The organism is Spirillospora sp. NPDC047279 (assembly GCF_040643285.1).
GTDB lineage: Bacteria > Actinomycetota > Actinomycetes > Streptosporangiales > Streptosporangiaceae > Spirillospora.
Window position 1 is genome coordinate 113,962 of the sequence record NZ_JBEYUA010000018.1, and the last position, 56,342, is coordinate 170,303.

Sequence of the window (56,342 nt, forward strand, 5' to 3'; positions counted from 1 at the left end):
CGCGGCCGCCGAACTGGTAGGCCCAGGTGAGCTTGCCGTACCGGGCCGGGACCCGGCTGTCCTTGGCGCCCTCCATGCCGTTCGACCTGTGCGAGGGGATCATCACGTACGAGTCGCGGGGCAGGTTGACCACGGTGACGCGGTCGTGGTCGCGCGACACGTGCACCAGCAACATCGTGTCGCTGCGCTCGCCCTGCTCGTGGCCCAGCCGGGCGGCCTTCTGCTGGGCGCGGGTGAGGCCCTCGCGCCGGTCGACGCCCGCGACCAGGATGGTCATCGCGCCCTTGGGCGCGTCCTTGTCCTTGCCGAGGCCGCCGACCCTGACCTTGTCGATGGCGCCGGTCACGTAGTTCTGGAAACCCCAGGCGCCGCCCGCGGTGAGCAGCGTGAACGCCGACATGGTGCCGGTGATCATCAGGAAGCGGCGCTGGCGGCGGGCGCTCATCGCGGCGCGCGGGCTCAGCCCGGGGCCGGGCCGGCGCGGGCCGCGCGGCGTGTCGACGGTCACCCGGGGGGCGGGCACGCCGTCGACGGTGACGCCCTCGATGTCGTCGTCCGCCGCGTCGTCACCGCCGGGCACGCCGTCGCCGACGCCGTCCGGGCGCGGCCGGAAGTACCGCTCGAACGGATCGGCGTCCTTGTCCGAGCCCTTGCCGGCGTCGTGACCGTCAGCCATGCCGACCGCCGCCCCCTCCCGAGACCGATTGCGCGTCCGTCGCGACGCCTTTCTGACGAGCGTCGCCACCACCTTAAAGTGGGGAACACCCGTCCGTTCGCTACCTCGGACTCGTGTCCTTGGAGTAACGTGGCGCCGTCTTGACCTCCGCCCAGGCGGCCGCACCCTCTGACAGGGTGTCGTGAGCTGCGTCATGGACCGAGCCAGCCAGAGAGGAAGGGGCCTTCGGCCAGCCCGTACCGGCCCGAGAGCTTCGTATGAACCCGTCTCCCCACGCGCAGAGCCCGATGAACGGCGTCCAGCACATGACCCAAGACCGCACGTGGCCCGCGGTGTCGGTCGTGATGCCCGTGCTCAACGAAGAACGGCATCTGACCGACGCCGTCCGGCGCATCCTCACCCAGGAGTATCCCGGCGAGCTCGAGCTCGTGCTGGCCGTCGGGCCATGCCGGGACCGCACCGAGGAGATCGCCGGCAAGCTGGCCGCCGAGGACCCGCGCATCGTCGTGGTCCCCAACCCGACGGGGCGCACCCCGCAGGGTCTCAACATCGCGATCAAGGCCTCGCAGTACTCGATCATCGTCCGGGTGGACGGCCACTCGCTGCTGCCGCCCGACTACGTCGTGGCGGCCGTCGAGACGATGGAGGACACCGGCGCCGACAACGTGGGCGGCATCATGGCCGCCGAGGGCGTCACGCCGTTCGAGCAGGCCGTGGCCCGCGCGATGACCTCCAAGCTGGGCGTCGGCAACGCCCGTTTCCACACCGGCGGCGAGGCCGGCGAGGTCGAGACGGTCTACCTCGGCACGTTCAGGCGCAGCGCGCTGGAGCGGGTCGGCGGCTACGACGAGACGTTCGTGCGCGCCCAGGACTGGGAGATGAACCACCGCATCCGGCAGAGCGGGGGCAAGATCTTTTTTACCCCGCGGATGCGTGTCACCTACCGGCCCCGGCCGAGCCTGCGGGCCCTGGCCAAGCAGTACTTCCACACCGGGCGCTGGCGCCGGGTCGTCGGCCGCGAGCATCAGGGCACGCTCAACCTGCGCTATCTGGCCCCGCCGCTGGCGGTCGTGGCCATGACCGCGGGCATCGTGGCCGGGGCGTTCGGCGTCTGGCCCGGCTGGATCCTGCCCGGCGGGTACGCGCTGGCCATGGTCGCCGGTGCCGCCGTGGAGGGCCGCGGGCTGCCGTTCGCCGCGTGGATCCGGCTGCCGCTGGTGTTCGCCACCATGCACATCTCGTGGGGGGTGGGCTTCCTGACCAGCCCGCCCGGACTCGGCCAGCCGACGCCCGCCAAGCCCTGACGCCGTCGTTCGCCACGACCCCAAGCCACGGTCCAATTCAGACCAAACGGATGAACCGGGCTGGATAAAGCCACGTCTCAGCATTAGGTTGGCGGATCATGCCGCCATCCGGAGGCTAAGGAGGTGGCCATGTCCAACGGCGCACGTCACGGCCTGGGAGTCGTGGCAGGGGTGGTCGCGATACCCGTCGTCGGCGCGGGGTTGCTGTTCGGCTTCCAGAAGCTGGACGAGCAGCGCGCGCGGTACATCCGCTTCGACGCGGACTTCAGCACGACCGGGCTGGTCGCGGTCCTCATCGTCGGCGCCACCGCGGCGGTGATCGCCGTTCTCGCCGGGTCGCGGCTCTCGCCGTTCGCGTCGCTCATCCCGGGGCTCGTGTTCACGGCCTACGGGCTGATCTGGCTCCTCAAGCCGCTCTGGCTGTCGGACAAGGTGCCCGACCTGCCGCGCCGTCTCGAGCTGGCCAACCTGACCATGTCGGTCTACGGCGTGCCGTTCCTGGTGGGCATGATCCTGCTCGGCTCCTCGGTGCTGCCGTCGCGCTGGAGCTCGCGCAGGGCGAAGCCCGCGCTCGCGCCGGCCGGGCCCGGCGTTCTGCCGCACGGCGCCGGGCTGCCCGCCGCGCCGACCCCGATGTACGGGCGTCCCGAGCCGTGGTCCGGCCCGCCCGCCGCCCCCACGCCGTACGGGCAGCCGCCGCCCCCCAACGCGCCGGGCATGCCGCAGTCTCCGCCGCCGGCACCCGCCCAGGCTCCTCAGGCCCCGCCTCAGGCAGCCCCCCAGGCGCCGCCGCAGGCCCCGGCCCCGCCTCCGGCGCACCCGTCCGCGGGCTCCCGGCCCTCCGACGATGACGACGACGCCCCGGGGGAGTGGACCCGGATGTACGGCGGCGACGACCTCAACAAGGGCGGCGGCTCGCGCTAGGCGCCGTCGCCACCGGCCGCGGCTCAGCTAGACGCCGTCGCCACCGGCCGCGGCGCCGCCTGGAGCAGTGTCGCCCGGAGCAGTGTCGCCCGGAGCAGTGTCGCCCGGAGCGGTGTCGCCCGCAGGGGCGCCGAGGGCGGCGACGCAGCCGGGGACGTCGTTGACGACCAGCGCGTCCACGCCCGCCGCCGCGTACGCCGGCACGTCCGCCGCCGGCGGGCACCAGGCGACGAACTCCAGCCCGGCCTTGTGCGCGACGTCCACGCTCTGCTCCAGCGGACGCAGCCGCGTGTCGGGGTGACCGAACCCGCACGACTCGGTGTGCAGGCCGATCGCCTGCAACCCCAGGCCCGCGGCCGCCGGGACCGCGTGCCACAGCGGGAACCGCAGCCAGGTGAGCAGCCCCAGCGGCACCCCCGGCAGCTCCTCCTTGAGGTGCAGCAGCAGCGACGGGTCGAACGAGGTCACCAGCAGGGGGCGCCGTCCGGCCTCGCGGCGCAGGACCGGCGTGAGGAGGGCGCCGGTGCGCCGGGACGGCGCGTCCACCGCGTCCTCGAGGATCGTCTTGACGTCGACGTCCACCGGGACGCCGGGCGGCAGCGCGTCGAACACCTCGGCCAGGCGGGGCAGGCCGCTGTCCGCCGCCGTGATGTCGGCGAGGAAGGCGCCGTCGGCGGTGGTCGGGTCGTGCCGCAGGACGAGGTCGTCGTCGGCGGTGCGGTTGACGTCGATCTCGATCCAGGTCGCGCCCGCGTCCAGGGCGGCGAGCATGGACGGCACGGTGTTCTCGGCGTCGCCGGAACCGGCGCCGCGGTGGCCGATGACGGCGGGCGCGTTCTCGAAGATCATCTATTCTCCGGGGAGTCGGCGGGATCCGGTTCGGCGGCGAGGTGCTCGGCGATGACGATGTCGAGGGGGTGGGTGACCTTGAGGTTGCGCTCGCTGCCGGTCACCACCCGGATGGGCACCTCGGGCAGGTACCGGTGCACGATGCCGCAGTCGTCGGTGGCGGTGAGCAGCGGGTCGGCGAGGGCCAGCTCGTACGCCCTGCGCAGGGTGCCGAGCCGGAAGCCCTGCGGCGTCTGGAAACGCGCCAGCGACTCGCGCGGCGGCATCGACAACACCACCCCGTCCTCCACCGCGACGATCGTGTCGGACGAGGGCACGCCCACCGCGACCGCCTCGTACGCGGCGAGCGCGTCCAGCACCCGGTCGATCACGCCGGCGTCGACGAACGGGCGGGCGGCGTCGTGGAAGAGCACGCGGGTCTCGGCGGAACGGCCCGCGAGCGCCGTCAGCGCCGCGACCGTCGAGGCGGTGCGGGTGTCGCCGCCTTCCACGAGTCCGGTCACTTTGCGGTACGGTGCGGCGATCGCGGCGGCGGTGCGCACATGCCCGGCGGCCATGACGACCAATACCTCATCGACCCCCAGGTGGCCATTGAACGCCTCGATCGCGTACGCCAGCATCGGGCGCCCGCCCACCTCGATAAGCTGTTTCGGGCGTGCCGCGCCCATCCGCTGTCCGATGCCGCCGGCGAGCACCACCGCGACCGTCCGCATCGCCGCTCCTCTTTCCGCTTCGTGTAGTGGTCCAACCGCTACGCTGGGCAATCGCCCGTGGAGCCCACCTGGAGCGGACCGCGGCGGGCACCCTCACCCAGACCACGATCCACGCGGCCGGAGGCGCCGATGACCGTAGCGGTAATCATCGCGACCGGGCGGGCCGGGGGAAGACCCGGGCCGGCCCCCACGGCGACCCTGCCCTGGCCGGGCGAGACGCCGGAGCCGATGACGCTGCTGGCACGGCTCCGGGCCCAGCTGGTCACGCTCAAGGTATCGGACCATCACGTCATCACCCGCCCCGATCTCGCGCCCTGCCTCCGCAAGGACGGCCACGAGGTCATCGAGTCCGCGGACGCCGCGGGCGACCTGCGGGAGATCGCGTGGCTGGCCGAACGCGCCGACGACACCGTCGTGGTGCTGCCGGGCGACCTGGTCACCGGGGACGAGCCGCTGGCCCGCCTCCTGCTCGACGCCAAGGGCCCCGCCACCGCGCTGACCATCCCCGCCCCCAAGCCCGCAGCCGCGCCGCCCGTCGCGCCCGCCGACGCCCCGGCCGCCGAGCCGGAGGGCGCAGCCGCCGCGCCGACCGCCGCGCCGACCGCCGCGCCGGCCGCCGCGCCGACCGCCGCGCCGACCGTTGTGCCGGGCACGGCGATCCGGGTGGAGCGCGGCCGCATCGCCTCCGCGGGCTCGCCGTACCACCGGGTGACCGCGCCCAACGCCGGGTTCCCCGGCGCGCTGCGGGTCGCCCGTTACCGCGTCGCCGCGCTCTCCGACGTCGCGCAGCGGCTCGCGCTGCTGCTGGACGACCCCGAGGGGCCCGAACGGCTCGTTCCGGCGGAGCCCGAGGGCGAGCAGAGCGGGCAGGGCGGGCAGGGCGAGCAGAGCGGTGGGAGTGAGCGGGGCGGGCGCGCGCCCGAGGCGATCGAGCTGCTGCTCGTCGGCCTGGTGCGCGAGGGCGTCGCGGTCACCGGCAACGGCGACCCCCGGCTGGTCAGCCTGCGGGCGGACGGCGAGGAGGGCGCCCGCGCCGCGGCCGAGCGGATCGGCGCGACCGACGAGGACAAGATCCGGCTGAAGGCCGCGGTCAAGAGCAACGACGGCTTCTTCACCACGTTCGCCGTCAGCACCTACTCCCGCTACATCGCCCGCTGGGCCGCCCGGCGCGGGATGACGCCCAACATGGTCACGTCGATCTCCATGGGCATCGCCGTGGTCGCCGCGGTCTGGTTCGCCGCGGGCAGCCGCACCGGGATGATCGTCGGCGGCGTGCTGTTCTACTTCTCGTTCGTCTTCGACTGCGTGGACGGGCAGCTGGCGCGCTACACCCGGCAGTTCAGCACGCTCGGGGCCTGGCTCGACGCGGTGTTCGACCGGGCGAAGGAGTACACCGTCTTCGCGGGCCTGGCGGTCGGTTCCACCGCCGCGGCGTACGACAGCAGCGTCTACGGCGGCAACGTGTGGGGTCTCGCGGTGGCCGCGCTGGCCCTGCAGACCGTCCGGCACATGATCGACTTCTCGTACGGCGCGGGCAACCGCGCGCGGGCGGCCAAACCGCTGCCGACGACGCCGCTCGACCAGCCCGGCGACGGTGCCGCCGCGCCCGCGCCCGCCGCCGCGCCCCAGGCGCAGCAGGCCCCGGCCCCCGCGCCGGGCGGTGGCAGCCTGGTCGGACGGCTCTCGCGCCGCACCTCCCAGGTCCGTGTCCTGCACTGGGCCAAGAAGGTCATCGTGCTGCCCATCGGCGAGCGGTTCGCGCTGATCGCGATCACCGCCGCGCTGTTCAACGCCAAGGTCACCTTCATCGCCCTCCTCGCCTGGGGCGTGGTGGCCGCCCTGTACACGCTGACCGGACGAGTGATGAGGTCGATCGCGCGATGACCGCCATGGCCGAGGACTCGGCGATCAACGAGCCGGGCACCCCGGAGGCCGAGACCCAGGGCGCCGCCGCGTTCGCCAGCCGGCAGTTGCGGGCCTTCCGCGACGACGGCCCCCTCTGCGTGGCCCTCGGGCGGCTGTCGCGCGGCCAGCTGCCGCCGCTGCCGGGCGCCGTGATCGCGGCTGTGATCACCGGCGTGCTGCTGGTGGCCGGCGTCGGCGACCAGAACACCCCGGCGCTGTTCGCCCCCGCGGTGGCCCTGCTGCTGACCGGACCGGCCTCCAGTCACCCGCACAATGGGCGCCTTGACTGGCTTGTCCCGCCCATCATCCGCGCGATCGAGTATGGTTACCTGGCCGTACTGGGGTTCGCACAGGGCGTGTCGGCGCCGCTGATCTACGCGCTGATCGCCGTGCTCGCGTACCACCACTACGACACCGTGTACCGCACCCGCCAGCGGCTCTGGCCACAGGACTGGGTCTTCCGGGCCGGCCTCGGCTGGGAGGGCCGCATGCTCGTTGTGGCGTTCGTGGGCCTCTCCGGGCTTCTCCCGTTCGCGTACGCTGCGTTGGCCGCCTATCTTGGCGTGCTGTTCGTCAGCGAAAGCGTCACGACGTGGTTGCGGACCGGACGCGGTAATGGCGTGATCGTCGACCTGGAGGAAGATTAAGCATGATCGGGATGGTGCTGGCGGCGGGCGCGGGCAGGAGGCTGCGGCCGTACACCGACACGCTGCCGAAGGCGTTGGTGCCGGTCGACGGCGAGACGACCATCCTCGACATCGCGCTGGGCAACCTGGCCGAGGTCGGGCTGACCGACGTCGTCATCGTCGTCGGCTACCGCGCCGGCGCGGTCGAGGAGCGCCAGGCGGCCCTCGAGGAGCGCTACGGCGTGTCGATCACCCTCGTCCACAACGACAAGGCCGAGGAGTGGAACAACGCCTACTCCATGTGGCTGGCGCGCGAGCACTTCTCCAAGGGCGTCCTCATGGTCAACGGCGACACCGTGCATCCGGTGAGCGTGGAGAAGACGCTACTTTCCCACCGGGGACCGGACATCCTCCTCGCCGTGGACAACGTGAAAACTCTGGCCGACGAGGAGATGAAGGTGACCCTCGACGAGGCCGGCCACCTCAAGACGATCACCAAGCTGATGGACCCGGCCACCGCGGCCGGCGAGTACATCGGCGCCACCCTGATCGAGCCGGCCGCCGCCGAGCCGCTCGCCGACGCGCTCAAGGCCACCTGGGAGCGCGACCCGGACCTCTACTACGAGGACGGCTACCAGGAGCTGGTCAACCGCGGCGGCACCATCGCGGTCGCCCCCATCGGCGCGGTCGACTGGGTCGAGGTCGACAACCACGACGACCTCGAGAAGGCCCGGCGCATCGCCAAGACCTACTGACCGGTCCGGCACCGACCGAGCCGGCACCGACCGACCCACCACGCGACCTCCGGTCCGTGACCGGCGCCCCCGCGGCGCCGGTCACGGCGGAGCCGCCCCGGTGACGCCGCCCCCGCGGCCCTCCTCCGGAACGGCGACCCGTGAGCCGGAAAAGGAAGGCACATGCCCCTGCTGACGCGGATGCTCAACGCGCCGCTGTCCATCGACGTCCGGCCCGGTGCCATCAAGGCCCTGGGCGAGCTCCTGGCAGACAAGCGCATCGTCACCGAGGGGCGGGTGGCGATCGCGGTCGGACCGGGGCAGGGCGACCAGATCACCGAGCACGTGAAGCCGTCGCTGGCGGCGTGCGAGGTGTTCCACGTGGACGGCGGCACCGTCGACGCGGCGGTCAGCCTGGCGTCCAAGCTGCGCGCCGGGTCGTACGAGGCGGTCGTCGGCATCGGCGGCGGCCGCACGATCGACGCGACCAAGTACGCGGCGACCCTGTCGGGCATCCCGATGGTCTCGGTGGCCACCAACCTGTCGCACGACGGCATCTGCTCGCCGGTCGCCTCCCTCACCCACGACAAGGGCAAGGGCTCGTTCGGCGTGGTCATGCCGCTGGCCATGGTCGTCGACCTGGACTACGTGCGGGCCGCGCCCGAACGCCTGGTCCGCGCCGGCATCGGCGACGTGGTGAGCAACTTCTCCGCGGTCGACGACTGGCTGCTGGCGGCCGAGGAGCAGGGCGAGAAGGTCGACCGGATGGCGCTCACCGTCGCCCGCACCGCCGCCGAGGCGCTGCTCCACCAGCCCGGCACGGTCGACTCCGACCGGTTCCTGACCGTGCTGGCCGAGAGCCTGGTGCTCTCGGGCATGGCGATGTCGTTCGCCGGCGACTCCCGTCCGGCCAGCGGCGGCGACCACGAGATCCTGCACGCGATCGACCAGCTCTACCCGGGCACCGCCAACCACGGCGAGCTCGCCGGGATAGGCGCCGCGTTCTGCTACCACCTGCGCGCCACCCACCTCGGCGCCGGCGGCGAGCGGCTGGCGGAGATCGTCGCGTGCCTCGAACGGCACAAGCTGCCCAGGACGCCCGGCGACGTCGGCCTGACCACCGAGCAGTTCACCGAAGCCGTGCATTACGCCCCGCAGACCCGGCCGGGCCGCTATACGATCTTGGAGCATCTCGCGCTCGACCAGGCCGCCATCCGCAAGGCGGTGGAAGAGTATGTCCAAGCCCTTGGAGGCTGAGCGGACCATGGCCGCCGACGCGCCCCCCGCCGAGCAGGACGCCCGCCCGTCCCGCCGTTCCGCCAAGGTCGCAGACATCCGCCGCTACGGGCAGCCGCCCGGGCTCAAGGACCGGCGCAACGAGGAGCACTGGGCGGGCCGCCTCTACATGCGCGCCCTCTCGCCCTACTTCGCCTGGATCTCCCTGCGGCTGGGGCTCAGCCCCAACCAGCTGACCTACCTGATGATGCTGAGCGGCGTCGTCGCGGGCCTGGTCGTCTCGCTGCCGGTCGACGGCACGTTGTGGACCGCGATAGGCGGCGCGGTGCTGATCCAGATCTACCTCCTGCTCGACTGCGTGGACGGCGAGGTCGCCCGCTACCTCCGGCAGACCTCGGTCGCGGGGGTCTACCTCGACCGCATCGGCCACTACCTGTCCGAGGTGTCGCTGCTCATCGGCCTGGGCTTCGCCGCCCAGGGCGGCTGGACCAGCGGCGGCTGGGTCGAGCTCGGCCTGGTCGCCGCCCTCGGCGCCGCGCTGATCAAGGCCGAGACCGACAACGTCGTCGTCGCCCGCGCCAAGTCCGGGCTGCCCGCCGACCCCGCCGGCGGCGACCGCGCGCTGCGCCCCCGTTCCACGCACATCGCGCTGGCCCGGCAGGCCGCGTCCATGCTGCGCCTCCACCGCATCATCGGCGCGGTCGAGCTGTCGCTGCTCATCGTGGCCGCCGCCGTGCTCGACACCGTCATGGGCAACGACACGCCCGCCGCCATGCGGGTGCTGACCGTCGCGGTGGCGCTGGTCGCCGTCCTCCAGACGCTGCTCCACCTCGTGAGCATCCTGGCGTCGCGGAGGCTCAAGTGACCGTCAACAACGCCCAGATCACACCGCGGCCAATGCGATCTTGCGCAAAGGTGTCATCAAGGTGACAGACTTGTGCAGGATCGTGGAATGGCAGGGAGCGTCACGTTGAAGCTGTCGGTCGTCGTGCTGACGATGGGTAACCGTCCCGAGGAACTCGCCCGGGCGGTCCGCAGCGCGCTCGAGCAGGAGCACGTCGACGTCGAGGTCGTGCTGGTCGGCAACGGCGTCGACCCGGTGCCCGACGCCGGCCTCGCCCCGTTCGACGACGAACGTGTCAAGCCCGTCCCGCTGCCCAGCAACGTCGGCATCCCCGCGGGCCGCAACCGCGGCGTCGAGGCGTCCTGCGGCGACGTCATCCTCTTCCTCGACGACGACGGCTGGTACCGCTCGACCCGTCTCGGCGTCCACCTGCGCGACCGTTTCTCCGCCGATCCCGACCTCGGCATCATCTCGTTCCGCGTCCGCGACCCCGAGGGCGGCCGCGGTGAGCGCCGCCACGTGCCCCGCCTGCGCGCCGGCGACCCCGAACGTTCCTCCGAGGTCACCACGTTCCTCGGCGGCGCCTGCGCCGTCCGCCGCGCCGCCTGGGACGCCGCCGGCGGCCTCCCCGAGGACTTCTTCTACGCGCACGAGGAGACCGACCTCGCCTGGCAGGCCCTCAACGCCGGCTACCGCATCGTCTACGACGCGTCCGCGGTCATGTTCCACCCCGCGGTGCTGCCCACCCGGCACGACATGTTCTACCGCTACAACGCCCGCAACCGCGTCTGGCTGGCCCGCCGCAACCTCCCGTGGCCCCTGGCGCTCACCTACCTCGCCGTCTGGGTCGGCATGACCCTCCTCCGCGAGCGCAGGCCGAGCGCCCTCAAGCCCTGGTTCAAGGGTTTCGTCGAGGGCTGGCGCAAGCCCGCCGGCCCCCGCCGCCCCATCTCCTGGCGCACCGCCTGGCGCATGACCCGCACCGGCCGCCCCCCCATCATCTGAAAACCACGCTGTGCGGCAGACCAGGGTCCAGCACCAGCTCCTCCCCGGTGAGAAGCTCGCCGCCGCGCTCCCGGGACCAGTGCGAGCCGCTCCCTGATGCCTCCAACGCGAGGAGCGAACTGAACACCCCGAGCCGCTCCGCCGGTCGTCGTGGACGGTAGACGTCGGCGGCTTTGAACGCCTCGATGAGCGTGTCCTCGCTCGCCCGACCGGCGGCGTGGGCACGTGCGGCACGCAGCAGGGGAACGGCCGTGGATCTCAGGTCTCGCCCCGGTAGCAGCGGCCCGCCCTGGTCGACATAAAGCCAGACGTCCTCGGACACACCTGCGGCAAGCTGCTCCGCCGAGATGGGCGTCCATCCCGCATGATCGTCGTCCTCGTCGAAGTCCAGCGTCCGCGGCCCCGTGGTGGAGACCCCGAGCATGGAGAACTCGTCGAGATCCCACTGCGCCCAAGACCCGTCACTGCGTACAGGCACCACCAGCTGTGGCGCATCCAGCAATCGCCCCACCAGCCCCAGTCGCCGCCGCTTGAGCACCACCATCTCCCGAGCCCACCCCCGAGCACTGCCGGTGACATCTCTGGTGCGTTGGTCCGCCGGGGTCTCTTTCTCGAACGCCTCCAAGGGGGCCTGGTTGCCTGGTTCGAAGTCATAGCGGATGCCTTGGTCCCCGGGGTAGGGCAGCCGATGGTCGTATCCTTCGCGGTAGATGTCGTTGGGGATACCGTCGGGGAAAGCAGCACAGTAATAGATACTGCCTACATCCAGCACATTCGTGCTTGTCTCCGGGTCGTAGTCGGGATTGGGGACATCCCTGAGTCGCGCGCATGAATCACAGATGCTCGCCGGAGGGATGACCTGGATCATCACTTCCCCTTGAAGTGCTTGTCGATGAAGCCACCGACGGCCGAAGCGATGGGCCGTGGATGGGAGTTGAGTCTCCACTCGGCGAACGCTTCGGCGATCATCTCGCTCGGATTGCTCCTACCGTACGTGCTGAGCCCTCGCTGCAAGGCGGGAGCGCCTTGGGGAAATCCCGGGTGCAGGGAGACGTCATCGACCGAGCCGAGGGCTGGCGCAAGCCCGCCGGCCCCCGCCGCCCCATCTCCTGGCGCACCGCCTGGCGCATGACCCGCACCGGCCGCCCCCCCATCATCTGAAACCACACTGTGCGGCTCGCCGGGATCCAGAACGACGTCCTCCCCGGTGAGCAACTCGCGGCGAATACCGCGGTCTCCGACTCAGAGGCCCTGGTCTGATCGGCCTTGTTTCCATCCGGCGATCACGGCTTCCGCATGGCTCTGCGAGATTTCAACGTAGTCGTCTTCGTTGTGCCCCAGATAGTGGAGTCGCAAGAACTCGGTCGGCTCCCATTCCATGTTCTTGGTGAACGCCTCATCTACTGAAATCGGCTCGGCGTGTATGCGTCGCATAATTCCTGCGGGTCGCTCGACTGGATGGGCGTCGTCGATGAGGGCGTAGTAGGTGATCTTGGGTGTCTCGTTGCTCACGTCCGGCCTTTCTAGTCGGGACCTATGTCCGGCGCCCCGTCAGGGACAGGGACGTCGTCGAAGATGTCATCCTGCTCCCGCTCCAGCCGGGAGACTTCCTCGCGGCTGGTGCCGGGCAAGCGGATCCTCTTGTACAGGCCGTGGGTGACGGTCTTCGCCCAGAAGCTCTGCTGGGTATGGAACTGAACCTCGAAGATCTGACCCGTCCGGGGGTCACGCCAGGTCGAGTTGATGCCCTGATATCCCGCGCCGCCCCAGGTGTTCTTCCAGGATCCCGGTACAAGTTCGTATCCCTGTGCCCTGAGTTGATGCGTGGCCTGCCGGACGCCCCCGGCGTAGTTCGCATCCGACAGTTTCATCGTATAGCGCACCGAGTCGTTGATACTGGCGAGCGCATCGTCGATGGTCCACGCTGTACGTATCTTGAGCTTTGTCGCAATCTTGCGTTTCAGTGAGACCTCGGTTTTCAGAGCCTCCCGGAGGCCCACCATCTGGGCTCCGACATCGTCGGCGATGTTCGTCATCCGAGATGTGATCGCTGGTTCGCTGGTCCGGGCTCGTTGGATGAAACGGTCCGCGGCCGCATTGTCGCTCGCGCTGAGCTTCAGCCCGCCTTCGCCTTTCCAGGTCTTTCCACTGTCCGGCTGGTCGGCGTCGGAGCGTTGGACTTTGCCGAAACGGGTGGATGCCGTTCCCGCCTTGGCTCCGGCACCGGCTCCTGTGCCGGTGCCGAAGGTGACCGCTGAGATGACGAGGGTGGGGACGGTCTTGCCGAACGCGCGGAGGGGGTCCTTCTTCCACTCGTCCCAGTCGATCATCGCCTTGGCGAACGCGATCGGATGCTGGACGCCCTGGACGACGCCCTTGACCTGGCCTACCGGGCCGCGCTGGAGCCAGCTGTCCCAGTCTTCGAGCGCGTAGACCGGCGCGGTCACCGGGTTGGACGCGAGGGCGGCGAGCCCGATGTCCTTGGTGCCCGTCCACACCCCGGGCAGGTAGCGACGGGTGTAGTCGTTCCACGTCTTGTTCAGGGCGATTCCGACGGTGTTCCGCGACTCGCGGGGCCGCCCGAGAGCGCGGGCGACGCCTTGGACGGTTCCGAGCGCGGCCTGCAAGGCCTGCTGCTGGTCGGCCTTGATCAGCTCGTCGCGGCGCCGGTGAACGTCGTGTTGCTGCGCGGCCACCCAACGCCCGGCGCGGCTGACCGAGTGCGCCGGGGAGGTGCTCAGCCCCAGGCCGTCCAATATGCGGGCCAGAGCGTCACCGGCGTCCTGCCATTCGCGTCCGGCTCGGCCCAGCTCGGCACCGAGCCGGTGCAGCGCGTCGGGAGACCCGCCCCGAACGTCGGAAGGGGCGCGGCGGCCACCGCGAGGCGGGCCGGGGATGTACGGCTCGCCGAGTCGTGGCGGCCCTGCCTCGGCCTGGGCCGCGAGCCGTTCCACCGCGTCGAACGCGGCATAGAACGCCGAACGCGCGTCACGGTGCCGCTCGGCCAGCCCCTGAAACAGCCGGTCACCGGCGGGGCCGATCAGAGCGTCCTCCAGGAGCACTCCGAAGGCATGCCGCAACGCCGGGCCGTGCCGCTCAGCCAGTTGCTTGACCCGCTGTAGTCGCGCCGCCGCCTGCTCCGCCCGGCTCATCGGACAGGCACGCGGTCAGCGGGTCGCCGCCTCGATGTTCTGCTGGGAGCGCTTGATGTCCTGGCCGCCCTGTTCGAGGGCGACGGCCATCTTGTCGAACGCGGTCTTGGCCTCCATCCAGGCGGCTCGGAACCGGTCGGCGCCCGGCCCCCACCAGATCTCGTTGCTGGAGACCGTACGGCCGTTGAGGTCTTTGATCAGGGCGTCCAGGTTCCTGGAGTGCTTGCTGAACGTCCTCGACAGGTCTTCGAGCGCGCCGATGCTGGCGCCGCGCTTGTCGGTCATGGCGGGCGGGTCCCTTCATCGCGGAAGGTGCCGGCAGCCGCGGGGTGAAGGCTGGGGCCTGTGGGTGACGGCGTTCAGCCTACGGATCGACCGCCATCCGAACCAGGCCCATTTCGTCCATCAACTCGGCCTGTCAGTCGCCGTACCGGAGTGCTGGTGTCGTTGGCCGAGCTCAGTCGGCGTCACTTTGCTCGATAGTGAGTCGATGGTCACTCTCCGCGGTTAATGTGGCGCTGGTCCTTGGTGGATCCAGAACTTTCCGCCCCGGCGGTGGAGGCGTCAGGATGAACGAGTCCCCCGACCCGCGCACGTCCATGTGGCACTGGATCTCGTGCCAACTGCGCTTTCTGCGCAAGCAGAACGGCTGGTCTGGTCACGCGCTCGCTGAGCTGCTCCACTGCGCCCGTTCCAGCGTTTCCAGGCTGGAGAACGGGGAGGCCAAGCTCGCGCCGGACCAGGCCGAGAAGATCGACGAGGCGTGGAGGACCGGAGGCCTCTTCGGGGTGATGGTCCACTACGCGATGTTCGCCAGCGACCCCGACTGGTTCAAGGCCCACCTGGAGTTGGAGGCGCGGTCCTCCGCGCTGTGGATCTACGAGTCGAACGTGGTGCCTGGACTGCTCCAGACCCCGGAGTACGCGCGTGCGCTGTTCGAGGCGTTCGGGGTGCGGGACCTGGACGGGCAGGTGAACAAACGCATGCAACGGCAGGAGCGTCTGCACACGACGAACGCGCCCATGCTGTGGATTGTGATCGGTCAGGCCGCTCTCGAGTGGTGGATCGGCGGCCCCGAAGTCATGCGGGAGCAACTCGCCAAGCTTCTTCAGGTCGGCACGCTGCCCAACGTGAGTGTCCGGGTGGTTCCCAAGACCTCAGGCGCCCATCCGGGTCTCGCGGGTGCGTTCGAGATCATGCGGATCGGTCGCAACGATCTCGTATATACCGAGGCGCTCGGCGGTGGAAGACTGGTGCAAACAAGCGCGGAGGTCGCAGACTTCCGGCACTGGTACGAGCGGATCGGCGCGGTGGCCCTGCCCGAAAACGCCACCCGACGCCTGATCGAGAGGACCATGGAGGCCACCACCTATGACCCAGTGGCGCAAATCCACCCGAAGCCAGGGAATGGAGAACAGCTCCTGCGTTGAGGTCGCCGATCTTTCTGGACGGGTTGGTGTCCGGGATTCCAAGGCGCCTGAGGCGGGGCATCTCGTTCTGCCCGTTGAGGTGTTCGCGGAGCTTGTCACGCGGGTGAAGCGGGGCGAGGGCGGGCACTGACGCGGGCGCGGTCAGGTCACCGGGACGATCTGGGCCTCGGTGAGGGAGCCGTTCTCGATCGTCAGGAGGCCCAGTGTGCCGTGGGGTTGGCGGCGGCGGTCGGTGGGGGAGCCGGGGTTGAAGACGCGAATGCCGTCGCCGGTCTCGTCCAGCGGGATGTGGGAGTGGCCGAAGACGACGAGGTCGGCGTCCGGGAAGCGGCGGCGCATGCGGGCTGTACGGCCCTTGGCCTGGCCGCTGTCGTGGATCATCGCGACCTTGAGGCCGTCCAGGTCGAGTTCGAGGGTCTCGGGGGCTCCCCAGGCCGCGACGTCGGGGCCGTCGTTGTTGCCCATGACGGCGTGGACGGGCGCGTAGGCCGCGAGTTCGTCCAGGACGTCGGCGGTGCAGACGTCTCCGGCGTGCAGGATCAGGTCGGTGTCCCGCAGATGCTCGGCGACCGCGGGCGGGCAGGACTTCCAGCGGCGGGGCGCGTGGGTGTCCGAGATGGCGATGACCTTCACCAGGCCATTCTTACTGGATCGTGCGCCAGAGTTGTTCGAGGACGATCTCGCGGCTGCGCCAGCCGCCCGCCGTCCGGGTCATGCGGTGGTGGTACCAGCCGCCGCCGCGGGCCAGGCCGGGGGCGTCCGCCTTGATCATGCCGCGGCTGGGCGCGAGCGTGTCGGTGAACGAGGCGGTGACCTCGGCGTGGTCGCCGTCGAACGCGATCAGAGGGGTGGTGATGAGGTGCTGGCGGCCGGGGAACGCGGGCAGCACCTCCGCCAGCCAGGCCTTCGCCTCGTCCAGCGTGCCGGTGACGCCGCCGGCCGAGCTGTAGTCGAGGGTGGCGTCCGGGGTGAAGACGCCGTCGAGGAGGTCCCAGCGGCCGGAGTCCACGGCCAGGGCGTAGCGGGCGAGCACCTCGCCGATCTCGATGCGGTCGGAGATCTCTAGCGGGGAGAGCGGCATGCCCGCATCGTAGCAAGCGCTTGGTAAGTCAGCGGGGCATCGCGCGGGCGTGCCGCGCCGCGAGCTCGGACCAGTCGCGGCGGGCCGGTGGTTCCATGCCGACGTGGACGTCGCGCCGGGGGCCGGAGGTTGCGGGAGGCAGGGGTACGCCGCCGCGTTCTACCAAAACGAGGGCTGTGGCGACGAAGCCCTCCATCAGGGCGTGCAGGATCGGGTGGCCGCTTCGTTCGAGACGCTGGACGAGGGCTCCGGTGAACGTGGTGAAGGCGGGGAGGTCGATCTCGCACTCGTCGTTCTCCATGGGGCCGATCCCGGTCGGTGTCCCCGCCTCGGGGGCGAGGGTCTCCGCCGTGCGCATGAACAGGGACGCCACGCCGTTGGAGGGGTTCCACAGCGTCTCGCCGGCGGCGTTGAAGAACTGGCTCACGGGGCTCCTGACGTGCATGAACGGGGGGATCTCGGGCAGGGGGGCGGTATGGACGACGAGAGGCTTTACCGGCGGTGGTTGTTCGACCTGTGGCAGGGCGACTTCGCCGTCGCCGACGAGATCATCGCACCGGACGCCGTCGGGCACTGGCCCTCGGTGGAGGTGCGCGGGCCGGCGGAGTTCGCCGACCAGGTCAGGCAGTCGCATGCGATGTTCGGTGACATCACCACGGAGCTGACCGCCGGGCCCGTGCTGGGGAACGGCATGATCGCCGCCGGGTGGACGTTGTACGGGTCGTACAAGGGCGGCATCCCGGGGGCGACGGCCGAGCCGGGGACGCGCGTCGGGCTCAGGGGGCAGGACATCTTCCGGATCAAGGACGGGCGGCTCGCCGAGTACTGGGTGGTCTCGGACGGGCTCGGCATGATGCAGGCGCTCGGCGCGCTCTGACAGCAGGCTTGTTCTGCACCGCCGGGGAGCTGAGGTTCTCGACCTGGCCCTGGCATCCCATGCGGGATGCCAGGGCATCGGTCTTCTGTCCACGGAGCCTGAGGCCGGATCGGAGGACCGCCGTCGACGCGGGCGGCCCCGGCGTCAGTGCGCGATGAGCCGGGCGGTCTCGTTACGCCGGGTCTTGTGCCAGCTGTACTTGACCTTGCCCCGGCCCTTGGGCGATTGCATGCTCACACCGGCCTGCCCCCTGGCGTGCTTCCAGCCGCTCTTCCAGCCGCTCTTCCAGCCGGTCGTGCTCTGGACATAGATCCATGAATGGCCTGTGCACCCCCCTTGCACCTTGCGGGTGTGGGCACCGGTATGGCTGCTGTAAGCCAGCCAGGTGCAGCCGCTCCGGCGGATCCACAGGGTCTTCGTGTGAGCGGCCTTCGCCGTGAAGGTGCCCACATTCACAGGGGCCGCGGGGGCCGCATGGACGGCGGGGGCCGCGAGTGCGGTGGGCGCGGTGCTCGCTTGAGTCGGCGTGCCGAGCATCGGCGCCAACACGGCCGACGCCGCCGCTGCGACTAGCAACTTTTTCCTCATGGCAGGAGCCCTTTCATCCGTTTCTGGTGACCGCATTGGCGGCCGGGGGTCCGCCTCGCGGTTCGTCGGGAGGCGGCGGTACACGAAGTGATCGTGTCCGCGGCCATGAGGGCGTGCCAGAGGCCGGCGCGAGGTCGGGAAAATCCGGGACGTGTAACTCGCTGAGCTGCAGGGACGTGGGTGGTCGCGGGCGGAGACGACGCCGGTCGCGGCGGGTGGGCGCTCCTGGCCCTGCCGTGGCGAGCACCGTGACCGGGCGGAGCGAACGGAGCGGGTGAGGGACGACGGCGCGCACGGGTCGGTGAACCGCCGGTGCCGCGGACGCGTCGGAGAGGGAGCGTGGTGATTATGGGGGTTCATCGGCTGAGGAGTGCCGCGTTGAGGTGGGGAGAGGACCATGGCGAGGTGGCGTCCGTTGCCGGAGTCGATGCCTGTCGCGGCCCGGGTGGTGGTGACCGAGTTGCGGATGCTGAAGGACCGCAGTGGTCTGACTCTGGCGGCGCTGGCCGCCAGGACCGCCTGTTCCACCTCGGCCTGGAGCCGCTACCTCAACGGCCAGGTGCTCATCCCGCGCGACATCGCCCGCGCGCTGGCCACGTTGGCCGCCGGTGACCAGCAACGCCTCATGGCGCTGTGGGAGAACGCCGCCGCGGCCTGGGCACCGGCTTCTGCGACGGAACCTTCGTCCGTGCCGCCATCGGCGCCGCCGCCTCCGGTGCCGCAGTACCGATCACAGCGGCCCGCCGCGGACGCCGCCGACGGACCTGATCACCCCGACCCCGGCACGGCACCGGCCACCGGATCCGCTGGCGTGGCCGACCGGGGCCTGCCCGCTCATGTGGCAGGCGCCGCCCCAGCCGGTCATCACGGCCATGGCCGCGTCGGCCGAGTCCTGACGGCCACCGCCATCGCGATGGCGCTGCTCGCGGTCTGCACCTCGGCGGAATCCTCGATCCCCGGGATCGGCTCGGCCGCGGACGTGCGCGGTGACTCCGCTCCACGAGCATCCCGAGAGCCGGCCACGGTTCCCGCGGTGGCCTCACCCGGGTGCCGTCTGAGCACCTGCGCCGACCAGCAGCCGGCGGTGATGGCCTGCGACCGCGACGCCCGCACCCTCACCACCGCACCCCTCGGGGCGGCCAGCCTGTCACTGCGTTTCAGCCCCGCCTGCCAAGCGTCGTGGGCGCACCTGCGCGGGGCACGCCGCTACGACCGGCTCGCCCTCAGCACCAGGTCGGCCGCCCTTCTCAAGCACAAGGCCCGCTCCGACGGCGACATCACCACCGCCATGCTCCCCGCCGAACTCACCACCATGGCCTGCGCCGAACTCATTAACGGGCTCCGGCACTGCCTCACGGCGACGCCGGCGACTGGAGCCGGGTGATGCCGGGTGATGAGGTCAGGCCCGCAGGTCCCGCTGCGGGCGGGCCGGTACCACCACCCTCGTGCCTCCCTCGGCGCGCTCTGACAGCAGGTTCGTTCAAGCGGCGGGCGGGGGCGCGTCGGCATCCTTGACCGATGAGCGCGCTGTCCGAGCCGTTGAGGCTGCCGTGCGGGGCCGAGCTGGGCAACCGGCTGGCCAAGGCGGCGATGAGCGAGCAGCTGGCGACCCCGGCCAACGGGCCGACCGCCGAGCTGGTGCGGCTGTACGGGCGATGGGCCGATTCGGGGGCCGGCCTGCTGCTGACCGGCAACGTCGCGGTCGACCGGACCGCCCTGAGCGAGCCGCTGAACGTGTCGGTGGAGGACGAGCGCGACCTCGACCTGCTGCGGGCCTGGGCGGAGTCGGCAGCGGCGGGCGGCGCGCAGGTCTGGATGCAGGTCAACCATGCCGGACGGCAGTCGCCGCGGTACATCGCGCGGCGGCCGGTCGCGCCCTCGGCGGTGGGCGTGCGGGGGTTGGGCGGCACGTTCGGCACGCCCCGGGAGCTGACCGGCGCGGAGATCGAGGGTCTGGTCGAACGGTTCGCGGTGACCGCGGGGATCGCGGTGCGGGCGGGGTTCGGCGGCGTCCAGGTCCACGCCGCGCACGGGTATCTGATCAGCCAGTTCCTGTCGCCGTCGACCAACCTGCGGAGCGACGGATGGGGCGGGGACCCGGTGCGGCGCCGGCGGTTCCTGGTGGAGGTCGTGCGGGCGGTCCGGGCGGCGGTGGGGCCGGGGACGCCGGTGTCGGTGAAGCTCAATTCGGCCGACTTCCAGCGGGGCGGCCTGGACTGGGAGGAGTCGCTGGAGGTGGCGGGCGTGCTGGAGGAGGAGCGCGTCGACCTGCTGGAGATCTCCGGCGGTACGTACGAGTCGCCGGAGTTGCTGACCGGGAGGCAGAGTACGCGGCGGAGCACGCGGGAGCGGGAGGCGTACTTCCTGGAGTTCGCCGAGAAGGTGCGGGCGCGGTCGGCGATCCCGCTCATGCTGACCGGCGGCTTCCGGACGCGCGCCGGGATGGAGGAGGCGATCGGTGGCGGCGCGGTCGACGTGGTCGGGCTCGCGCGCCCGATGGCGCTGGACCCGGGACTGCCCGCGCGGGTGCTCGCCGGGGAGGACGTCGTGAGCGGGGTGGAGCCGCGGCGGGTGGGCGTGCGACGGCTGGACGGCATGAGCGAGCTGGCCTGGCACACCGAGCAGCTGTGGCGGGTGGGGCGAGGCGGGGAGCCCGATCCCGGCCGCCACCCGCTGCGCAGCGTGCTGGCGTACGCGGCCGTGAGCGGGCGGGACGCGCTGCGCCGCGGGCGGATCAGGGCGCGGAGGTGACCGCGAGGATCAGGTGGGTGAGCTCGCGGGTGATCGCGTCGAGCGGGATGTCCTGGCCGCGCGCGGACCAGTGGTGGACGAGGTTGTTGACGGCGCCGATGACGGCGACCGCGGTCAGCCGGTAGTCGCGGTCGACGGCCTCGCCGCGGGCGGCGGCCTCGTCGGCCAGGGCCACGATCATGTCGGCCCAGCGTTCGCGCCACTCCAGCCGCAGCGCCTCCAGCTCGGAGCTGACGCCGATCACCTCGACGAAGCTGATGCGGGCCCAGCGCGGGTCGGCGGCGGTGACGCCCACGTACGCGCTGACCGCGCGTTCGACCCGGGTGGGGAGGTCTTCGCCCGCCGCGGCGGCGTAGGCCGCGGCCGTCGCCTCGCTGGCCCGCTCGTTGAGCCGGAGATGGAGCGTGGCGAGCAGTTCCTCGCGCCCGCTGAACTCCTCGTAGAAGTTGCGCGTGGACACGCCCGCGGTCGAGCACAGCCGCTCGATGGACGTCGCGGCGTACCCCTGCGAACCGAAGAGCTCGAGCCCGGCGCCCAGCAGCCGTTCCCGTCGTTCGGCGCGCCGCTCCTCCGCCGTGCGGCCACCGTAGCTGCGCCGTGGGGCGGGATTGCGGCCGCTCATACATCTCCGGTCGTCATGACGCCAAGCGGTCAGGTCTCTTGTCAGCCTAACCGCCGCTCGCCCGGGTCGCCCGCCCTACGAGCCGCCCGCCTGACGCCCGCCGGCTAGGCCTCGCCGCCGGTGAGGGTCGCCGCCCACCCGGCGTCGGCGGTGATCACCGTGAGGCGCTGCGTCGCGCGCGAGACCGCCACGTAGAGGACGCGCAGCCCGCGCGGCGACTGCGCGGCGACGGTCTCCGGCGCCACGATCACCGCCGCGTCGAACTCCAGGCCCTTGGCCTCCAGGACGTCGAGTACCTGGACGCGCTCGGGCAGCCCGGCGGCGAGCCGGTCCCGGTCGGCCGCGCTCCACGTCACCGGACGCGGGCCGCCGTCGGCGGCGAACAGGTCAGGCCGGCCGCCGTCCCCGGCCCGCGGCGGCACCGGCAGCGGGACGATGAGCCCGATCGTGCCCTCGACCTGGTCGAGCTGCTCCTCCACCGCCGCGCGGGCCGCGTCCGCCAGCTCCGCCGCCGGGACGGCGCGCACGACCGGGTCGATGCCGGAGGCGCGCACCGCGCGGGCCGGCCGGGCGCCGGGCAGCGCCAGCGCGAGCACCCGCGTCGCCACCGCCGCGATCTCGGTCGAGTTGCGGTAGTTGGTCGTCAGCTCGTATTCGTAGCGTGCCCGGGGAGGGGCCGGCCGCTTGCGGACCCGGCCCTTGCCCCGCCGCTGCGACCGCCCGCCGCCGCCCGCCGCCTGGTCGTTGCCCAGCGCGGACTCCATGGCGGTGCGCGCGGCGTCGAGGTCCTCCCAGGCGCTCTGCGCCGGGTCCTCGACGATCGTCCAGCTCGCCTGCCGGCCGCGGCGGCCGAGCATGCGCCACTGCATCGGCGAGAGGTCCTGGGCCTCGTCCACCACGATGTGCGCGTACTCGGGCCGCTCCTCGACCACGCCGTCGTCGACGCGGCGCGACTGCTCGAGGCGTTCGATCGAGGTGGTGAGCTCGCGCATCTCCGGCTCCCAGTCGTCGTCCGCGACCTCCTCGCCGGTGAGGATGTTGACGCCGTCGACCACGTACGGGTCCTCCTCGCGCGCCTTGCCCCGGCGGCGGACGGGCCGCGGCGGCGAGCCGAGCAGGGAGTCGATCTCGTCGAGCAGCGCCACGTCCTGGTAGCTGAGCGTGCCGCCGCCGGCCCAGGACGCCGCCAGCGCCTCGACGGCCGTCCGGTCGAGCTCGCGGCCGGCGGCGCGGCGCAGCCGTTCGGGGTCGCCGAGCGCGGCCAGCACGTCGAGCGGGCGGCGGATCGGCCACCAGGCCATGAGGAAGTCGGTGAACGCGCGCTGCTCGCGCACCCGCGCGGTGAAGGCCTCCTGCTTGCCCACCGGCCCGCGGGCGGCCGCAGTGTCACCGTTCGAGGACTCGCCGTTCGCCGGCCCGCCGTCGAGCTCGCCGAGGCCGTCGGCGGCGAGCAGGCCCTCCCAGAGGGCGAGGTTCTCCTGGCCGGGCGGCGCGGGCTCGTCCTGGCCGCCGATGTCGGTGTAGTGCTGCCAGAGCGCCTCCAGCAGCAGCTCCGCGGCCCTTCCCCGGGCGGCGTTGACGCTGCCGCGGCTGCGCCGGTGCACCTCGTTGCGGATCTTGTCGAGCCGCTGCCGGTCGAGCCGGACGACCACGCCCCGGTAGACCACGCGGAGCTCGTCGGGCGCGCCGGGCGCCTGGTCGGCGACGGCCCGGCGCAACACCCGCACCATCGGCTCGGCGCCCTTGAGCCGGGCCAGCTCGGGGGAGTCGTGCACGGCCGCGGTCACGCCCTCGACCAGGTCGCCCAGCGAGCGCAGGCTGGCCGAGCCCTCGCCGAGCGAGGGCAGCACCCGTTCGATGTACGCGGTGAACCGGCGGTTGGGGCCGACGATCAGCACGCCGCGGGACCCGAACCGGCGGCGGTGCCGGAACAGCAGGTAGGCCACCCGGTGCAGGGCCACCGCGGTCTTGCCGGTGCCGGGGGCGCCGCGCACCAGCACGGTGCCGTCGGCGGGCGCGCGGATGACCTCGTCCTGCTCGCGCTGGATGGTCGCCACGATGTCGCGCATCGCGCCCTCGCGCGTCCGGGCGAGGGAGGCGAGGAACGCGCCGTCGCCGACGATCGTGAGCCCGTCGGCCGCCTCCGGGGCGAGCAGGTCGTCCTCGAGGTCGACGACCGCGTGGCCGCGCGAGTGCAGCACCCGGCGCCGCACCACGCCGCGCGGGTCCTCCGGGGTGGCGCGGTAGAAGTCCTCGGCGGCGGGCGCCCGCCAGTCGATCACCAGCGAGTCGTGCTCGCCGGTGCGCACCCCGATGCGCCCGACGTAGCGGATCTCCCGGGTGGCCAGGTCGAGCCGCCCGAAGACCAGGCCGTCGTCGGCCACGTCGAGCGCCTGCGCGCGCAGCGCGGCCTGGTGCACCATCGCGTCGCGGTCGACCAGCGAGCCCTTGGTGCCGGCCAGCGACTGCCGGTAGCCCTCGCGGAGCATCGCCTGGGCGTCCGCGCGCATCTCCTCGAGCCGCTCGTAGGCGACGTCGACGTACCGCTGCTCGGCAGCGATCTCCTGATCCTTGACCGTCTGCTTGGCCGAGGCCGGCCGGCCCGTGACCGGGGACGACATCCAGGCTGCTCCTTGCGGCTGTCTCCTCGGGGGAGTGTTCCCCGTTCCCCGTGGAGGGGCGAAAGAGACAGCTTATTCGCTCAGCGTGGCCGGGTCGCCCGGCGGACGGCGGCGTCCATGAGCCGGGGGGCGTGCCGGCGCAGGAAGACGGCGCTCTTGGCGCGGCGTCCCGGCAGCACGTAGAGGTCGTGGGCGGGCCGGGCCAGCGACCTGTCGACCTCGTCCAGCACCTCCCGCGCCGCCATGCGAGGCCCCCGGCCGGCCGCCGGGTAACGCTCGGCGGCGGCGCGGAGCCCGGGGGTGTCCACCTGGGCGGGGCACACCACGCGGATCGTGACGCCGCTGTCGCCGTACTCCTGGAAGAGCGTCTCGGCGTAGTTGTCGACCGCCGCCTTGGCCGCCCCGTACGCCGAGGTCGTCCGCGCGGGCAGCCAGCCCGCCAGCGAGGAGAAGAGGATCAGCTCGCCGCGCCCGCGCGCGACCATGCCCGGCATGGTCGCGCGGACGACGTGGACGGTGCCCAGGTAGTCGACCCTCATGACCCGCTCGACCTCGTCGAGGGGCTGCTCCAGGGTGAGGCCCATCGGGCTGACGGCCGCGGCGTGCACGACGCGGTGCGGGGTGCCGATCTCGGCGACCACCGTCTCGACCGCCTTGGGGTCGGCGACGTCGCAGAGGCGGGTGTGGGTGTTGGGCGAACGCGCCGCCGTCCGGGCGAGGCCCTCCGGATCGACGTCCACGCCGACGACGTCCCAGGCCGCCGCCGCGAGCCGCTGCGCCGCGAGCGCGCCCAGGCCGCTGCCCGCGCCGGTGACCAGTGCCAGGCGCTTCACTTGCCGACCTCCTCGGCGTTCGCGAACTCCATCGACAGGTGCGCGACCGTGCTGCTGGACAGCGCGCGGGCGCCGTCGAGGCCGAGCCCCCTCAGCTCGTCGGCCACCGGGTGGTCGCCCAGTCTCAGCCTGGCCCCGCCGGGCCGGAGGCGGACACCGGACGGGCTCATCGTCCACGGCGTGCGGCGGGTGACGCCGTCGAGGCACGAGTAGGCGTCGACCTTGGGCGTCCCGGCGCCGCTCGGCGTCGGCAGGCCCGGCTTCACCGCGAGCTCGATCGCGGTCCGGCCGCCGAAGGAGACGGCGCAGCGCTTGATCCGGCTCGTGAGGTCCATCGGGATGTCGGCGATCTCCTTGGGGAAGCCCCAGATCGTCCGTCCGGCGTCGAGGGTGAACGCCTGGTTGACCGGCAGCCAGTGGATGAACGCCCCGATCCGTTCCGGGCCCTTCACCAGGAACGCCACCGCGAACTCGTGGTAGGGGCCGAGGTCGCCGTCCGCGTAGCGGATGAACGCCAGGGAGCAGATCGCCCGGCCGAGCAGGGGCGTGGCCACCTGGAGGCCCGTGTAGTCGATGACGGCCTGCGCCGGGCCGGCGGGCACGGCGAACATGGCCGAGGCCACCGCGGCGTCGCGGATGCGCACCGGCATGGAGACCTGTTCACCCTGGATCACATGCGTATCAGCACTCGTGCTCACACGGTTAAGTAGAACAGGTTCTCATTTTCCTGTCACTACCGGGTCTCCAACGTGGCCCGCACGCGTTCCAGCGTGGTCCGCATGCCCGCCCGGTTGACCTCCGCGCGCCGTTCGGCGGGCACGCCGGTGAACACCTTGCCGAGCAGCGACACCAGGCCCGCGCCGCGGTTGTCGCGCCGCAGGTCCTCCCAGTATTCGGTCAGCCGGGTCGACCCGCCGCCGACGCCCTCGATCCGGTAACCCCACAACGCCACCGGCATGCCGAAGCTCGACACCCGGAACGCGAAGACCTCCCCGGGCACGGCGGCGCTCACCTGGCAGTTGGTGAACCAGACGCGCCAGCCGATCCGGTTGAAGCCGACGAACCTGGTGCCCTCCCGCAGCCGCCGCCCGCGCACCCACACCGCGAACAGCTCGGGACTCCACTCCTTCATCCGGCGGAGGTCCGTGACGGCCGCGTACACCTCGTCGGGCTCGGCCGTGACCGCGATGCTCTCCTCCGCCACCCACTCCCTGTCCATGAAGGAATCAAAGCAGGTGCGCGTACTCCGCGCGCCACTCGCGATACCAGTTCTCGAACCAGGGCTCGGCGGCGGCGAGCGGCAGCACGTAGGTGATCGTCTCGGCGTAGTAGCGGCGCTGGAAGTCGGGCGGCATCTGGTGCAGCCGCTGCACGTTGCTGACCCGGTCGGCGAGCTTGACCACCTTGGCCTCGCGCGGCGCCTCGCCGAGCCGCCGCAGGTACGCCGACTTGGCCGCGCGCTTGGCCTGCCGTCCCTCCCCGGCCGCCGGGGGCTTGGTCACCCAGTCGACCAGCTCGGCCACGACCGGCCCGAACTCGTCCTCGACGTCCCGCGCCGTCGCCGCGGTGTCCTCGACCACGTCGTGCAGCACCACCGCGGCGAGCAGATCGGGGGAGGTCACCCCGGCGCCGCGCACGAGCACCTCCAGCGCCTCCAGCAGGTGCTCCAGGTACGGCACGCCCGTCGGCCGCAGCTGGTCGCCGTGCCAGCGCCGCGCCGCGATCACCGCCCGCTCGACGACGGCCAGGTCGGCCGCGGGCAACCCGGTCAGCTCCGGCCGCGCCTCGTCCCAGGTCCGCCAGGACGTGAAGGTTTCCATGCCCCTAGTAAACCGGGCCCTGGTAAGCCCGCACCGGCGATCGGGAGGCCGGTCAGCCCAGCGGCTCGATGGGCACGGGCCGGAGCGGCGCGGTGCGGCCCGCCCACGTCTCCAGATGCGCGACGAACCGCTCGGCGTCGGCGGACCACTGGAAGTGCTCGCGGGCCGTCTCGTGGCCGTTCTTGCCCAGCTGGGCGCGGAGCGCGGCGTCCCCGCTCAGCCGCAGCACGGCGTCCGCCGCCGCCCCCGCGTCGCCGAACGGCACCACGATCCCGCTGTCCTTCACCACCTCGGCGGCGGCCGGGTTCGGCGTCGTGATCACCGGGATGCCGTGCGCCATGTACTCCATGACCTTCGCAGGGACCGCACGGGTGCCGTCGCGCAGCAGGGCGAGCCCGGCCGTCGCGCCCTCCGCGATCCGCAACGCCCGGTCGTTCGGCACGAAGCCGTACCAGCGCAGGATCCCCTCCCGCTGCGCCGCCCGCAGCGCGGGCCGGACCTCCGGGTCCGCCGGGCCGATCAGCTCGACCATCACGCCCTCGGCCGCCAGCCGCCGGGCCAGCTCGATCATGTCGCCGGCGCCCCGGTCGGCCGACAGCCGGCCGACGTAGACGGCGCGCCCGCCGGCCGGGGCCGCGGGCGGCGTGTCCGCGACGTACGTCGTGTCCGGCACCACCGGGTGGCTGCCCCGGAAATGCGCGCCCAGCCCCTCCTCGGCCAGCAGCAGCCGGTGCCGCCGTTCGCCGCGGGACTCGAGCCGGCGCGCGAACGGGCGCAGCAGCGGCCCGAGCGCCGCCGCGGTGTCCTCGCGCACGTCCCACACGACCGGCCGCCGCCGGACGGCGCGCGGCAGCGAGACGAGCAGCACCGGATCGTGCAGCAGCACCAGGTCGGCGTACGCGGCGTGCTCGGCCAGCGCCCGGTGCGCGGCGCGGAGCGCGGCCGCCCGCCGCCGTCCCGTCGAGGCCGGCACGTCGACCGGGCTGATCTTCCGCCAGGGCGTCACGTTGCAGGCGCGGAACGGCGCGATGTAGGTGACCTCGTGGCCCGCGTCGAGCAGAGCCCGGATCTGGCGGTGCAGGATCCGGGCGTCCTCGGGATGACGTGCGATGGTGCACACGCAGACCCGCATGTGGCTCACTCCTGGAAGCAGACTTCTGGTTCTTGCAGGTGATTGTGAGCGCGCCGGGCGAATTCCCGCCGTACGCGAGGATGCCCCCGGATGAACGTCCGGGAGAACCGGGCCTGCGGGCAATGTCCCCGTGACGTTGTACGGGGGTTCACCTTCTCGTAGTGAAGGCGCAGCACACTGCGCAGAGTGTCCGTACCCCCGCCGTCGTCACCGCCGCCAGGACGACCGCCGACGACCAAGGCCTGGGTGGAGTCCCCACTGCAGCTTCTGTCGGCGGTCGAGGCGCACCACGCGGGCCTGCTCGGCCGCGGCACCGAGGTCGTGCTGCGGGCGGGCGTCGACCCGCTGGTGACGACCGCGTCCGAGGTGGAACGGCTCGGACCGCACCAGGGGCTGGCGCGGGTCCACGTCGGCACCCGCGTGCCCGTCCCGTCCGGGACCGGCACGCTGGTGATCGGCGACGCGTTCTCCGGGGCCGTCCAGCGGCGGTTGCTCACCCTCCGCGCCCAGCGCCTGATCATCGCCGACGACGGCCTGGCCACGATCCACCTGCTCGAACTGCTCGCCGCGCCCGACCCGCGGCCGCTGGTGCGCGCCCGCGCCCGGCCGACCGTCGCCCGGCAGGCGCTCGGGCTGGCCACGTCCGCCCGCGTACGCGCGCTGGGCCGGGCCGGCCGCCTGGTCGTCTTCACCGCCATGCCCGTCCCGGCGGACCTGCGGGACGCGGTGACGGCGCACGGCGTCGACGTCGTCGGGCACGACTTCCCGTGGCTGCGCGGCCGCCCGGCCGAGCCGCCGCCGCCCGAACGGCAGGTCGTCCTCGGCAGTTCCCTGGTCGCGAACGGCCTCGTGCACCGCGAGCGTTACCTGGAATGGGTTATTGGCCTGGCCGCCGACGAGCCGATCGCCTACCGGCCGCACCGCCGCGAGCCCGCCGCCGACCTCGACGAGCTGCGCCGCCACCCGCGCATCTCGGTCGCCGAGCCGGGTCCGCCGGTCGAGGTCTGCCTGCGCGGCCTCACCCGCGACCACCGGGTGGTCAGCCTGCCGTCGACCGCGCTGACCTCGTTGCGGCTCGTCCTGCGCGGCACCGGTACTACGATCCAGGGCGTGACCGTTCCCGCCGACTGGTGGACCGACCGGGCCGACCCCGGCCTGCGCGAGCACCTGAGCCTGTTCCTCGACGGCCTGGAGACCGCCCGGTGACCGTGCGCGTCCTCGCCGTCGCCGACTCCGACTCCTACCTCAAGTGGGCCGCCGGGCTGCTCGGCGGGATGCCGCCGGGGTGGACGGCGCAGATGATGGTGGTCCGGTCGCCGATCACCCCGTCGCCCGGCCAGATCCGTTCCGCGCTGAACGGGACGATGGCCGAGGCGGACGTCGTGCCCGCCCGCCGGCTGCGGCGGCTGCTCGCCTCGTACCGGCCGGACGTCGTGCTGCTCGCCTGCACCGGCCCGGTGGTCGAGGCGCTCGCCGCGGTCGTCCTCGACCGGGCGGACGGCCACCGGCCCGTCCTGGTCACCGGCCTGCCCGGCATCTCGGTGCCCGCCAGCGAGCGGGCCTGGGTGTTCCGGTCCGCCGCCGACCTCTTCATCGTGCACAGCCACCGGGAGGCCGCCGAGTTCGCCGGGATCGGCCGCGGGCTGGGGGTCCACGGCACCGTCGGCCGCGCCCGGCTGCCGTTCCTCGCCCCGGCGCCCGCGGCGGCCGTGCGCGACCGCGTCGTCTTCGCCACGCAGGCCAAGGTCCCGGTGGCGCCGGACGAACGTCGGCGCGTCCTGCTGTCGCTGGCCGCTCTGGCCGACGCCCGGCCCGACCTCCACGTCGTGGTGAAGCTCCGGGCCCGCGCCGACGAGCAGCAGACCCACCGCGAGCTGCATCACTACGAACTGCTCTGGGACGACCTGGTGGCCGCTCGCCGCGTCCGCCCCGGCGCGGTGTCCTTCGACGCCGGGCCGATGCGCGAACACCTCGCGCACGCCGCGGGCTTCGTGACCGTGAGCTCGACGGCCGCCCTGGAGGCGATCGCCGCCTCGGTGCCGCTGCTGGTCCTGTCCGACTTCGGCGTCAACGCCGAGATGATCAACGTGGTGTTCGAGGGGAGCGGCTGCCTCGGCACGCTCGCCGACCTGGAGAAGGCGGCCTTCCGCGACCCCGACCCGGGGTGGTGCGCGGCCAACTACTTCCACGACCCCGTCGACGATGACTGGACGGCGCTGCTGGCCGGGCTCGTCGCCCAGGCCGCCACCGGCGTGCTGCCCGCCCCGGTACGGCTCCCGTACCCCGGCGGCGCCAGGGCCAGGCGCCGCGCGAGGCTGCGCCTGGAGGTCCCCGCCGCCATGGAGATGATCTCCGCCGTACGCCAGTCCCGCCGCCGCACCTCCTAACCCCAGAATCCGCCGCACCGCCGGGCAGCCTCACCGCCAGGCCAAATGGAGCCCGACGCACCGTCGGGCAGCCGCGCTGCCGCACCGTCGGATCGCCGCACGGTCGGATCGCCGCACGGTCGGATCGCCGCACGGTCGGATCGTTGGGCCGCCGGATCGTCGGGGGCGGGCTGACCGGGGGCGGCGGGTTGATGCGGCTAGCCGGTGGGGCGGCGGCGCAGGCGGGCGCCGAGGCGGCCTCCGGAGGGGCGGGGTGACGGTTCGGACGGGGGTGGCCGGTCTTCTGGGGGTGGCATCAGGAGGCGCAGCTCGTCCAGGCGGGTGCGGGAGAAGTACCGGGTGAGGGGGCCGTCGGCGATCTCGGTCAGGTAGGCCTCGGTCTCCCGGCGCAGCCCGGCGTGCACGGTGGCGCGCATGCAGTACGCGATCGCCGGGATGAGCGTCCGCAGCTCCACGGCCGGGGGCGGGACCATCTCGCCCGTGCTCGTCAGCTCCGGCAGCGCGGCGTCCAGCAGGGTCAGCGGGACGCGGTCGGGATGCTCGTACCGGGGCAGGCGGTCGAGAAGGCGCCCGGCCTCCGCGCACGCCACCGGCAGGCCGAACAGCCGGGCGGCGCGCAGCAGCGGCCCGCCGGACGCCCCGGCGACCAGGGCCGGCGGCTCCTTCCCGGCGAACCACAGGTCGGGCGGATCGGCCTGCTCGGCCACCACCAGCCGTGCCCCCAGCCGCGCGGCCTCCTCCGCCAGCCGCCGCGCGGACCCGGGAGCCGTGCCGGGGCCGATGCCGTCGCAGGGCACGAACACGACCGACGAATGCCCCGAGCCCACCGCGCCGCGCACCATGTCCAGGCACCGGGCGTCCTCGGGCGGTCCCAGGATCACGGCCGTCTCCGGCGGCAGGACCGGCGGGGACAGCTCGGCCGCGACGCCGCGCCACGCGTCCTCGGCGATCACCTCGACGTCGATGCCGTACTCGGCGAGCAGCAGGGGCGCCAGCCCGGGGACCAGGTCGAGATGGACGAGCGCCCTGATCCGTCCGCCGACGCCGGGCGGCAGGGGCTCCATCGTCGGCCCGTAGGCGGTCAGGTCCGGCGTGCAGACCGTCAGCGGCGCGTCATGGAAGATCAGGGACAGCGCGCGGCCCGGGTGCCGCGCCACCGACTCGGTCACCAGCTCGACCGGCCCGCCGCCGAGCCCCCACGCCCGGCGCAGCAGCCGGGCGAACAGCGGCAGCTCCTCGGCCGGCGGCGACCAGCCCGCCGGGTGCAGCGGCGCGATCTCCGCCGCCAGGTCGATGACCTCGTCGTAGCGGCGGGCCAGCGCGGCGAACCCGGGGACGTCGCCGAGCGCCGGCGCCTGGCCGGGCACCGGCGCGGCGCCCGCGAGCAGCAGGATCCGGCGCCCGCGGCCGGCGAGCAGGCCGGCGTCGAGCGCGGCGGTCATGGCGAGCAGGCCGGCGGGCGAGGCCGCGACGAAGAGCCGGGTCATGACGCGAGTCCGATCCCGAGCGTGCGCTCGAAGAGTTCCATGCGCTCCCGGCCCATCGCGGGCAGGACCTCCGTGCGCAGTTCGCCGGGGACGGCCCGCATCGCCGTCCGCGCCCGTTCGTGCAGCACGGCCCGCAGCTCGCCGGTGAGCCGCTCCTCCTTCTTCAGATGGTGGGCGATCACCGCGAAGTAGTTGCGGACGGCCTTGCGGGCGAGCAGGTCCCCGTCCGGGTCGTCGGCCAGCTCCGCCAGGACGGAGTCGAACGCCTCGAAGAAGTGCAGCTGGCGCTCGTCGCCGATCTGGGTCAGCGAGGTCGGAACGTCGCGCCGGTAGTGCACGCCCGCCAGCGAGACCACCGCGTACGACGCCGCCCGCCGGTGCAGCCGCCAGATCCAGGGCCGGTCCTCGGCGGTGTGCAGCCGCTCGTCGAAGTCCAGCAGCCCCGCGTCGGCCAGCTCGCGCCGGTAGACGCCGTTGTAGCACTGCGGGTAGTCGACCATCGTGGGCTCGTGCGGCGGCAGGATCGACTCGCGCGGGGACATGACCCGGCCGCGCCGCCCCTCGGGCGCCCGGAACAGCAGCCGGCGCCCGCCCGACACCTGGACGTGGTCGGTGCGGACGAAGTCGCAGCCGAGCCCCTCGGCGGCGGCGACCAGCTCGAAGAGGTGCCCGGGCGCGACCCAGTCGTCGCCGTCCAGGAAGGTGACGTAGCGGCCGGACGCCGCCGCCAGGCCGCGGTTGCGGGCGGCGCTGACCCCGAGCGGCCGCTCGTGCCTGATCGTGGTCAGCCCCGGCAGCAGCGCCCGATGGTCGTCGATCACCTCGGGGGTGCGGTCGGCGGAGCCGTCGTCCACCACGATGAACTCGACGTCGGGCCGCACGTTGCCGGCGAGCCCCCGCAACATCGCCGCGGCGTACGGCGCGACGTCGCGGGCGGGGACGACGACCGAGAGCAGGATCGCGGTCACGGGCACCCCCTTCTCGGCTCGGCGGCCGGTGAAAGGATCATGAGGCTGAGCCGGCCCCGCTTGTAGTTCCACTCGCGCACGGTGACGAAGTCGCCCCCGTACCCGACGAACCGCAGCCGCGCCTCCACCCAGGGCGGCACCCCCCGCCGGCCGCCGAAGTCCCACAACACCCAGACGCGCCGCTCCGCGCACATCCGCAGCTTGAGGGTCTCCAGCCCGGCGTCGACGCCGAGCAGGTTCCCGGCCTCGACCGGGGACCGCTGCATCATCACGTCGTCCAGGCCCCGGTAGGCGTCCGGATAGCCGGACGCCCGCCAGCGCATCGCGGGGGTGAGGAACAGCACGGCGTCTCCGGGACGTGCCTGGGCGCGCAGCACGTTCGCCGGGGTGCGCAGGTCGTCCCAGCGTTCGTCCTCCCCGCGGATCACGATCTGCTGCGGGACGGCGAGCCAGGCCAGCACCGCCAGCCCGGCCAGCGGCAGGGGCCGCCAGACCCGCGCCGTCCACACCAGCGCGGCGGCGATGAGCAACGCCAGCGCGGGCAGGCAGAACACCATGTAGCGGTGCCGGTAGAGCGGCGTCGACAGCGAGACCAGCAGCAGGACGGCAGGCGACAGCAGCAGCCAGGGCGCGGCGAGCATGGTCAGCGTGGGCGCCGGCCGGACGCCGTCGTGCTCGCGCCGGATCCAGGCCTTCCGGCGTACCCCGGCCACGAGCCCGAGCACGGTCGCCACGAGCGTCATCCAGATCAGCGTGCGATGGCCGGCCAGGAACTCCACGAGCTGCCACACGTCGTCCCACGTGGGGGAGGGGATGCTCTTGACCTGCTGCTTCTGCCCCCGCGCCATGACGGCGAACCGGTAGAGCGCACCCCCGGTGACCGCCATGGAGACGATCCAGCCCAGCGCCACCCGCTTCCTGGCGACGCCGTTGAAGAGCCCCCACGCCACCGTCACCAGCAGGGCGGGCACGAGCAGCAGAGTGAAGAGGTTGAGCAGCCCGACCAGGATCATCGCGACGGTGTGGCCCGCCAGCCACGCCCACCACCATCGCGGCGACTGGAGGGCCCGGACGAGCAGGTAGGCGGCGACGACCGCCGCCGTGGTGGCCAGGGCGAACGGGCGCGCCTCCTGCGCGTAGCGGGTGACCGTCACGTTGCCCGCGTAGACCAGCCCGGCGACCAGGCCCACCCAGGCCGAGGCGCAGCGGCGGCCCAGCGCGGTCACGCCCGCGGCGGCGACGGCGGTCGCCAGCGCCGACAACGAGCGCAGGGCGAGCTCGTCGTGCCCGAAGAACGCCATCCACTGCCGCATCACCAGGTAGTAGCAGGCGTGGACGAGGTCGAGGTTCTCGGTGACGGCACGTTCGAGGTCGGGCAGGTCGCGGCTCGCCATGCTGATCGTCGCCGCCTCGTCCATCCAGAACGACGGCCGCGAGATCCCCCAGAACGAGACGGCGAGCGCGGCGGCCGCCGGTATCGCCGGGAGCCCGAACCGGCCGGCGAACGAGGGCCACGACCGCTCCGCCGCCCGGCCGGACCGCCGCCGCCCCCCGCCCCGATCGGCGCCGGCCACCGCCTCCTCGGCGATGGCCGCGTCGTCTCCGCCCGCCACCCGGTCGAGCATCCGGCCCTACCCCGCGGATCTCAGCCGGGCGGGCAGGGCGCGCGCCTGCTCGGTCAGGACCCGTTTGAGCGCCTTGCCGCCGGGCCGTTCGACCAGCCGGTGGATCGCGTACGCGAGCAGCAACATCCCGCCGATCGTCGCCGCCAGCGTGACCGGCGCCGGCACGTCCAGCTTGCGGTGCAGGACGCGGATCACGAACCAGCCCAGGTGCTCGTGGATCAGGTAGAACGGGTACGTCAGCGCGCCCGCCGTGGTCAGCCACCGCCAGCTCGCCCAGCGCAGCCAGCCCAGCGCGACCGCCGCGACGGACGCGAACGCCAGCGTGACCACCAGCAGGATCACCTCGGGCTCGCGCTGCGCGAACGAGCCGGTCGCCGCCGGGTTCCCCATGGCGCCGGTGACGTAGTACTGGCCGAGCAGCCAGCTGACCCCGACGATGCCCCAGAGCAGCAGGTCGCTCCCGTACCGGTGGATCAGGTAGAGGGCCAGCCCGCCGGTGAAGAACGGCGCGTACACGTCCAGCGTGAGCTCGTGCAGGATCTCCACGTCGGCGGCGCGCGAGAACACGCCCGCCACCAGCCACAGGCAGGAGAACATCACCACCCGCCGGTAGGTGGCGCCCTTCCAGACCACGAAGAGCGCGAAGAGCAGGTAGAAGCGCAGCTCGACCCAGAGCGTCCAGCACACGCCGAGCACCCGCTCGGCGCCCGCGGGCTGCTGGAGCATGGTCAGGTTGACCAGGAACTCGTCCAGGCGCACCGGCTTCGCCACCGCCGGCAGCGCCAGCGAGGCGGCGGTGACCAGCACGATCGCCGTCCAGTACGCCGGGTAGAGGCGGCTGACGCGGGACCGGAAGAAGTCGCCGAGCGAGCGCCCCCAGCAGCTCATGCAGATGACGAAGCCGCTGATGACGAAGAAGAACTCGACGCCGAGGTTGCCGTAGACGGTGATGTCCGGCAGCCCGCCGAACAGGTCCCGGGGGGACTCCCCCCACGACTCCGAGACGGTGCCGCCGCGGCCGGTGTAGTGGTAGAAGCAGACCATCAGCGCGGCGAGGATGCGCATGCCGTCCAGGGCGCGCAGCCGGTCGCCGCCGGGGCGGCTCCGGCCCGGGGCCGTCTCTGCCGACGTCGCCTTCGCGCCGTCCCTGCCCGCGTCGCCGGTGTCCGCACCGTTCCCGGCGTCGTCTCGTGGCGACGGCACGAGGATCGACGTGCTGTCGCTCATTTCGGCCGCGCCCGGAGCTGTTCGGCCCGCCGCAGCGCCGCGATCGCCAGCTGCCGGCGCCTGCTGCTGCGCGGCAGCACGGTGCCGAGCACGCGCGGATGCCCCTGCGCGACGCCGCCCGGCAGGTCGAGGCTGGTCAGGCGGCGGCGCTTGAAGTGGCGGGTCAGGTCGTCGTCCTGGTGGGCCTCGAGGTACCCGGCCGCGGCGGCCCGCAGGTCGGGCCGGGCGGAGGCGCGCATGCAGTAGGAGATGGCCGCCACCAGCGGCACGAGCTCGTCCTGGACGGCGTCGGGACCGATCCGCGGGTCGTGCAGCGTCCCGTCCTCGCCGAGCCGGGGGATCGTCGTGTCGACGATCGTCACCGGCACCCGGTTGCTGTTCTCGTACGGTTTCAGCCGTTCCAGGAGCAGTTCGGTACCGACGGCGGCCGCGGGCAGGCCGTAGTAGCGGGCCGCCGTCACCAGCGCGGTGGAGAAGCAGCCGACGACCAGCGCCGGCCGGGTCGCGGCGAACCACGTCTCGGCCGGTACGGGCGCGTCGACGACCAGCAGCCGGATCCCGAGCCGGCCGGCCTCGGCGGCGAGCCGTTCGGTGGCGCGCACCGGGCTGCCCGGGTGCGGCTTGAACAGCACGGTCTCGTGGCCGCGTGCCGCCGCGCCGCGCACCATCGTCGCGTGCAGCTCGTCCTCCTCGTGGTCGCCGAGGATGCCGAGCGCGGCCAGGTACTGCCCGATGACCAGCGGCGCCCCGTCGAGATCGGCGCCGTACGCGGCGATGGTCGGCGCGACCTCGGCGTGGAACTTGTCCAGGACGGTACGGAACGGCTCGTCCGGGATGATCTCGGCGGGGACCTCGTACTCGCGCAGCAGCTGCGGTTCGAGGCCCGGGACCAGGTCGAGGTGGAGCTGCCGGGTGATCTGGGTGCCGATGCCGTACGGGAGCGCGTTGCGCGTCGGGCCGTAGCTCATCAGCCCGTCGGAGTAGACCGTCACCGCCGCGTCGAAGAAGATCGAGGCCAGCGAGCGGGCGGGCGGCACCGCTATCGACTCGGTGACGAGCTCGACCGGGTCGGCGCCCAGCCCCCACCGGTCACGGAAGATCCGCTCCCACAGCGGGAGGTCCTCCATCCGGGGTTCCCAGCCGCTCGGGTGCAGCGGGGCCAGCTCGTCGTTCCAGGACAGGACGTCGTCGAAGCGCCACGCCAGCGTCGCGAATCCCGGCACCCGGTCGACCGGGGTGGACGCCTCGGGGACGGCGCTGTTGTTGCTGACCAGCAGGACGCGGCGGCGGTCGCGCGGGCCGAACGCGCCGGCGTCGATCGCCGCCGCCAGGGTGACGGCGCTGAACAGCGTCGAGGTCACGAAGAGTTGCGTCGTCACGATCAGAGCCCGATTCCCAGCGTCTCGGCGAACAGGTCGAGGCGTTCCCGGCCCAGCCCGGGACGGACCTCGGCGAGCGTCTCCTGCGGCAGGGCCCGCAACGTGGTCCGCGCCCTGGTCCGCAGGGCCTGCCTGAGCGCCGGGGTCAGGCGTTCCCGCTCGTTCAGGTGGTGCGCGATGATCGCGCAGTAGGTCTGCACCGCCTTGCGCCGGAACCGGTCGCGCTCGGGGTCGTCCTCGAGCTCGGCCAGGACCTTGTCGAAGGCGTCGAAGAAGTGCAGCTGGCGGGCGTCGCCGACCTGGCTGAGCGAGGTGGACACCTCGCGCCGGTAGAAGACGCCGACCAGGGACACCACCGCGTACGAGGCGGCCCGCCGGTGCAGCCGCCAGATCCACGGCCGGTCCTCGGCGGTCAGCAGCTCCTCGTCGAACGTGAGCAGGCCGTCGTCGGCGAGCTCGCGCCGGTAGACGCCCGACCACGCGTAGGGGAAGTCCACCATCGTCTTGCCGTGCGCGGGCATGATCCCGTCGCGTGGTCGCAACTTCACCCCGCGCCGGCCGTGCGGCGCGCGGTGCAGCTCGCGCCGCCGCCCGAACACCTGGATGTGGTCGGTCTTGACGTAGTCGCAGCCGATGGCGTCGATCGCCTCGACCGCCTGGGCGAGGAAGCCGGGCGCCAGCCAGTCGTCCCCGTCGAGGTAGGTGACGAGCCGCCCGGACGAGGCCGCGAGGCCCTTGTTGCGGGCCCCGCTCAGCCCGAGCGACCGTTCGTTGCGGATCACGGTCAGCCCGGGCACGTTCGCCCCCTGCTCGGCCAGGACCTCGGGAGTCCGGTCCTTGGACCCGTCGTCGACCACGATGAACTCGAAGTCGTCGCGGGCGTTGCCTTTCAGGCTGAGCAGGAGGTCGCCCAGATAGGGGGCGACGTCGCGCATCGGCACGATGACCGACAGGGTGGTCACTCGGAGAACTCCGTTTCGAATGCGGGGGCGGCTCGGGCGGTCGGCCCGGCCCGGGAGGTGACCCGGCGCGGGCCGCCGGCCCGGCTAGGCGGTGGCCCGGCGCAGCCGCGCCCGCGGCTCCTCCTCGCCGGGGAACACGCGCTTGGTGCCGTCCCCGAGGGCCTCGCCGATGATGCGGACGTCGCGCACGAGGTGCTCCAGGCCGGTCGGCTCCAGCGAGGCGGCGTGGTCGGAACCCCACATGGTGCGGTCCAGCGTGATGTGCCGTTCCAGCATCACCGCGCCCATGGTGACGGCGGCCAGCGAGATCTGCAGGCCGCGCTCGTGGCCCGAGTAGCCGACCGGGACGCCGTAGCGCTCCTGGAGGGTGGCGATGGTGCGGAGGTTGGCCTCCTCCGGCGGGAGCGGGTACGTCGAGGTGGAGTGCAGGATGACCAGGTTCGCGGTGCCGAGCACCTCCACCGCGTCGTCGATCTCCTCCAGCGTGGACATGCCGGTCGACAGGATGATCGGCTTGCCGGTCGCGGCCAGCGCGCGGAGCAGCTCCTTGTCGGTCACCGAGGCCGAGGCCACCTTGTGGGTGACGACGTCCATCTCCTCCAGGAACTCCACCGACGGGACGTCCCACGGGGAGGCGAACCAGTCGATGCCGCGGTCGGCGGCGTACTTGGCGATCTGCCGGTACTCGTCGGCGCCGAACTCGACGCGCTCCTTGTACTCCATGTAGGTCATCTCGCCCCACGGAGTCTGCCGGATCTTGCTCCGCTGCTCGACCGGGACGCAGATCTCCGGCGTGCGCTTCTGGAACTTCACCGCCTGGCATCCCGCGTCCGCGGCGATGTTGATCAGGCGGCGCGCGATGTCGACGTCACCGTTGTGGTTGATGCCGATCTCACCGATCACGTACACCGGGTGTCCCTCGCCGACCGTGCGGCCGCCGATCTGGACCGGCTTGGGAGCGATGCCGATCGCTGCCTTGCTCATATCGTGTCGTCCTTAGAGGTTGGGTTCGGGACTGCGGGCCTGCAGCACGCGCTCGCAGAGCTCGCGGACCGCCCCGGCGCCGCCGGGACGGGAGAGGATGACGCGGGCCGCGGCCAGCACCTCGGGGTGCGAGCCGGGGACCGCGATGGGCCAGCCGACGAGCGCCAGGCAGCCGAGGTCGTTGACGTCGTTGCCCGCGTAGGCGACCCGGGCCGGGTCGAGCCCCTCGTCGGCGATCCACTTGCGCAGCGCGGCGGCCTTGTCGTCGATGCCGTGCAGCACGGGCACCTTGAGCTTGGCCGCGCGCGCCGCGACCACCGGGTTGACCTCGGTGGACAGGATCAGGAGCGGGATCCCGGCCTTGCGCAGCAGGGAGACGCCCATGCCGTCGGAACGGCTGACGGTGACGCTCTCGCGGGCGTCCTGGTCGACCGTCGCCCGGTCGTCGGTGTGCACCCCGTCGAAGTCGGTCACGACGGCGTCCACGTCGATCGGGGCGGGCCGGTCGGCGACCGGCGCGATGAGCCGGACCAGTTCCAGGTCGGCGGCGGTGTCCACCTCGACCGCGTGCGCGAGCGGCACCGGCTGGACGTCGATGTGCCCGAAGAAGCGGTGCCGGTGGATGCGCATCTCGGCGGTCCGCATCACGTAGAACGCGCCGGTCTCGCGGTAGTGCGGCGCCCGGTCCTGCCGGCGCGGCCGGTGGCCGGGGTCGTGACCGACGCCGGTGACGCCGCGGTCGCCGACCGAGCGCCACTGGAACTCGTGCGTCTCCAGCCCGGCGAACACCGAGTCGGCCGCGCCGTCGAGCACCTTGCCCACCGCCGCGTCCAGGTCGGCCGGGTCGATGAACGGGCTGGTGCACTGCACCATGACGGTGACCTCGGGGGCGCCGTCGCCCTCGGCGGCCAGCCGGTCCAGCGCGTGCAGCAGCGCCGACTCCGACGTGGCGACGTCACCGCTGATGTCGCCGGGCCGGTCGACGACCCGGGCGCCCGCGGCGCGCGCCGCCGCGGCGATCTCGGCGTCGTCGGTGCTGACGACCACCAGGTCGATCAGCGTGGCGGCCAGGGCGGCCTCCACCGCGCGGACGACCAGGGGCCGGCCGCCCACGAGGGCGAGATTCTTCCGGGGAATGCCCTTGGACCCGCCCCGTGCGGGGATGACGCAGACGACACGCACGTGGCTGCTTCCTCACTGATGGGATGACGCGGCGGAAGATCGCCGGTGTTCGGAAAACGCCGTATGAGGCATGACGACGCTAGGGACCCCGATCTGCGGGCCGGTGACCCGAATATGAACGCGCGGGGTCGGTCGTTCTAACGCTTGAGCTCAGCCGCCTCACGTTGATCTTCCCGGGCGGGCTCGGCGTCCCGCGCGGGCCGCCCCTGCCTGGGCCGGGGCACCGACACCGGGTTGCGCAGGCCGGTGAACATCCAGTCGACCCGCGGCTCCACCAGCCACCGCGTGACGCGGACGGCGGGACGGCCGCACAGCAGCGTGGCCGCCACCGCGGCCGCCACGGCCACGGCCGCCGCGCCCGCGATCGAGTGCAGGCTCTCGACGTCGTCGTAGAACCCGGCCTTGCGCAGCGCCTGGATGCCGAAGCCGTGCAGGAGATAGGCGTACAGCGTGGTCGCGCCGAGCGGCGTGAACCACGTGCGCCGGGCCGGGACCAGGGTCAGGAACGCGAACGCGAGCACGGCCCCGGCGACCAGCATCCCGGTCCGCATGATCGTGCCCTCGACGTTCGTCAGGCCGAGGGCCTCGTTGCCGTCCACCCAGTAGATCCAGGAGTTCGGCATCTCCCGCCCGGCGGTCGCCATCAGCGCCAGCGCCGCGGCCAGCGTCAGCGCGCCCGCGACCCGGGCCCGCGCGGTCTTGAGCGGCTCGAAGTGCTCGGGCCTCAGCATGAGCCCCAGGACGTAGAACGGGAGCAGGCCGAGCAGCCGGTGCAGCGTCAGTTCCTTGGGCAGCACCGTCATGTACGACAGCAGCGAGATCCCCATGGCCACGCCCAGCGGCCACCGGATCTGCTGCCACACCGGCGTCGAGAGCCGCCAGAAGAACAACGCCAGCAGGAACCACATGACGTACGACGACCGCAGCAGGGTGATCTCCAGCGGCTTGCCGCCCGACACCGACCAGAAGTAGACGGAGTAGAGGATCTCGAAGACCACGTACGGCGCGGCCAGGCCGGAGATCAGCTTGCGCGCCTTGCCGCCGGAGAACGTGAACCGCCGCGACAGGTGGCCGGTGAGCATGATGAACACCGGCATGTGGAACATGTAGAGCAGCGTGTAGGACGCCCGCACCTCGGGCACGTCCCGCAGGTCCTCCACCGCGTGGCCCGCCACGACCAGCAGGATCGCCAGGAACTTGGCGTTGTCGAAGAAGGGGTCCCGGCCCGCACGGGCCTTGGCCGTGGGGGCCTTGGCGGTGGGGCCCTCGGCCGAGGGAGTGGCCACGGCCCCGGTCAGGCGCGCCCGTAGGCGTCTTCGAGGCGCTCGATGTCGTCCTCGTCGAAGTCGCCGAACGCGACCTCCAGCACCCGCACCGCCGGGCCGGCGGACCCCATCCGGTGGGTGTCGCCCGCCCTGATCAGGACCCGCTCGCCCACCTCGGGCTCGATCCGCCGCCCGGCCACCTCGAAGACGGCGCCGGCGTCCAGCGCCACCCACAGCTCGTCACGGTGCCGGTGCCGCTGGAGGCTGAGCCGCTGCCCCGGCGCCACATGGATGATCTTGACGGTGGACGCCTCGTTCAGCGTGAACCGTTCGAACCTGCCCCACGGCCGCTCGTCGGTGACGATGTCGAGCCGGCGGGCGAGGTCGGTCGCTTGGTCGGTCATTCGGGAGATGCTGGACCGTCCGTGCGAACTGCGGTCGTACGGAAGGGGACCTCGAAGTGTCGGCGGGTGAACGTCACCCACGTCGGAGCCGGGTCAGCCGCGCCGGAGCCGGATCACCCGCGCCCGCGCCGGAGGCAGGACAGCCGGCCGACCTCGAAACGTTCGCCGTACCCGGCGGCGGCGATGAGCCGCAGGGCGGCGGCGTCCCGCCGGAACGCGCAGGCCACGGTGACGTCGACACGGTCGAGCGCGCCGCGGACCTGGACGGCGGTGGGCTTGGCCTCGCGGCCCGGCAGGACGAGCTCGGTCAGCAGCCGCCGGTCGGCGGTGAACGTCTCGGACGCGCCCAGCATTTCGAGCTGGTGGGTGTTCGGGTTGACGGCGTTCACCCCGATCCCGAAGAACGGCACGGTGCGCATGTATCGCTGCGGCATGAGCACCGTGCCGCCGGGTTCCGCCGCCTTCACCACCACCCGGGCTGTCCGCAGCTGGCCGGTCACCGCCTTCCACGAGGGCTGGTCCTCGACCAGCGTCCCAGCGTCCTGCGACCAGACCGGCACGCCGCCCGCCACGACCAGCCCGCCCAGCAGGACGGCGGGCACGGCGCCTGCGGCCGTCCATGGGACCGCGGTGGGCACCCTCGCCCGGATCCGCCGGGCCGCCCCGGCAGGGAGCGCGGTCGCGGCGAGGAGGCCGACCAGCACCGGGGCGGGGACCACCCACAGCGTGCGCCACATCACCGGTCCGGCCCCCGTGGACGAACCGATGAAGCCCAGCACCCCGTCGACGAACAACACCGTCGCCACGGCCGCCACCCCGCCCGCGATCAGCGCCGGCGCGCCCGGCCGGGTCAGCCAGGGGCCGAGGTAGAGCGCGCATCCGCCGAGCACCCCGAGGGTCCCGGCGAGCAGCACCGCGGAGTACGTCGCCGCGGGCCCGGCGGCCTCCCCCTCGACCATGGTCCCGTCGCCGCCGAGATGCAGGATGGTGACGAGCAGACCCGCGCCGACCGGGTAGGCAAGGACCGCCGTGGCGGTCAGGCCGGTACGGACGCGGCCGGTGACGAGCATCGGCCCCGCCACGGCGGCGACGACGAGCGGCACGAGGAGCACGGCGGTGGACGACAACCCGGTCGCCGCGACCCCTGTCGCCACGGCGAGCCCCAGTGCCGCCGTGGAACGCCGCTCCGCCCACCGGGTCAGATAGACGTACAGCAGGGGCACCAGCACTGACACGAGCATCGCCTTGCCCTGCCACATGCGCGGCATGTGGAAGGCGCCCATCGAGCCGAAGCTCTCGCCCGACCACAGCAGGTAGACGACCGCGACCGCGAAGCAGGCGAGCGCGCGGCGCGGCGCCCACTCCCGGACGAGCCGCCAGAGCGCCCAGACCGCGAGGAAGACCGCCGCGGGGAGCACGACGTACCAGAGGAGCGACGCGGCGGGCACGCCCAGCGGCCGGGCGAGCGCCCCCACCAGCACCTCGAGCGAGGAGACCGGGGGCTCGCCCGCGATCGGCGGGACGGCGCCCTGGGTGAACACGGCGTCCCGCGTCGGCGCGTGCCCGTGCGCCGCCGTCCAGACCGAGCGCGACACGAAGAACGCGTCGTCGCCGTCGGTGTTGACCAGGAAGAGCGAGCCGATCGCGCACCCGGCCGCCACGAGCACCGGTGGCAGGCCGAAGCCGTCGGCGCGTGCGGTGCCCTTGCTGACGCGGTCCTCGCTCACGGCGGGTTCCTCCGGCGGGACGCCGCGAGCGAGGACGAACATCACGGCCGTTGCCGCGACACTCAGCGACCCGGCGACCCAGACGATCCACCACGGCGGTCCGGCCTGGTGAACCCCCGCGACCGTTCCCGCCACCGCCCCCGCGGTGATGGCGGCGAACGCCCAGTAACCCAGCGGAGGCCGGGCCGGGTCCGGGTCGGTCACGCGGTCCCGCGCCTGAGAGGGACGGGTGAGCCGCCACGCGTACAGGCCGCCGAGCAGCACCCCGACCCCGAGCCACGCCAGCAGCAGGCCCCAGGTGGGCGGTTCGGTCAGCAGCCCGAGGTGGTAGACGACCGTCCACGCCGCGAAGGCCACCACGGCCAGGTCGGTGGCTCGGTCGAGCACCCTGCCGATCGTGTCGAAGGTGCGGTTGATCAAGAGGTGGCTCCATGACGAAGTCGGGCGGCCGGGAAGGCGCCGATCCCGAACGTGTGGACCAGCGTCCACAACGTCGAGACGGAGGCGAAGTCGTGCGGGCCGACGGCGCGGGCGGAGATCACCAGGTGGACCGTCGCCGGGAGCCCGAGCACGACGAGCCCCAGGCCTACGGTCGCGGTCCCCGACGCGACCGGCGAGCGCGCGTATCTCAGCGCCTTCATGAGCCGGGGGTGCTCTCCGGATCATCGGCCTTCCCTGCCCAGTCGGCGTACCCGCCCGTCTGTCCGTCCGTCTGCCCGCCGTCTCCGGCCTGCTCGAGCTGCTCGATGCGCAGCCGCTGCAGCCCGAGCTCCTCGGCGAGGGTGCGCACCTTGTCCTCCAGCCGGGTCACCTCGGAGCTGAGCTGCACGTTGATGGCCAGGAGCAGCAGGCTGGCACCGAAGAACAGCAGGTTGGCGGGGACCTGCACCCCGGTCAGGTCCGCGGCCGTCTCCAGGATCTGCGGGAAGGCCGCCATGAGCACGATGAGGACGGAGAGCACCACCCAGGTGATCGCGTACTTCTCACGCAGCCGCCGCCGGCGCAACATCTCGAAGATCACGACCAGGGCGATCGCGGCCCCGATCAGGCCCAGGTGATAGGCCTTCATGACGCCCGGGGGGCCCAGCGCCGCACGAGTGCGAGGCCGAGGGCGACGACCGCGCGGAGCAGGTACACGGTCGCGCGGATCGGCGACTGGCTCGCTCGCCCGGCGGCGCGTGGTCGCATCGCCACCGGCACCTGCCGGACGCGGCAGCCCGATCGGATCGCGATGACCATCGACTCGACCGTGTCGCCGAGGTACTCGGCCGGGTAGTGCTCGGCGAAGACCTCGAGCGCACGCGGTCCGGCGGCGCGGAAGCCGCTTGTGGTGTCGGTGAGCCGGGTGCCGGCCAGCCGGGACAGCACGGTCGCCAGCAGCCGCATGGCCCAGCGGCGCGGCCCGCGGCCCGCGGAGTATCCGCCCACGCCCGCGAAACGGGCTCCGATGACCAGGTCGGCCCCGGCGTCCAACTCGGCGAGCAGGTGCGAGATGTAGGAGGCGTCGTGCTGCCCGTCCGCGTCGACCTGGACGACCGCGCGGTAGCCGTGGCGGAGCGCGTGCCGGTAGCCGGCGCGCATGGCACCGCCCACACCGAGGTTGAACGGCAGCCGGACGACCGGCACCCCCAGCGCCGACGCCGTGGCCGCGGTGCCGTCGGTCGACCCGTCGTCGATGACCAGGACGTCGGCGTCCGGGCAGCACACGGCCAGCTCCTTGAGCACCCCGGCGATGGCGTGCTCCTCGTTCAGCGCCGGAACGACCACGAGCGTGGTGGCACGTCGCCGGACGCCGGTCTCCCGGCGTTCAGACATCGCGATGATGGCGCTTCCCCGTCTCTGTGGGGGCATGCGGCACCGACGGCGGTCGGTGGGCATGCCTGTGTGGACCTTGCCTTAGTTGACACCTGAACCCCGCCTGAAGGTTGCCTGGAATTCGCAAATAGTTTGATGAGTCGTCAATAAGGCGTTCTGTCCCGTTCAAGGACATGCGGCGATCACGGGCCGCCATGACGCGGACACACGAAGCCGCGCGGCCCGGCAGGCCGCGCGGCTTCCGAGATCGAAGGGATCAGGGGATGGCGCCGAAGACCTCGTCGACGACGCGGGCGGCGGCGCGGCCGTCGTCCAGGGGGCAGAAGCGGTCCACGAAGTCCTTGTAGCGGGCCTCGTACTGGGCCGAGGTCACGTCGATCTCGCGGATCGCCTCGATGAGGGCGTCCGAGGACTCCACCAGCGGGCCCGGCGCCTCCTTCTCGAAGTCGAAGTAGAAGCCGCGCAGCCGGTCGCGGTAGTCGGCCAGGTCGTAGGTGAAGAACAGCAGCGGCCGGCGGGTGTTGGCGTAGTCGAACATCACCGACGAGTAGTCCGTGATCATCATGTCCGCGATCAGGTACAGCTCGGCGATGTCGGGGTAGAGCGAGACGTCGAAGACGAAGCCGTTGCCGTCGTCGGGGACGCCGTCCACCACGTTGCTGTGCAGGCGGACCAGCAGCACGTGGTCGTCGCCCAGGGCCGCCCGCGCCCGGTCGAGGTCGAGCCGCAGGTCGAACTTGTAGCGGCCGCGGCTGTAGTACTGGTCGTCCCGCCACGTCGGCGCGTACAGGACGACCTTCTTGCCCTCCGGGACGCCCAGCCGGGAGCGCACCGAGGCGGCGACCGCGTCGGCCTCCGGGTGGTAGAGCACGTCGTTGCGCGGGTAGCCGGCCTCGATCAGCTCGCCCTTGAAGCCGAACGCCCGCCGGAAGATCTCGGTGCTGAACGGGTTGGGCGACAGCAGGTGCGTCCACTCCGGCAGGTTGGGCGTGGCGGGCACGTCCTGCGCCTTGGCCTGCGTCTGCGACTGGAGCGCCTTCTTCATGCCGGGCGCGTAGGCGAAGTGGACCTCCTTGAGGTCACGGCCGATCTTCTTCAGCGGGGTGCCGTGCCAGGTCTGGAGCACGATCTGGTCGGGGTGGCGCTGGAACCAGTCGCCGAGGCGGTGGTTGGTGACGATGTAGCGGGACGAGGCGACCGCCTCGTGCCACTCGCGGCCGTTCAGCCGGACCGGGGTGAGCGTGTCGGGCAGGTCGACCTGGCCGTCGTTGACGACCCACAACTGCTCCAGGTCGGTGCCGCGCCGTACGAGCTCCTCGTGGATCGCGCGCGGGCTGTCGGAGAACTGCCGGCCGTTGAAGCACGAGAAGAGCACCGCGTCGCGCAGGCCGTCCCTGGCGACCTTCGAGCGGGCCTCGGCGCGCAGCGCCGTCGCGCCCGCGCCGCGCTCCTCCGGCGTGAGGTCGTTGGTGACGTGGACGACCAGGCCGCTGCCCGGGCTCTCCAGCGTGTAGCCGCGCAGCGCGACCTCGACCGAGTTGGACGACCCTGACTCGACCTCGGACGTCGTGCGCACGGCGAGCGGCCGCCCGCCGTCCGCCGGGCGGAACAGCACGTCCCAGCGGCCCTGGCGCAGCGGCAGCACGCCGGCCGCGCCCGGCATCGCCGCGACCGGGATCTCGCAGGTCAGCACGCCGTCGGTGGAGGTGACGGCGAACGGGTAGTCCTTGCGGCGGCCCCGGCTGCGGATCACGATGTCGCCGCGCTCGTACGCGGCGTGCGTGCCGGTGAGGACGAGCGTGCCGTCGTCGCGCCAGCCGGCCGCGCTGACCTGGAGGCGCGCGGTGCGCACCTGCAGGCGAAGGTAACCGGCGGCGCCGCGCCCGGCGAACACCTCCTGGGTGCCGATCAGCCGCTCGATGTCGGCGACGCCCTCCGCGAGCACCAGCGGGCGCCCGTCCAGGGACACCGCCCAGTCGCGGGTGTCGTCGATGACGTTCGGGGCGGCGTCGGCGGCGGCCGCCGGAAGCGGCAGCCGGGCCGTGAACCGGCCGTCCTCGCCCGCCGTCACCGGGACGCGGACGACCTCGTCGCCCAGGGACAGGCTCAGCTCGCGCGGCGCCTCCCCGGTGCTGTCGACGTCCAGCTCCACGCCCTCCTCGGCCCAGCGCAGCGCGACGGCCTTGGCGGTGACGGTCTCGACGGCGACGCGCAGCGTCCCGTCGACGACCTGCGGGACGACGCGGACGTCGTCGGTGACGTAGTGGTAGGGCGGGCGGGCGCCGCTGCCGCCCGTACCGCCGCGCAGGCGCGCCGACCGCAGCACGCCCGCGTTGAACACCGTCGCCTCGACGTCCCAGACGGCGTCGTGCCACGCGCCGCGCCGCTTGAGCCTCTTGGGGTCGAGGGTGAACTCGAACCCGGTCCACGCGCCGGACTTCTTGCCGGGCTTGGGGGTCTGCTTCGCCGTCAGCGAGACGCTCCTGCCCCCCGACCGCAGGCTCACGCGCTTGATCGCGGTCCACTTGCGCCGCGAGCTCACCGAGTTGATGTACGCCTCGCCGCGCACGACCAGCCGGCCGTCGCGCCAGGCCACCTCGTGCACCCGCCCGCGCAGGGACACCTCGGTGCGCGCGCGATAGGTCTCCTGCGGCACAGCGAGCTTGTCGTCCTTCCAGTACGGGTGGACGACGTAGCGGTGCAGGCCCTCGCGGACGATCGACGGGTTGGGCTTGCCACGCCCGTAGCGCACGACCTTGACCAGCTCGGAGCGCTTCTTCCGCGCGGCCAGGTGCCACTTCAGCCGGGTGAGCGACGGCAGGTCGGCCAGCGCCTTGGGGTCGAGCCACGCGTCGTGCGCCGCGGCCTGCGCGACGATCTGGTCGCGTTCCTCGTCGGTGGTGTCGGGAAGGCCGTCGAGGAACGCGCGGAGCTCCCGGTCGAGCACCGAGGCCAGGAACCGCCGCCGCTCCTTGGGCTTCCAGTGCCCGTCGAGCCTCGTCAGCACCGCCTCGACCGCGGCGAACCCGTCGGCGGCGTCCTGCGGGACGGAGCTCGGCCCCGGGTCCACCGCGGCGAACCGCCGCACGACCGTCCGCGGCACCACGTCCACCGCGGTGGCCAGGTAGTACGCCGGCACCGCCACGGCGAGGTCGTCGTCGCGGTTGACGTCCGGGAACGCCAGCCCGGCGCGCTCCCAGAAGGAGACGCGGAACAGCTTGTTGGTGATCACGCGGTCGTCGAGCAGCGCCTCGTGCCGCCGGACGTGGGTGCCCCGCAGCTCCTTGGCGAACGCCTCGCGGTGCCGCCGCGAGGCCTTGGTGCCGTTCTCGCCGCGCACGCCCACGTTGCCCGCCGCGAAGTCGGACCGGCCGGCCGACAACGCCGCGTGCAGCGTCTGGAGGGCGTCCGCGGGCAGCACGTCACCGTCGTCGGCGAACGCCAGGAACTCCCCGGTCGCCTCCCGTACGCCGATGCCGCGCGCCGCGCCGCGACCGGGAGCGCCCTCCCGGATGAGGCGGAACCGCTCGTCCGGCAGCGCCACGCCGGCGCTGGTCCCGGCGCCGCCGTCCACGACCAGCACCTCGAGGTCGCGGTGGGACTGGGCGGCGAGCGATATCAGCGTCTCGGCCAGGTCCGCGGCGGACCTGCGCGCGAGCACGACGACGCTGATGAGGTTGGACACCAAGGGGGGACTCCTTCGCGAGGAACGCGGCGGGCTACGGGCGGGGCGGGTTCGGGACGGTCTCGCCTAGGAAGACCCGGCGGACCGCGCGTTCGGATGCCCGGCCGTCCTCCCAGGGACAGAAACGATCCCGGAACGCCGCCCGCGAACGGGCCGCGGCCTCGTTCCACGGGGTGCCGGCCCGGAGGGTCTTCAGCAGCTCCTCCTCGCTGCGGGCCACGACGCCCGGCGGGAACTCCATCAGGTCGAAGTTGACGCCGCGGGTGAGCTTGTAGGTCTCCCAGTCGGGCGCGAAGATCACGACCGGCCGGTCCGGCAGCACCGCGTAGTCGAACATGATCGACGAGTAGTCGGTGAGCAGCACGTCGGACGCGATGCACAGGTCCTCGACCGACCGGTGCCCGGACACGTCGATGACGCGGTCGCGGTCCCACAGCTCGGCCTCGGGCTGGTAGAAGTAGTGCGCCCGCATCAGCAGCACGTACTCGTCGCCCAGCTCGTGGGCGAAGTGCCGGATGTTGAACGTCGGCGAGAAGTCGCGCTTGTAGTCGCGGTGCGTCGGGCAGTAGAGGACGGCCTTCTTGCCCTCGGGGATCCCGAGCTCGGCGCGCAGCCGGTCGCGCTCCTCGGCGGTCGCGCGGACCAGCCGGTCGTTGCGCGGGTAGCCGATCTCCAGCATCTCGTAGTCGCAGGGGAAACTGCGCTCCCAGGCCTCCGTCGTCAGCGGGTTGGCCGACAGGTGGTAGTCCCAGCGGTCGGCCCGCATGATCAGGGCCTCGAAGTCCATCGTCCCGCCGCCGGCGGGGTACTGCATCTGGTCGAGCCCCATGCGCTTGAGCGGCGTGCCGTGCTCGGTCATCACGTGCACCTGGCCGCGCCGCTTGACCAGGGCGTTGGGGAAGTTGACGTTGTTGACGAAGTACTTCGCGCGGGCCACCAGGGACCAGTACTCGCGGGTGTTCTGCACGACGTACGGCACGCCCTCGGGCATGTCGGCCACGTTGTCCTGCTTGACCACCCAGACGCCCTTGACGTGCGGCGCCAGCTCCTTGGCCTTCTCATAGATCGCGGCCGGGTTGCAGGCGTAGCCGCGGTACCAGTACGCCCCGTACACCGCGAGGTTCTCGTCGACCGGCCGGCGCAGCTGCGTCCGGTAGTAGGTCCCCATGCCGCGCCGCTTGGAGTTGTTGCCGAACGCCTTGACCTTGCGCTTGACCTTGCGGAGGGCCTTGCGGGTGCGCAGCTTCTTGTGCAGGCGCACGAAGCCCTTGTAGTCGTTCTTGCGGAGCAGTTCGTACTTCCTGGCCAGCACCGGGTCGTCCGGCATCTCGTGGTCGGACGGCCGGTAGCGGCGGTAGATCTCGGAGATGCCGGCGAAGAACCGTGCCCGGTCCTCCTCGGGCAGGCGGTCGTCCGCCTCCTGGATGATCAGCAGGTGCCAGAGTGCGCGGTCGAACATCCGCGCGCGGAACCGATCGGTCTCCGCCGGGTGCTCGTCCATGAACGCGAAGACCCGGTCGTACTGGGCGAACGCGTCGAAGTGCTTCTGGCTGCGCGTCTTGGTGATCGCGCCGCGCCGGCGCTGCCGGTAGATGTAGCAGACCTGGTCGAGCAGGCTGATCCGCTCGGCGGCCATGAGGATCGGGTACGTGACGTTGAAGTCCTCGTAGTGGCCGCGGCTGAACCGCAGCCCCAGCTCCAGCAGGAACTCCCGGCGGATCGCCCGGTTCCACGCGGTCATGATCATGCGCAGCACGGTCGGCCGTTCGGCGCAGGTGAACACGTCCGGCGCCGGCGGCACCCGGAACAGCTCGTTCAGCACGTTGCGCTTGACCTTGCCGTGCCAGTACTCGCGGGCGTAGTCGAACATCAGCACGTCCGGCCGCGTCTCCGCCAGCCGGTCGACGATCGCCTGCACCGCCCCCTCGGTGGCGTAGTCGTCGCTGTCGAAGAACCACACGTAGTCGCCGGTGGCCATGTCCAGGCCGATGTTGCGCGCCTCGCCGAGCCCCACGTTCTCGGCCAGATGGCGCACCCGTACGCGCGGGTCCCGGGCGGCGATCTCGTCGAGGATCTCCCCGCAGCGGTCCGGTGAGGCGTCGTTCACCGCGATGACCTCGAGGTCGGGAAGATCGCAGGCGAGGATGGACTCCAGGCACTGCCGGATATAGCCCTGTACTCGGTGTGTCGGGACGATCACACTCAGCGAAGGTGGGGCGGCGTTGGGGGACTGCCAGCCGGGGGCGGGCGCGGGGGAGGCGTTGTCTGACATGGCTCCGGGGAACGGTCGAGGCTGGGAACGGGGTGTTGTGAGGACCGACTGTAACGGCACATTTGGGGTGATGGAGGCCATCTGATGGATGGCCGTGCTTTACCTGTTGTTCCCCGCCGCTTGGGTCGCCACAGAGGTAACGGCGGCTTGCCTTTCCGCAATTCCGGGCAGAGCAGCCTCGCCGAGGCGCGGCGGCGGGGCCGCGCCGCGTCGTGCGGGGGCATGGTGGCGTTGCGTCGGACCCATCTCATCTACGTGTTCGCGCTGGTCACGGCGCTCGGACTGCGCGCTCTGGCGGTCCTCGGATACCCGTCCGTCCTGTGGTTCGGCGACTCGGTCACCTATCTGCGCGACGCGCTCGATCTCGCCCCGTCCAAGCTGCGGCCGAGCGGCTATTCGGTCTTTCTCCGGTCCCTCGCCCCGCTGCACAGTTTTACCTTCGTGGTGATCGTCCAGCATCTGCTCGGCATCGCGACCGGGACCATGCTGTACGCCCTCGTCCGGCGCGCCTCCCTGGCCGCCTGGCCGGACCGCCCCTGGCGCGCCGCCCTCCTGGGCACCGCCGCCGCCGTGCCGATCCTGTTCGACGCGTACCAGATCGAGCTGGAGCACCTGCTCATGTCGGACGCGCTCTTCATCTGCCTGACCGTGGCCGCCGTCACCCTCCTCCTGTGGCGCCGCCGGCCCACCTGGTGGCTCGGCGCCCTCGCCGGGCTGGCCCTGGCCGCCGCCACCGTGACCCGGACGGTCGGCCTCCCGCTGATCTTCGTGTTCGTCCTCTACCTCCTGCTCCGCCGCGTGTCCTGGCGCACGATCGGCGCCACCGCGGCGGTCTTCACCCTCGGCGTGGCCGCCTACGCGGGCTGGTACAAGGCGGAGCACGGCGAGTACGCCCTCTCCAACACCACGGGCTTCTTCCTCTACGGCCGCACGGCCGCCTTCGCCGACTGCGACGTCATCCAGCCGCCGCCCGAGCTGGCCCGCATGTGCCGGGACTGGCGCACCTACGACACCGCCGTCGCCCCCGGCTACTCGGCCCTCTGGGGCCCCGACTCCCCGTTCAAGAAGATCCGCGGCGGCATCGCGGGCGACCGGGCCGACCGCCTGGGCACCCGCTTCGCCAAGCACGCCATCGCCGCCCAGCCCCTCGGCTACCTCCAGGCCGTCGCCCGCGACACCGCCCGCTCCTTCGCCTGGACCCGCAGCGCCTACCCCACCGTCCACACCGCCGCCGAGTACCGCTTCCCCAAGCGAGGCTGGCGCCTCTCCGGCGCCACCGCCCTCTCCGACCGCTACGGAGGTGCCACCGCCCGGCCCCGCGTCGTCGAGCCCGCCGCCGGCCTCATCCGCGCCTACCAGTCGTTCGCCTACCTCCCCGGCACCCTCCTGGCGGCCCTCCTCCTCGCCGCCCTGACCGGCCTGGTCAGGAACCGCCTGGGCGGCCCGGCCCTCCTCGCCTGGCTCACCGCCGCCACCCTCCTCCTGGTCCCACCCCTGATAGCCGACTTCGACTACCGCTACGTCCTCCCGGTCATCCCCTTCGCCGCCCTGGCAGCCCTCCTGGCCTTCATCCCGGAACAGAGGGCGAAGACCCAAAAAGTGATCTTCAGGTTCCGGGCACAAGAAGGCATCTGTAATACTTCGGGCGAAAACCTGAACAGAGTCTGAATCCTGTCCGGACCGGGGGTATTCGAAGGTGACCGCGCACGCGGAAGTGGCGCAGGTGTGGCCGCGCGACGGCCGCATCAAGATCGTCGGCGAGATCGTCGCCGCCGAGACGCCTTCGGACGTTTCCTGGCGGCTCCGGTTGTCCTCGCGTGAACGTCGCAAGATCAAGCCGCCCGCATGGCGGCGAGCCGCCCGCAAGATCACCTCCCTGGCCGGGCGTGAGGTTCCGCCGCCGCAGAGCGACTTCATGGTCCCTGTGACCGTGGACGGTGCCGGTTTCGAGGCGGACATCCCGCTGTCCGCGTTCGAGAGTTCCGATCCGCCGCTCTGGGAGCACTGGGACCTCTATCTGGTCGGCGCCGCCGACGGCGAGAGCGTCTCGCTCCGGCTCGGCAAGCACGACGACGACATGCCGGGGAAGAAGAGCATCGTCACGTTCCCCAAGCAGAACGTGGCCACGCGCTCTCCCCTGTCCGTCCGCCCCTACTTCACCGACAACGACAACCTGTCGATCCGCTGCGGTCGCCAGGACCAGGTCTCCCCATGAAGATCATCTATGTGGTGCTGAACGCCTACGTTCTCGGTGGCACGATCCGCACCGTCTTCAACCAGGCGAACGCGCTGGTCGAGCGTGGTCACGACATCGAGATCGTCACCATGCACCGCCGGAAGACCGACACCGTCTTCCACCTGGACGAGCGGGTGAAGCTGGTGCCCCTCGCGGACTTCAGGCCGGGCGTCCCGCGCACCCCCTACGACCTGGAGAACGAGGACACCTCCTGGCACGAGCACTTCCCGGAGGGAGTCTCGCGAGAGGAGGAGTCCCGCCGCCGGGTCAGCGCCCTCATCAACTACCTGCGTGAGACGCACGACGGGATCATCGTCTCCACCCGGCCGACGATCAACCTGGTCGTCGCCCGCTACGCCGACCCTTCGCTGGTCCGGGTGCTCCAGGAACACTCGCATCTGTCGGCGCTCAAGGGCTTGTGGCGCGAGGCGGTCGACCGGGCCTACCCGTCCTTCGACGCCGCGGTCACCCTGACGGGCGACGACTACCAGGCCTACGAGGAGTCGTTCGGCGGCTCGTTCCGGATCGAGCGCATCCCCAACGCGCTGCACTCGCTGGACGTGCGCCGCTCGGACCAGTCGAGCAAGGTCGTGGTCGGGGCGGGGCGGCTCGACAAGAACAAGGGCTTCCGCCTCCTGATCGAGGCGTTCGAGAAGGTCATCGAGCGGCACCCGGACTGGACGCTGCGGATCATCGGCGATGGGCCCGAGGAAGGTGCTCTCCGCAAGCAGGTCCTCCAGCGGCACCTCTACAACCACGTCTACGTCATGGGCCCGTCCGACCGCCTCGACGAGGAGATGGCGAAGGCGTCGATCTTCGCGATGAGCTCCCGGTCGGAGGGCTTCGGCATGGTGCTCCTGGAGGCCCTCAACATCGGGCTTCCCGCGGTGAGCTTCGACTGCCCCGTCGGCCCCAGGGAGATCCTCACCGACGGTGTCGACGGTTTTCTCGTCCCCCTGGGTGATGTCTCCGCCCTCGCGGACGGAATCACCCGACTCATCGAGGACGAACTCCTGCGGAAAAAGCTGCAAGAAGCGGCTCTTCAGACCGCGCGGCGATACGGCCCCGAGAAAATCTGTGATCAGTGGGAAAAGCTCTTCACGGAATTGCTCGCCGAAAAAGCCTCTACGACCTCGTAATAGAGATATTGCGAACGAGGGAGCCTTGACGGTTGATCGCTGCCGTCAGATCCGTTGAACAGGTCTCGTGACCCGTTTCCCGTATATCCCGGCGCATGAGGCCGGTGAGGGGCGCGGCGCCGATCGAGCATTTCAGGTGCGCGCGCGGCGTAGTTGAGCTACCACCGGCCGAACTGAGGATGCCCTGCGGACTCCGAGGGGCGATGTTCGGTTGCCTGCGAGCTGTGGCCGGTGCAGGCCAGGTCGCGGCGAGCTGGGCCCAAGCCGTCGATCCGCCGATCGTGTACGTGCGGCGTGATGTTGCGCGGTGATCGAGCGTGACGATGTTCGGTATTCCTTGCCCTTAAAACGCGGGTCTTGACAAAAGAGGGAAAGCTTCTTCGTAAGAAGGCGCCAACTGACGCCGCCAAGAAAGCAAGGGTTTACCTGAATTCCTGTGATATAGATCACTTCTGGCGCCCGACGTGATGATCTTTTCAGGGAATCAAGTTGTCAGTACTTTGTGTCTGATTTTCCGACACTGATCGCTCGACATCTCCTTGAAGTGATGGAGATTGGTTTGCGCATGCCCGGCCTCTGGCCGATGTTGTTGCTGATTGTTACGTCGACTGTTTCGGCCCTGAGTTGACCACGTCCTCGCCCAGCGACGCACGGATGTGCTCTGCCCGCGAGCTACCGACCCCGACCGCCCGATACCGACTTCCGGCCAACCACCTGATCCCCTCGTCGGTCGGCGCGCCGCCCCGGCCGAACCGTCACCTAGGAGTTGTCAGTGACAGTGTTGTCTCGAAGCGTCACATCACGCGTGAGATCCGGCATGGCTTTGGGAGTCGGTGTCGCGTTGGCCATGGGGCTCGCCGTGGTGACGAGTCCCGCCGCCCGCGCCGACGTTCCGGCCGCGCCTTCCGCGGCGGGTCAGTTCTACAAGGCTCGGGTTCGGGTCGCGAGCGGCCTGGAGGTCGCCGCGGGGGCGACCGTGTCGGTTCAGGTGGCAGGGAAGGGGAGCATTCCCGCCTCCGGGGTCGCGTCGGTGGAGACCAACTTCGCGGTGCTCGGCGACGGCGGCAGCGGTCAGCTGGCCGTGTTCCCCTCCGACGCCGCAAAGCCGGACACCACGGCCACCCGGTTCCACGCCAGTCTGTGGACGCACAACCTGCTGTTCAGCAAGGTCGGCGCGGACGGCCACATCAAGATCGCAAACGGCGGGGCCGTGAAGGCCTTCGTGTACGCCGATGTCCAGGGTTACACCTTGAACGCCGCAGGCGCCTCCGCCGGGTCGACGTACCGGCCGGTTCAGCCGTCGAGGATCCAGCAGATCACTGTTCCCTCGAACGGTGAGGCCAAGGTGGCGCCTCTGGGCAAGGGAGGCATCCCGACCACCGGCGTCACCGACGTCGCGCTCACTGTGGGGGTGAAGACCTCGACGGCGGGGACGCTCCGGGTCTACACCTCGGGCTGGAGCCAGCCGACCGACACCAGCTTGAACTACGGTTCGGGGCTGTACCTGCAGAACAACGTGATCGGCAAGCTGGGCGCCGATGGGCAGCTGACCTTCTTCAACTCGGGCCCCTCGGCGATCACCTTCGATGTCGACGCGGTGGGCTACTACGCGGCTCCGACGGCCGCCGTCTCCAGCTCGACCATCCGGCCGGTGGTTCCGGCGCGGCTGCTGGCGGGTCTGCTCATGCCCGCGGGCGGCTCCTACGTGCTCGAGCCGCTGGGCAAGGGAGGCGTTCCCGCGTCCGGGGTGACGGGGATCGCCATCAACGCCACGACCGTCGGCGTCGGCACCGGCGCGGTGCGGGTCTACCCGTCGGGGACCACAGAGCCGGGCACGCACACGGTCTCCTACTTCGCCGGCAGCGCGTACAGCGG

General features: G+C 72.1%; 53 protein-coding genes and 1 pseudogene (2 of these 54 only partly in view). 20 read left to right on the plus strand and 34 right to left on the minus strand.

The window, feature by feature from the left end:
• Nucleotides 1-676 carry the 5' portion of an LCP family protein gene (locus ABZ810_RS37220; RefSeq protein ID WP_358411375.1) on the minus strand. Its footprint begins 1,004 nt before the window's first position, so only the first 676 of its 1,680 coding nucleotides appear in the window; its start codon is at nt 674-676; its stop codon lies off the left edge, out of view.
• A 305-nt stretch (nt 677-981) separates the two neighbouring features.
• Here ABZ810_RS37220 and ABZ810_RS37225 point away from each other — a divergent pair, with 305 nt between their 5' ends.
• Together ABZ810_RS37225 and ABZ810_RS37230 are read left to right on the plus strand one after the other, a co-directional pair.
• Nucleotides 982-1,980, plus strand: a complete 999-nt coding sequence (locus ABZ810_RS37225; protein ID WP_358411527.1) for a glycosyltransferase family 2 protein — start codon at nt 982-984, stop codon at nt 1,978-1,980.
• Between the two features lie 129 nt (nt 1,981-2,109).
• Complete coding sequence (locus tag ABZ810_RS37230) at nt 2,110-2,904, plus strand: hypothetical protein (RefSeq protein ID WP_358411377.1); 795 nt, start codon at nt 2,110-2,112, stop codon at nt 2,902-2,904.
• Between the two features lie 27 nt (nt 2,905-2,931).
• Here ABZ810_RS37230 and ABZ810_RS37235 read toward each other — a convergent pair whose 3' ends face one another.
• Nucleotides 2,932-3,753 carry a glycerophosphodiester phosphodiesterase gene (locus tag ABZ810_RS37235; RefSeq protein WP_358411379.1) on the minus strand — a complete coding sequence of 274 codons (822 nt, stop codon included), beginning with the start codon at nt 3,751-3,753 and terminating at the stop codon, nt 2,932-2,934.
• Entirely contained in the window at nt 3,750-4,466 is a 717-nt protein-coding gene (gene ispD / locus ABZ810_RS37240; RefSeq protein WP_358411381.1) for a 2-C-methyl-D-erythritol 4-phosphate cytidylyltransferase, read from the minus strand. The genes ABZ810_RS37235 and ispD overlap by 4 nt, the downstream gene beginning before the upstream one ends.
• Before the next feature lie 129 nt (nt 4,467-4,595).
• Between ispD and ABZ810_RS37245 the strand changes: the two genes are divergently transcribed.
• From ABZ810_RS37245 to ABZ810_RS37270, 6 genes are all read left to right on the plus strand, one after another.
• On the plus strand, nt 4,596-6,350 hold the full coding sequence (locus ABZ810_RS37245) for a CDP-alcohol phosphatidyltransferase family protein (protein WP_358411382.1): 1,755 nt from the start codon (nt 4,596-4,598) through the stop codon (nt 6,348-6,350).
• Nucleotides 6,347-7,018, plus strand: coding sequence for a DUF5941 domain-containing protein (locus ABZ810_RS37250; protein WP_358411384.1), 672 nt, complete (start codon nt 6,347-6,349; stop codon nt 7,016-7,018). Before ABZ810_RS37245 ends, ABZ810_RS37250 begins: the two co-directional genes overlap by 4 nt.
• 2 nt (nt 7,019-7,020) lie before the next feature.
• Nucleotides 7,021-7,752 (plus strand): phosphocholine cytidylyltransferase family protein, encoded by a 732-nt coding sequence (locus ABZ810_RS37255; protein ID WP_358411386.1) that lies wholly within the window; start codon nt 7,021-7,023, stop codon nt 7,750-7,752.
• Nucleotides 7,753-7,932: 180 nt separating this feature from the next.
• Complete coding sequence (locus ABZ810_RS37260; RefSeq protein WP_358411528.1) at nt 7,933-8,988, plus strand: iron-containing alcohol dehydrogenase family protein; 1,056 nt, start codon at nt 7,933-7,935, stop codon at nt 8,986-8,988.
• Between the two features lie 7 nt (nt 8,989-8,995).
• On the plus strand, nt 8,996-9,832 hold the full coding sequence (locus ABZ810_RS37265) for a CDP-alcohol phosphatidyltransferase family protein (RefSeq protein WP_358411530.1): 837 nt from the start codon (nt 8,996-8,998) through the stop codon (nt 9,830-9,832).
• An 87-nt stretch (nt 9,833-9,919) separates the two neighbouring features.
• Nucleotides 9,920-10,816, plus strand: a complete 897-nt coding sequence (locus tag ABZ810_RS37270; protein ID WP_358411388.1) for a glycosyltransferase family 2 protein — start codon at nt 9,920-9,922, stop codon at nt 10,814-10,816.
• On the opposite strand, the gene ABZ810_RS37275 is transcribed toward ABZ810_RS37270, so the two are convergent.
• Nucleotides 10,809-11,684 (minus strand): hypothetical protein, encoded by an 876-nt coding sequence (locus ABZ810_RS37275; protein ID WP_358411390.1) that lies wholly within the window; start codon nt 11,682-11,684, stop codon nt 10,809-10,811. The genes ABZ810_RS37270 and ABZ810_RS37275 overlap by 8 nt on opposite strands.
• A 200-nt stretch (nt 11,685-11,884) precedes the next feature.
• Here ABZ810_RS37275 and ABZ810_RS37280 point away from each other — a divergent pair.
• Nucleotides 11,885-11,977, plus strand: a pseudogene (locus ABZ810_RS37280) (glycosyltransferase family 2 protein); the annotation flags it as partial.
• Nucleotides 11,978-12,058: 81 nt separating this feature from the next.
• On the opposite strand, the gene ABZ810_RS37285 reads toward ABZ810_RS37280, so the two are convergent.
• The 3 genes from ABZ810_RS37285 to ABZ810_RS37295 are packed head-to-tail and all read right to left on the minus strand — an operon-like array spanning nt 12,059 to nt 14,253.
• The gene (locus tag ABZ810_RS37285) at nt 12,059-12,328 is read right to left on the minus strand and encodes a hypothetical protein (protein ID WP_358411392.1); all 270 of its coding nucleotides are present in this window, start codon (nt 12,326-12,328) and stop codon (nt 12,059-12,061) included.
• A gap of 11 nt (nt 12,329-12,339) precedes the next feature.
• The gene (locus ABZ810_RS37290; RefSeq protein WP_358411393.1) at nt 12,340-13,968 is read right to left on the minus strand and encodes a hypothetical protein; all 1,629 of its coding nucleotides are present in this window, start codon (nt 13,966-13,968) and stop codon (nt 12,340-12,342) included.
• Between the two features lie 15 nt (nt 13,969-13,983).
• Entirely contained in the window at nt 13,984-14,253 is a 270-nt protein-coding gene (locus tag ABZ810_RS37295; RefSeq protein WP_358411395.1) for a WXG100 family type VII secretion target, read from the minus strand.
• Nucleotides 14,254-14,537: 284 nt separating this feature from the next.
• On the opposite strand from ABZ810_RS37295, the gene ABZ810_RS37300 reads away from it, so the two are divergent.
• The gene (locus ABZ810_RS37300; RefSeq protein ID WP_358411397.1) at nt 14,538-15,398 is read left to right on the plus strand and encodes a helix-turn-helix transcriptional regulator; all 861 of its coding nucleotides are present in this window, start codon (nt 14,538-14,540) and stop codon (nt 15,396-15,398) included.
• The gene (locus ABZ810_RS37305; RefSeq protein WP_358411398.1) at nt 15,376-15,528 is read left to right on the plus strand and encodes a DUF397 domain-containing protein; all 153 of its coding nucleotides are present in this window, start codon (nt 15,376-15,378) and stop codon (nt 15,526-15,528) included. Before ABZ810_RS37300 ends, ABZ810_RS37305 begins: the two co-directional genes overlap by 23 nt.
• An 11-nt stretch (nt 15,529-15,539) precedes the next feature.
• Here the strand turns inward: ABZ810_RS37305 and ABZ810_RS37310 are convergent, their stop codons facing one another.
• Genes ABZ810_RS37310 through ABZ810_RS37320 form a run of 3 tightly spaced genes read right to left on the minus strand, consistent with a single transcriptional unit; the run spans nt 15,540 to nt 16,906 of the window.
• Nucleotides 15,540-16,031 (minus strand): metallophosphoesterase family protein, encoded by a 492-nt coding sequence (locus ABZ810_RS37310; RefSeq protein ID WP_358411400.1) that lies wholly within the window; start codon nt 16,029-16,031, stop codon nt 15,540-15,542.
• Nucleotides 16,032-16,041: 10 nt separating this feature from the next.
• Nucleotides 16,042-16,479: a nuclear transport factor 2 family protein gene (locus tag ABZ810_RS37315; protein WP_358411402.1), complete on the minus strand. Its 438-nt coding sequence runs from the start codon at nt 16,477-16,479 to the stop codon at nt 16,042-16,044.
• 28 nt (nt 16,480-16,507) lie between these two features.
• Nucleotides 16,508-16,906 carry a DUF6086 family protein gene (locus ABZ810_RS37320; RefSeq protein ID WP_358411404.1) on the minus strand — a complete coding sequence of 133 codons (399 nt, stop codon included), beginning with the start codon at nt 16,904-16,906 and terminating at the stop codon, nt 16,508-16,510.
• A 48-nt stretch (nt 16,907-16,954) separates the two neighbouring features.
• On the opposite strand from ABZ810_RS37320, the gene ABZ810_RS37325 reads away from it, so the two are divergent.
• Complete coding sequence (locus ABZ810_RS37325; RefSeq protein ID WP_358411406.1) at nt 16,955-17,356, plus strand: ester cyclase; 402 nt, start codon at nt 16,955-16,957, stop codon at nt 17,354-17,356.
• A 144-nt stretch (nt 17,357-17,500) separates the two neighbouring features.
• On the opposite strand, the gene ABZ810_RS37330 is transcribed toward ABZ810_RS37325, so the two are convergent.
• The gene (locus tag ABZ810_RS37330; RefSeq protein ID WP_358411408.1) at nt 17,501-17,944 is read right to left on the minus strand and encodes a hypothetical protein; all 444 of its coding nucleotides are present in this window, start codon (nt 17,942-17,944) and stop codon (nt 17,501-17,503) included.
• A gap of 397 nt (nt 17,945-18,341) precedes the next feature.
• Here ABZ810_RS37330 and ABZ810_RS37335 point away from each other — a divergent pair, with 397 nt between their 5' ends.
• Nucleotides 18,342-19,328, plus strand: coding sequence for a helix-turn-helix domain-containing protein (locus ABZ810_RS37335; RefSeq protein WP_358411410.1), 987 nt, complete (start codon nt 18,342-18,344; stop codon nt 19,326-19,328).
• Between the two features lie 134 nt (nt 19,329-19,462).
• On the plus strand, nt 19,463-20,695 hold the full coding sequence (locus ABZ810_RS37340; protein ID WP_358411412.1) for an NADH:flavin oxidoreductase/NADH oxidase family protein: 1,233 nt from the start codon (nt 19,463-19,465) through the stop codon (nt 20,693-20,695).
• Here the strand turns inward: ABZ810_RS37340 and ABZ810_RS37345 are convergent.
• From ABZ810_RS37345 to ABZ810_RS37375, 7 genes are all read right to left on the minus strand, one after another.
• Nucleotides 20,679-21,317, minus strand: a complete 639-nt coding sequence (locus tag ABZ810_RS37345) for a TetR/AcrR family transcriptional regulator (protein WP_358411414.1) — start codon at nt 21,315-21,317, stop codon at nt 20,679-20,681. The genes ABZ810_RS37340 and ABZ810_RS37345 overlap by 17 nt on opposite strands.
• A gap of 104 nt (nt 21,318-21,421) precedes the next feature.
• A complete protein-coding gene (locus ABZ810_RS37350; RefSeq protein WP_358411416.1) occupies nt 21,422-23,938 on the minus strand; it encodes an ATP-binding domain-containing protein in 2,517 nt (838 codons plus the stop codon).
• Nucleotides 23,939-24,018: 80 nt separating this feature from the next.
• Nucleotides 24,019-24,771 (minus strand): SDR family oxidoreductase, encoded by a 753-nt coding sequence (locus tag ABZ810_RS37355; protein WP_358411418.1) that lies wholly within the window; start codon nt 24,769-24,771, stop codon nt 24,019-24,021.
• Nucleotides 24,768-25,421, minus strand: a complete 654-nt coding sequence (locus tag ABZ810_RS37360; RefSeq protein WP_358411420.1) for an acetoacetate decarboxylase family protein — start codon at nt 25,419-25,421, stop codon at nt 24,768-24,770. The genes ABZ810_RS37355 and ABZ810_RS37360 overlap by 4 nt, the downstream gene beginning before the upstream one ends.
• Before the next feature lie 83 nt (nt 25,422-25,504).
• A complete protein-coding gene (locus ABZ810_RS37365) occupies nt 25,505-25,990 on the minus strand; it encodes an SRPBCC family protein (RefSeq protein WP_358411422.1) in 486 nt (161 codons plus the stop codon).
• A gap of 7 nt (nt 25,991-25,997) precedes the next feature.
• Nucleotides 25,998-26,591, minus strand: coding sequence for an HD domain-containing protein (locus ABZ810_RS37370; RefSeq protein WP_358411424.1), 594 nt, complete (start codon nt 26,589-26,591; stop codon nt 25,998-26,000).
• 52 nt (nt 26,592-26,643) lie between these two features.
• Nucleotides 26,644-27,723: a glycosyltransferase family 4 protein gene (locus ABZ810_RS37375; protein ID WP_358411426.1), complete on the minus strand. Its 1,080-nt coding sequence runs from the start codon at nt 27,721-27,723 to the stop codon at nt 26,644-26,646.
• A gap of 246 nt (nt 27,724-27,969) precedes the next feature.
• Between ABZ810_RS37375 and ABZ810_RS37380 the strand changes: the two genes are divergently transcribed.
• Both ABZ810_RS37380 and ABZ810_RS37385 read left to right on the plus strand, forming a co-directional pair.
• Nucleotides 27,970-28,929 (plus strand): hypothetical protein, encoded by a 960-nt coding sequence (locus ABZ810_RS37380; protein ID WP_358411428.1) that lies wholly within the window; start codon nt 27,970-27,972, stop codon nt 28,927-28,929.
• Nucleotides 28,926-30,110, plus strand: coding sequence for a DUF6716 putative glycosyltransferase (locus ABZ810_RS37385; RefSeq protein WP_358411430.1), 1,185 nt, complete (start codon nt 28,926-28,928; stop codon nt 30,108-30,110). Before ABZ810_RS37380 ends, ABZ810_RS37385 begins: the two co-directional genes overlap by 4 nt.
• A gap of 197 nt (nt 30,111-30,307) precedes the next feature.
• Here the strand turns inward: ABZ810_RS37385 and ABZ810_RS37390 are convergent, their stop codons facing one another.
• The 16 genes from ABZ810_RS37390 to ABZ810_RS37465 form a co-directional block, all read right to left on the minus strand.
• The gene (locus ABZ810_RS37390; protein WP_358411432.1) at nt 30,308-31,597 is read right to left on the minus strand and encodes a hypothetical protein; all 1,290 of its coding nucleotides are present in this window, start codon (nt 31,595-31,597) and stop codon (nt 30,308-30,310) included.
• A complete protein-coding gene (locus tag ABZ810_RS37395; protein WP_358411434.1) occupies nt 31,594-32,565 on the minus strand; it encodes a glycosyltransferase family 2 protein in 972 nt (323 codons plus the stop codon). The genes ABZ810_RS37390 and ABZ810_RS37395 overlap by 4 nt, the downstream gene beginning before the upstream one ends.
• Nucleotides 32,562-34,190 carry a glycosyltransferase family 39 protein gene (locus ABZ810_RS37400; protein ID WP_358411436.1) on the minus strand — a complete coding sequence of 543 codons (1,629 nt, stop codon included), beginning with the start codon at nt 34,188-34,190 and terminating at the stop codon, nt 32,562-32,564. Before ABZ810_RS37400 ends, ABZ810_RS37395 begins: the two co-directional genes overlap by 4 nt.
• 6 nt (nt 34,191-34,196) lie before the next feature.
• Complete coding sequence (locus ABZ810_RS37405; protein WP_358411438.1) at nt 34,197-35,417, minus strand: acyltransferase; 1,221 nt, start codon at nt 35,415-35,417, stop codon at nt 34,197-34,199.
• Entirely contained in the window at nt 35,414-36,796 is a 1,383-nt protein-coding gene (locus ABZ810_RS37410; RefSeq protein WP_358411440.1) for an alpha-2,8-polysialyltransferase family protein, read from the minus strand. The genes ABZ810_RS37405 and ABZ810_RS37410 overlap by 4 nt, the downstream gene beginning before the upstream one ends.
• A gap of 2 nt (nt 36,797-36,798) precedes the next feature.
• Entirely contained in the window at nt 36,799-37,758 is a 960-nt protein-coding gene (locus ABZ810_RS37415; protein WP_358411441.1) for a glycosyltransferase family 2 protein, read from the minus strand.
• Nucleotides 37,759-37,842: 84 nt separating this feature from the next.
• Nucleotides 37,843-38,742 (minus strand): N-acetylneuraminate synthase family protein, encoded by a 900-nt coding sequence (locus tag ABZ810_RS37420; protein WP_358411443.1) that lies wholly within the window; start codon nt 38,740-38,742, stop codon nt 37,843-37,845.
• Nucleotides 38,743-38,754: 12 nt separating this feature from the next.
• Entirely contained in the window at nt 38,755-39,924 is a 1,170-nt protein-coding gene (locus ABZ810_RS37425; RefSeq protein WP_358411445.1) for an acylneuraminate cytidylyltransferase, read from the minus strand.
• Between the two features lie 137 nt (nt 39,925-40,061).
• Nucleotides 40,062-41,210 (minus strand): acyltransferase family protein, encoded by a 1,149-nt coding sequence (locus tag ABZ810_RS37430; protein WP_358411447.1) that lies wholly within the window; start codon nt 41,208-41,210, stop codon nt 40,062-40,064.
• 8 nt (nt 41,211-41,218) lie between these two features.
• Entirely contained in the window at nt 41,219-41,593 is a 375-nt protein-coding gene (locus ABZ810_RS37435) for a phosphomannose isomerase type II C-terminal cupin domain (protein WP_358411449.1), read from the minus strand.
• A gap of 113 nt (nt 41,594-41,706) precedes the next feature.
• Nucleotides 41,707-43,740, minus strand: coding sequence for a DUF6077 domain-containing protein (locus tag ABZ810_RS37440; RefSeq protein ID WP_358411451.1), 2,034 nt, complete (start codon nt 43,738-43,740; stop codon nt 41,707-41,709).
• Entirely contained in the window at nt 43,737-43,961 is a 225-nt protein-coding gene (locus ABZ810_RS37445; RefSeq protein WP_358411453.1) for a hypothetical protein, read from the minus strand. Before ABZ810_RS37445 ends, ABZ810_RS37440 begins: the two co-directional genes overlap by 4 nt.
• The gene (locus ABZ810_RS37450) at nt 43,958-44,389 is read right to left on the minus strand and encodes a DUF2304 domain-containing protein (protein WP_358411455.1); all 432 of its coding nucleotides are present in this window, start codon (nt 44,387-44,389) and stop codon (nt 43,958-43,960) included. Before ABZ810_RS37450 ends, ABZ810_RS37445 begins: the two co-directional genes overlap by 4 nt.
• Complete coding sequence (locus ABZ810_RS37455) at nt 44,386-45,135, minus strand: glycosyltransferase family 2 protein (RefSeq protein ID WP_358411458.1); 750 nt, start codon at nt 45,133-45,135, stop codon at nt 44,386-44,388. Before ABZ810_RS37455 ends, ABZ810_RS37450 begins: the two co-directional genes overlap by 4 nt.
• Nucleotides 45,136-45,391: 256 nt before the next feature.
• Complete coding sequence (locus ABZ810_RS37460) at nt 45,392-48,820, minus strand: bifunctional glycosyltransferase family 2 protein/CDP-glycerol:glycerophosphate glycerophosphotransferase (RefSeq protein WP_358411460.1); 3,429 nt, start codon at nt 48,818-48,820, stop codon at nt 45,392-45,394.
• A 34-nt stretch (nt 48,821-48,854) separates the two neighbouring features.
• Entirely contained in the window at nt 48,855-51,092 is a 2,238-nt protein-coding gene (locus tag ABZ810_RS37465; protein ID WP_358411462.1) for a bifunctional glycosyltransferase family 2 protein/CDP-glycerol:glycerophosphate glycerophosphotransferase, read from the minus strand.
• 147 nt (nt 51,093-51,239) lie between these two features.
• On the opposite strand from ABZ810_RS37465, the gene ABZ810_RS37470 reads away from it, so the two are divergent.
• The 4 genes from ABZ810_RS37470 to ABZ810_RS37485 all read left to right on the plus strand — a co-directional run.
• Complete coding sequence (locus ABZ810_RS37470; RefSeq protein ID WP_358411464.1) at nt 51,240-52,760, plus strand: hypothetical protein; 1,521 nt, start codon at nt 51,240-51,242, stop codon at nt 52,758-52,760.
• Between the two features lie 28 nt (nt 52,761-52,788).
• Entirely contained in the window at nt 52,789-53,307 is a 519-nt protein-coding gene (locus tag ABZ810_RS37475; RefSeq protein WP_358411466.1) for a hypothetical protein, read from the plus strand.
• On the plus strand, nt 53,304-54,467 hold the full coding sequence (locus ABZ810_RS37480) for a glycosyltransferase family 4 protein (protein WP_358411468.1): 1,164 nt from the start codon (nt 53,304-53,306) through the stop codon (nt 54,465-54,467). The genes ABZ810_RS37475 and ABZ810_RS37480 overlap by 4 nt, the downstream gene beginning before the upstream one ends.
• 817 nt (nt 54,468-55,284) lie before the next feature.
• Nucleotides 55,285-56,342, plus strand: partial view of a hypothetical protein gene (locus tag ABZ810_RS37485; RefSeq protein ID WP_358411470.1) — the 5' portion only. The gene runs 1,279 nt beyond the window's last position; the window shows 1,058 of its 2,337 coding nt (coding positions 1-1,058); its start codon is at nt 55,285-55,287; its stop codon lies beyond the right edge, outside the window.

Bases quoted from the DNA above. Each gene is read 5' to 3' on its own strand.
- ABZ810_RS37225 (WP_358411527.1), top strand. From the start codon at position 982: ATGACCCAAGACCGCACGTGGCCCGCGGTGTCGGTCGTGATGCCCGTG.
- ABZ810_RS37230 (WP_358411377.1), top strand. From the start codon at position 2,110: ATGTCCAACGGCGCACGTCACGGCCTGGGAGTCGTGGCAGGGGTGGTC.
- ABZ810_RS37235 (WP_358411379.1), bottom strand. From the start codon at position 3,753: ATGATCTTCGAGAACGCGCCCGCCGTCATCGGCCACCGCGGCGCCGGT.
- ispD (WP_358411381.1), bottom strand. From the start codon at position 4,466: ATGCGGACGGTCGCGGTGGTGCTCGCCGGCGGCATCGGACAGCGGATG.
- ABZ810_RS37245 (WP_358411382.1), top strand. From the start codon at position 4,596: ATGACCGTAGCGGTAATCATCGCGACCGGGCGGGCCGGGGGAAGACCC.
- ABZ810_RS37250 (WP_358411384.1), top strand. From the start codon at position 6,347: ATGACCGCCATGGCCGAGGACTCGGCGATCAACGAGCCGGGCACCCCG.
- ABZ810_RS37255 (WP_358411386.1), top strand. From the start codon at position 7,021: ATGATCGGGATGGTGCTGGCGGCGGGCGCGGGCAGGAGGCTGCGGCCG.
- ABZ810_RS37260 (WP_358411528.1), top strand. From the start codon at position 7,933: ATGCTCAACGCGCCGCTGTCCATCGACGTCCGGCCCGGTGCCATCAAG.
- ABZ810_RS37265 (WP_358411530.1), top strand. From the start codon at position 8,996: ATGGCCGCCGACGCGCCCCCCGCCGAGCAGGACGCCCGCCCGTCCCGC.
- ABZ810_RS37270 (WP_358411388.1), top strand. From the start codon at position 9,920: ATGGCAGGGAGCGTCACGTTGAAGCTGTCGGTCGTCGTGCTGACGATG.
- ABZ810_RS37275 (WP_358411390.1), bottom strand. From the start codon at position 11,684: ATGATCCAGGTCATCCCTCCGGCGAGCATCTGTGATTCATGCGCGCGA.
- ABZ810_RS37290 (WP_358411393.1), bottom strand. From the start codon at position 13,968: ATGAGCCGGGCGGAGCAGGCGGCGGCGCGACTACAGCGGGTCAAGCAA.
- ABZ810_RS37295 (WP_358411395.1), bottom strand. From the start codon at position 14,253: ATGACCGACAAGCGCGGCGCCAGCATCGGCGCGCTCGAAGACCTGTCG.
- ABZ810_RS37300 (WP_358411397.1), top strand. From the start codon at position 14,538: ATGAACGAGTCCCCCGACCCGCGCACGTCCATGTGGCACTGGATCTCG.
- ABZ810_RS37305 (WP_358411398.1), top strand. From the start codon at position 15,376: ATGGAGAACAGCTCCTGCGTTGAGGTCGCCGATCTTTCTGGACGGGTT.
- ABZ810_RS37315 (WP_358411402.1), bottom strand. From the start codon at position 16,479: ATGCCGCTCTCCCCGCTAGAGATCTCCGACCGCATCGAGATCGGCGAG.
- ABZ810_RS37325 (WP_358411406.1), top strand. From the start codon at position 16,955: ATGGACGACGAGAGGCTTTACCGGCGGTGGTTGTTCGACCTGTGGCAG.
- ABZ810_RS37330 (WP_358411408.1), bottom strand. From the start codon at position 17,944: ATGAGGAAAAAGTTGCTAGTCGCAGCGGCGGCGTCGGCCGTGTTGGCG.
- ABZ810_RS37335 (WP_358411410.1), top strand. From the start codon at position 18,342: ATGGCGAGGTGGCGTCCGTTGCCGGAGTCGATGCCTGTCGCGGCCCGG.
- ABZ810_RS37340 (WP_358411412.1), top strand. From the start codon at position 19,463: ATGAGCGCGCTGTCCGAGCCGTTGAGGCTGCCGTGCGGGGCCGAGCTG.
- ABZ810_RS37345 (WP_358411414.1), bottom strand. From the start codon at position 21,317: ATGAGCGGCCGCAATCCCGCCCCACGGCGCAGCTACGGTGGCCGCACG.
- ABZ810_RS37350 (WP_358411416.1), bottom strand. From the start codon at position 23,938: ATGTCGTCCCCGGTCACGGGCCGGCCGGCCTCGGCCAAGCAGACGGTC.
- ABZ810_RS37360 (WP_358411420.1), bottom strand. From the start codon at position 25,421: ATGCCGGTGCGCATCCGCGACGCCGCGGTGGCCTCGGCCATGTTCGCC.
- ABZ810_RS37365 (WP_358411422.1), bottom strand. From the start codon at position 25,990: ATGGACAGGGAGTGGGTGGCGGAGGAGAGCATCGCGGTCACGGCCGAG.
- ABZ810_RS37370 (WP_358411424.1), bottom strand. From the start codon at position 26,591: ATGGAAACCTTCACGTCCTGGCGGACCTGGGACGAGGCGCGGCCGGAG.
- ABZ810_RS37375 (WP_358411426.1), bottom strand. From the start codon at position 27,723: ATGCGGGTCTGCGTGTGCACCATCGCACGTCATCCCGAGGACGCCCGG.
- ABZ810_RS37390 (WP_358411432.1), bottom strand. From the start codon at position 31,597: ATGACCCGGCTCTTCGTCGCGGCCTCGCCCGCCGGCCTGCTCGCCATG.
- ABZ810_RS37400 (WP_358411436.1), bottom strand. From the start codon at position 34,190: ATGCTCGACCGGGTGGCGGGCGGAGACGACGCGGCCATCGCCGAGGAG.
- ABZ810_RS37405 (WP_358411438.1), bottom strand. From the start codon at position 35,417: ATGAGCGACAGCACGTCGATCCTCGTGCCGTCGCCACGAGACGACGCC.
- ABZ810_RS37420 (WP_358411443.1), bottom strand. From the start codon at position 38,742: ATGAGCAAGGCAGCGATCGGCATCGCTCCCAAGCCGGTCCAGATCGGC.
- ABZ810_RS37435 (WP_358411449.1), bottom strand. From the start codon at position 41,593: ATGACCGACCAAGCGACCGACCTCGCCCGCCGGCTCGACATCGTCACC.
- ABZ810_RS37445 (WP_358411453.1), bottom strand. From the start codon at position 43,961: ATGAAGGCGCTGAGATACGCGCGCTCGCCGGTCGCGTCGGGGACCGCG.
- ABZ810_RS37450 (WP_358411455.1), bottom strand. From the start codon at position 44,389: ATGAAGGCCTATCACCTGGGCCTGATCGGGGCCGCGATCGCCCTGGTC.
- ABZ810_RS37455 (WP_358411458.1), bottom strand. From the start codon at position 45,135: ATGTCTGAACGCCGGGAGACCGGCGTCCGGCGACGTGCCACCACGCTC.
- ABZ810_RS37465 (WP_358411462.1), bottom strand. From the start codon at position 51,092: ATGTCAGACAACGCCTCCCCCGCGCCCGCCCCCGGCTGGCAGTCCCCC.
- ABZ810_RS37480 (WP_358411468.1), top strand. From the start codon at position 53,304: ATGAAGATCATCTATGTGGTGCTGAACGCCTACGTTCTCGGTGGCACG.